At 29.8% G+C, this 52,513-nt stretch carries 33 protein-coding genes (1 of these 33 running past the window's edge); 23 read left to right on the forward strand and 10 right to left on the reverse strand.

Annotated elements, in window-relative coordinates:
* Positions 1 to 876, forward strand: the end of a protein-coding gene (locus tag ACY2RW_RS10645; RefSeq protein ID WP_490122710.1) for a DUF8693 domain-containing protein. Its footprint begins 4,992 nt before the window's first position; 876 of the gene's 5,868 nt are visible here — the last part of the coding sequence; its start codon lies off the left edge, out of view; it ends in the stop codon at positions 874 to 876.
* A 7-nt stretch (positions 877 to 883) separates the two neighbouring features.
* Here the strand turns inward: ACY2RW_RS10645 and ACY2RW_RS10650 are convergent, their stop codons facing one another.
* The gene (locus ACY2RW_RS10650; RefSeq protein WP_490122744.1) at positions 884 to 1,906 is read right to left on the reverse strand and encodes a LacI family DNA-binding transcriptional regulator; all 1,023 of its coding nucleotides are present in this window, start codon (positions 1,904 to 1,906) and stop codon (positions 884 to 886) included.
* Positions 1,907 to 2,061: 155 nt separating this feature from the next.
* Between ACY2RW_RS10650 and ACY2RW_RS10655 the strand changes: the two genes are divergently transcribed.
* Entirely contained in the window at positions 2,062 to 3,108 is a 1,047-nt protein-coding gene (locus tag ACY2RW_RS10655) for a PfkB family carbohydrate kinase (protein WP_490122711.1), read from the forward strand.
* Positions 3,109 to 3,226: 118 nt separating this feature from the next.
* Positions 3,227 to 3,895: a bifunctional 4-hydroxy-2-oxoglutarate aldolase/2-dehydro-3-deoxy-phosphogluconate aldolase gene (locus tag ACY2RW_RS10660; protein WP_490122712.1), complete on the forward strand. Its 669-nt coding sequence runs from the start codon at positions 3,227 to 3,229 to the stop codon at positions 3,893 to 3,895.
* Positions 3,896 to 3,947: 52 nt separating this feature from the next.
* On the opposite strand, the gene ACY2RW_RS10665 is transcribed toward ACY2RW_RS10660, so the two are convergent.
* The 8 genes from ACY2RW_RS10665 to ACY2RW_RS10700 form a co-directional block, all read right to left on the reverse strand.
* Positions 3,948 to 4,307 carry a hypothetical protein gene (locus ACY2RW_RS10665; protein WP_490122713.1) on the reverse strand — a complete coding sequence of 120 codons (360 nt, stop codon included), beginning with the start codon at positions 4,305 to 4,307 and terminating at the stop codon, positions 3,948 to 3,950.
* 70 nt (positions 4,308 to 4,377) lie between these two features.
* Positions 4,378 to 4,557, reverse strand: a complete 180-nt coding sequence (locus ACY2RW_RS10670) for a hypothetical protein (protein WP_490122714.1) — start codon at positions 4,555 to 4,557, stop codon at positions 4,378 to 4,380.
* Positions 4,558 to 4,582: 25 nt separating this feature from the next.
* A complete protein-coding gene (locus tag ACY2RW_RS10675) occupies positions 4,583 to 6,718 on the reverse strand; it encodes a T9SS type A sorting domain-containing protein (RefSeq protein WP_490122715.1) in 2,136 nt (711 codons plus the stop codon).
* Between the two features lie 10 nt (positions 6,719 to 6,728).
* Positions 6,729 to 9,512: an alpha-amylase family glycosyl hydrolase gene (locus tag ACY2RW_RS10680; RefSeq protein WP_490122716.1), complete on the reverse strand. Its 2,784-nt coding sequence runs from the start codon at positions 9,510 to 9,512 to the stop codon at positions 6,729 to 6,731.
* A gap of 161 nt (positions 9,513 to 9,673) precedes the next feature.
* Positions 9,674 to 11,125 carry a SusE domain-containing protein gene (locus ACY2RW_RS10685; protein ID WP_490122717.1) on the reverse strand — a complete coding sequence of 484 codons (1,452 nt, stop codon included), beginning with the start codon at positions 11,123 to 11,125 and terminating at the stop codon, positions 9,674 to 9,676.
* Between the two features lie 19 nt (positions 11,126 to 11,144).
* Entirely contained in the window at positions 11,145 to 12,272 is a 1,128-nt protein-coding gene (locus tag ACY2RW_RS10690; protein ID WP_490122718.1) for a SusE domain-containing protein, read from the reverse strand.
* 18 nt (positions 12,273 to 12,290) lie between these two features.
* On the reverse strand, positions 12,291 to 13,892 hold the full coding sequence (locus tag ACY2RW_RS10695) for a RagB/SusD family nutrient uptake outer membrane protein (protein ID WP_490122719.1): 1,602 nt from the start codon (positions 13,890 to 13,892) through the stop codon (positions 12,291 to 12,293).
* A gap of 11 nt (positions 13,893 to 13,903) precedes the next feature.
* Positions 13,904 to 16,828, reverse strand: coding sequence for a SusC/RagA family TonB-linked outer membrane protein (locus ACY2RW_RS10700; protein WP_490122720.1), 2,925 nt, complete (start codon positions 16,826 to 16,828; stop codon positions 13,904 to 13,906).
* A gap of 201 nt (positions 16,829 to 17,029) precedes the next feature.
* Between ACY2RW_RS10700 and ACY2RW_RS10705 the strand changes: the two genes are divergently transcribed.
* The 12 genes from ACY2RW_RS10705 to ACY2RW_RS10760 all read left to right on the forward strand — a co-directional run bounded on the left by ACY2RW_RS10705 (position 17,030) and on the right by ACY2RW_RS10760 (position 37,474).
* A complete protein-coding gene (locus tag ACY2RW_RS10705) occupies positions 17,030 to 18,052 on the forward strand; it encodes a LacI family DNA-binding transcriptional regulator (protein WP_490122721.1) in 1,023 nt (340 codons plus the stop codon).
* Positions 18,053 to 18,235: 183 nt separating this feature from the next.
* The gene (locus ACY2RW_RS10710) at positions 18,236 to 19,606 is read left to right on the forward strand and encodes an MFS transporter (protein ID WP_490122722.1); all 1,371 of its coding nucleotides are present in this window, start codon (positions 18,236 to 18,238) and stop codon (positions 19,604 to 19,606) included.
* 3 nt (positions 19,607 to 19,609) lie between these two features.
* The gene (pgmB, locus tag ACY2RW_RS10715; RefSeq protein WP_490122723.1) at positions 19,610 to 20,266 is read left to right on the forward strand and encodes a beta-phosphoglucomutase; all 657 of its coding nucleotides are present in this window, start codon (positions 19,610 to 19,612) and stop codon (positions 20,264 to 20,266) included.
* A 103-nt stretch (positions 20,267 to 20,369) separates the two neighbouring features.
* Positions 20,370 to 22,676, forward strand: a complete 2,307-nt coding sequence (locus tag ACY2RW_RS10720) for a glycoside hydrolase family 65 protein (RefSeq protein WP_490122724.1) — start codon at positions 20,370 to 20,372, stop codon at positions 22,674 to 22,676.
* A gap of 78 nt (positions 22,677 to 22,754) precedes the next feature.
* Positions 22,755 to 23,336 carry a transposase gene (locus ACY2RW_RS10725; protein ID WP_490122725.1) on the forward strand — a complete coding sequence of 194 codons (582 nt, stop codon included), beginning with the start codon at positions 22,755 to 22,757 and terminating at the stop codon, positions 23,334 to 23,336.
* Positions 23,337 to 23,396: 60 nt separating this feature from the next.
* Positions 23,397 to 25,331 (forward strand): glycoside hydrolase family 13 protein, encoded by a 1,935-nt coding sequence (locus tag ACY2RW_RS10730; RefSeq protein ID WP_490122726.1) that lies wholly within the window; start codon positions 23,397 to 23,399, stop codon positions 25,329 to 25,331.
* 216 nt (positions 25,332 to 25,547) lie between these two features.
* The gene (locus ACY2RW_RS10735) at positions 25,548 to 26,537 is read left to right on the forward strand and encodes an alpha/beta hydrolase (RefSeq protein ID WP_490122727.1); all 990 of its coding nucleotides are present in this window, start codon (positions 25,548 to 25,550) and stop codon (positions 26,535 to 26,537) included.
* Between the two features lie 48 nt (positions 26,538 to 26,585).
* Complete coding sequence (locus ACY2RW_RS10740; protein ID WP_490122728.1) at positions 26,586 to 29,006, forward strand: glycoside hydrolase family 31 protein; 2,421 nt, start codon at positions 26,586 to 26,588, stop codon at positions 29,004 to 29,006.
* Positions 29,007 to 29,015: 9 nt separating this feature from the next.
* Positions 29,016 to 30,887 (forward strand): alpha-amylase family glycosyl hydrolase, encoded by a 1,872-nt coding sequence (locus ACY2RW_RS10745; RefSeq protein WP_490122729.1) that lies wholly within the window; start codon positions 29,016 to 29,018, stop codon positions 30,885 to 30,887.
* Positions 30,888 to 30,942: 55 nt separating this feature from the next.
* Entirely contained in the window at positions 30,943 to 32,592 is a 1,650-nt protein-coding gene (locus ACY2RW_RS10750; RefSeq protein ID WP_490122730.1) for an alpha-amylase family glycosyl hydrolase, read from the forward strand.
* 2 nt (positions 32,593 to 32,594) lie between these two features.
* Positions 32,595 to 34,706, forward strand: coding sequence for a glycoside hydrolase family 97 protein (locus ACY2RW_RS10755; RefSeq protein WP_490122731.1), 2,112 nt, complete (start codon positions 32,595 to 32,597; stop codon positions 34,704 to 34,706).
* A 377-nt stretch (positions 34,707 to 35,083) separates the two neighbouring features.
* Positions 35,084 to 37,474, forward strand: a complete 2,391-nt coding sequence (locus ACY2RW_RS10760) for a TonB-dependent receptor (RefSeq protein WP_490122732.1) — start codon at positions 35,084 to 35,086, stop codon at positions 37,472 to 37,474.
* 67 nt (positions 37,475 to 37,541) lie between these two features.
* Here ACY2RW_RS10760 and ACY2RW_RS10765 read toward each other — a convergent pair whose 3' ends face one another.
* Complete coding sequence (locus ACY2RW_RS10765) at positions 37,542 to 38,636, reverse strand: helix-turn-helix domain-containing protein (protein ID WP_490122733.1); 1,095 nt, start codon at positions 38,634 to 38,636, stop codon at positions 37,542 to 37,544.
* A 284-nt stretch (positions 38,637 to 38,920) separates the two neighbouring features.
* Between ACY2RW_RS10765 and ACY2RW_RS10770 the strand changes: the two genes are divergently transcribed.
* The 8 genes from ACY2RW_RS10770 to ACY2RW_RS10805 all read left to right on the forward strand — a co-directional run.
* Complete coding sequence (locus ACY2RW_RS10770; RefSeq protein WP_490122734.1) at positions 38,921 to 39,757, forward strand: M48 family metalloprotease; 837 nt, start codon at positions 38,921 to 38,923, stop codon at positions 39,755 to 39,757.
* A gap of 523 nt (positions 39,758 to 40,280) precedes the next feature.
* Positions 40,281 to 42,791: a DUF8693 domain-containing protein gene (locus ACY2RW_RS10775; RefSeq protein WP_490122735.1), complete on the forward strand. Its 2,511-nt coding sequence runs from the start codon at positions 40,281 to 40,283 to the stop codon at positions 42,789 to 42,791.
* A gap of 19 nt (positions 42,792 to 42,810) precedes the next feature.
* Positions 42,811 to 42,990: a hypothetical protein gene (locus ACY2RW_RS10780; RefSeq protein ID WP_490122736.1), complete on the forward strand. Its 180-nt coding sequence runs from the start codon at positions 42,811 to 42,813 to the stop codon at positions 42,988 to 42,990.
* 419 nt (positions 42,991 to 43,409) lie between these two features.
* Positions 43,410 to 44,105 carry a hypothetical protein gene (locus tag ACY2RW_RS10785; RefSeq protein ID WP_490122737.1) on the forward strand — a complete coding sequence of 232 codons (696 nt, stop codon included), beginning with the start codon at positions 43,410 to 43,412 and terminating at the stop codon, positions 44,103 to 44,105.
* A 129-nt stretch (positions 44,106 to 44,234) separates the two neighbouring features.
* The gene (locus ACY2RW_RS10790; RefSeq protein ID WP_490122738.1) at positions 44,235 to 45,233 is read left to right on the forward strand and encodes a helix-turn-helix domain-containing protein; all 999 of its coding nucleotides are present in this window, start codon (positions 44,235 to 44,237) and stop codon (positions 45,231 to 45,233) included.
* A gap of 303 nt (positions 45,234 to 45,536) precedes the next feature.
* Positions 45,537 to 48,104 carry a ligand-binding sensor domain-containing protein gene (locus ACY2RW_RS10795; protein WP_490122739.1) on the forward strand — a complete coding sequence of 856 codons (2,568 nt, stop codon included), beginning with the start codon at positions 45,537 to 45,539 and terminating at the stop codon, positions 48,102 to 48,104.
* Positions 48,105 to 48,393: 289 nt separating this feature from the next.
* The gene (locus ACY2RW_RS10800) at positions 48,394 to 50,667 is read left to right on the forward strand and encodes a leucine-rich repeat protein (RefSeq protein WP_490122740.1); all 2,274 of its coding nucleotides are present in this window, start codon (positions 48,394 to 48,396) and stop codon (positions 50,665 to 50,667) included.
* A 17-nt stretch (positions 50,668 to 50,684) separates the two neighbouring features.
* Positions 50,685 to 52,513 (forward strand): leucine-rich repeat protein (locus tag ACY2RW_RS10805; protein ID WP_490122741.1); only part of this gene is annotated, 1,829 nt, incomplete at its 3' end.

Here is a 52,513-nt window from a genome sequence, read left to right on the forward strand (position 1 = left end):
TGGTTTTGGGATCAATCATTAAATTTAGGAAATGGAGCATACCAAACCCTAAACCATGCAAGTACAAAAAGATACATAGCACCAGGACAAGCATTTTTTGTAAAAGCAAATGGTAACCATCAATTTAAATTTACAGAAGATATGCAGAGTCATCAAACAACAGATGTCTTTAATAAATCTAATAATGAACGATTTGAAATTAAAATGAGTGTAAATGATGGTGTAAGTTCATCATCAACAGATATTTACTTTATAGAGGGTACAACAACAGACTGGGATAATGGTTATGATAGCTCTCTTTTTGAGGGTGCTGCTAATAAGTTAGAAGTGTATACAAAGTTGGTTAAAAGTACTGAAGATAAAAAGCTTAAAATACAATCTTTACCAAATTCTAATTATCAAAATATGATTATTCCTGTAGGAGTTCATAAAGGCACAAATACAGAGGTTACTTTTAAAATAGAAGCATTAAATATTCCTTCTAAATTAAATGTGATTTTAGAGGATAGAGAGAGTAAAACGTATACCAAATTAGAAAAGTTAGAAGATGTTTATACAACTACTTTAGGTGAAAATGAAAGTAAAAATCGATTTTACATTCACGTAAATGTTTTCAAAACTTTAGGTACAGATATTTTTAATTCAAAAGATATTAGCATTTTTGCAAAACAAAATGATTTAAAAATATTTGGTGTTTATTCAAAAAATAATTCACTTAAAATTTACAACACTTTAGGTAAATTAGTTTACCAAAATACATTTACAGGTAATGGAAAAAATACCATTAAACTTTCTAATTTAAGTAGGGGAGTTTACATTGTAAAGCTTTCCAACACTAAAAATAAAAAGTATTCTAAGAAAATAATTTTAGATTAACTACGTATTACTTTTTGTTAGAAGAAGCTCTTACCATAAGTTCTACATCAAGAATTTTTTTGGTAAGAGTTTGTTTTACAACCTCTTTTTTAGAATGCTTTAAAAAAGCATGCGCTGCTTGTTTACCAATTTCTGCACTATGCTGTTCTATACTAGAAATAGTAGGAGTAACCATTGCACTAAAAGGTTCGTTACCAAAACCAACCAAAGCAATTTCGTTTGGAACATCAATTTTTTGTTCATTTAAAACCTGCAAGGCACCTAAAGCAGCATAATCTCCAGCAACATAAACAGCATCAGGTCTATTTTTTAGAGAAAGTAATTGTAGCATTTTTTTTCTACCATCTTCAGTAGTCAAACCACTTTCAAGTAAAAGTTCTTCGTTTAAAGGTAAATGATGTTTTTTTAAAGCATCTATATAACCTCTAATTCTGTTGTTAAAAATTCGAGTTCGTCTAAAACCTCCTATATGTGCAATTCTTTTACATCCTTGATTTAAAAGATGCTCAACAATTATATGGCTACTATTATAATCATCAATTCCAATATAATCTACATTCAAATCATTTTCACCACGATCAAATAAAATCAACGGAATTCCTTTAGATTTTACTTTTTCATAATAAGATAAATCTACAGTTTCATTAGCCATAGAAGCAATAATGCCATCAACCTGCGTAAATAACAATGCATCAATATTATTGCATTCTTTTTCAAAGGATTCATTAGATTGTGTAATTATAATGTTATAGCCTTCTTTATTTAAAACTTCTTCTATATTTTGGATAACTGATGAAAAGAAGTTACTGTTTGTTCTTGGTACAATTACACCAACCAATTTACTTTTACCACTTCTTAGCGCACTTGCTAGATGATTTGGTTGATAATTTAAATTTTTTGCAACCTGTCTAACTGCTTTTTTTGTTTTTTCACTAATTCTAGAGTCATTATGTAACGCTTTAGAAACCGCTGCTGCAGAGATGTTTAGAACATTTGCAATATCTTTTATGGTAGTTTTCTTTTTGATAATATTTTTTTTATATCTTTGCTTAATCGTTAAAGCAAATATAGTTGTATATTTGATACAATCAAAACAATAGTGTAAAACTGTTCTTTTGATTTTATTTTGATTACTTGCTTAAACGTTTAACCAATTAACTAAATAATATTAAATTAAAAATTAGAATGGGTAAAGTAGTAACATTTGGAGAAATCATGTTAAGATTAGCTCCACAAGGATTTTTAAGATTTTCTCAAGCAAATAATTTTGACGCTATTTATGGTGGAGGAGAATCTAACGTAGCAGTTTCATTAGCAAATTACGGAGTAGATGTAGATTTTGTAACACGTTTACCAAAAAATGATATTGGTGAGTGTGCAATGATGGAAATGCGTAAAAGAGGTGTTGGAGTAGATAAAATTGTTTATGGTGGAGATCGTTTAGGAATTTATTTTTTAGAAACTGGAGCAGTATCAAGAGGCTCTAAAGTAGTTTATGATAGAGCGCATTCTGCAATTGCAGAAATCGAATCTGGAATGATAGATTGGGATGCTGTTTTTAATGGTTGTGAATGGTTTCATTGGACAGGTATTACACCTGCAATTTCTCAAGGTGCTGCAGATGTATGTTTAGAAGCAGTTAAAGCAGCAAGTGCAAAAGGAATTACCATTTCTACAGATTTAAATTATAGAGCAAAACTTTGGAAATTTTGTAGCGATGCTCATAGAGAGTCAATAATGACAGAATTAACGTCTTACTGTGATATTGTTTTAGGTAATGAAGAAGATGCAGAAATGCACTTTGGTATCAAACCAGAAGGTATTACAGTACAAACGCAAGGACATGATGTAAAAGCAGAAGCTTTTTTATCTGTTTGTGAGCAAATGATGGAAAAATTTCCAAGAGCTAAAAAAGTAATTACAACTTTAAGAGGTTCTATTTCTGCTTCTCATAATACTTGGGCAGGAGTTTTGTATGATGGTAAAACATTATTCCAAACACGTCAATATCAAATTACAGATATCGTAGATAGAGTAGGTGGAGGAGATTCGTTCATGGGAGGTTTAATCTACGGATTATTAAAATACCCAAAAGACGATCAAAATGCATTAGATTTTGCAGTTGCAGCTTCTTGTTTAAAACACACAATTAAAGGAGATGCAAATTTAGTAACAGTTGCAGAAGTAGAAAAATTAATGGGTGGAGACGCTTCTGGAAGAGTAGCAAGATAAATCCCATCTTTAATTCTTCCCAAAGGGAAGAAAAATTTGAACGAATAAATTAGACTAAAAATATAGTATTAACTAAAAGCAAAAGTCCTTTTCTTTGGAAAGGATTTAGGATAGGATTATGGCACAATTTACAAGAATAGAAGTTGCAGCAGCAATGAAAGAAACTGGGATGATTCCTTTGTTTTTTCATAACGATATAGAGTTAAGTAAAAAAGTTTTAAAAGCTTGTTACGATGGTGGAGCTCGTTTAATGGAGTTTACAGCACGAGGCGATTTTGCTCACGAAGTTTTTGGAGAGCTAACCAAATATGCAATTGCAGAATTACCAGGTATGATAATGGGTGTTGGTTCTGTAACAGATGGAGCTGCTGCATCTTTATATATGGCATTAGGAGCTAATTTTATTGTAACTCCGGTTTTAAGAGAAGATATTGCAATAGCTTGTAACCGTAAAAAAGTTTTATGGTCTCCAGGTTGTGGTACATTAACAGAAATTGCTAGAGCAGAAGAATTAGGATGCGAAATCGTAAAATTATTTCCTGGTGATATTTATGGACCTCAATTTGTAAAAGGGATTAAAGGTCCTCAACCATGGACAAGTATTATGCCAACAGGTGGTGTAGCACCAACAGAAGAAAACCTAAAAGGATGGTTTGATGCTGGTGTAACTTGTGTTGGTATGGGATCTAAGTTAATTTCTAAAGATATTATTGCTAATAGAGATTATACAAAGTTAGAGCAAGACGTAAAAGCGGCTTTAGCTATTGTAAAATCGGTTAGAAAATAGATTTTTTATTATTTGAATTTGAGAAACCTTCAACTTAATTGTTGGAGGTTTCTTAATTTATATGGGTTTTATAGTCTTTAAAACGAAAACAGTTTTCAGTTCCTAGAAATTTAGGATTGCCAAACTCTTCAGACCAAAAACCTTCTAAAATGTCTTTGGTTAAGCATTTGTAAACAACAGTGCCTTTATAAATAGTGTTCTCATCGCCTTGATATTCAAAATTGATGACTAAAATATTATCTTTAAAAAAACCTATTCCAAATTGTGGCTGGCTTTTATTGATTAACCATTTTGCTATAATTTGATTGTTTTTGTTTAAAGATAAGTTTAATTCTCCTTTGTAAGAGTTTTCACTATCATCTTGATTGCTGCCTATTATAGAAAAATTACCAACTAAATCTTGAACTGTCATTATTGATATAAATTAATAAAAAAAGCCAATACAATGTATGTATTGGCTTTGCAAAAATATATAATATTATTTAAAATCCTGTACCTGGAGCTTCAGGACTTTGCGCCTGTGCTTTTTGTGGATTTAAAATCATATAGGTTCCTAAAGCAGTTAATGCTGCATATTTACCGTAATTACCTATCTTTTTTAGAGCGTCTTTACGAGTAATTTCTTGAGATGTTTTATCTGAATTTTTTATTTGTTTTTTCATCTTTATAGTTTTATAGTTCTCGTTATTAGTCTAAAATAATTTTCTTAGTAATTTCTCCTGTTTCTGTTTGCACCTTTGCAAAATAAACTCCGGTTGCCAACTTAGAGATAGAAATATCTTCATTTCCATTAGCGTTAAAAGAAGTTGTTTTTACTTGTTTTCCTAATACGTTATATAATGAAAAACTCGCTTTACCTTGTGGTAAACCTGCAATTCTAATTGTAGAACTATTTACTTTAAAAATACTAACTCCATTTAAAGTAACAGAATTTACATTTAGAGCACCTTGTGTTGTATGTATGTAAAATCTTCCAACTCCATTTAAAGCATCTTTTAAAGTAATTTTATAACTACTATTTGTTTCATCTAAACGTGTAAAAGTATTGGTTACTTTATCTTCTAAAAAAACTTTAAAACCAGTAGGTAAATTTAAAACTTCTGCAGAAAAAGTAATTTCTTTACCAGCTTCAGCTTTTACACCAACAGGAATAATCATCGTTCCTAAATCTGTGTTTGGCAATGCCTGTCTTGAAAAAGCAATTCCACTATTATTGTTTACCAAATGTGTGTAAACTCTTAAATTTGAAGGAACTCCATTAAACATACCAATATCAAAACCAGGATCTAAATCTTTAGTTTTACCAGCAATGTAATTAACCTTTGTTTTTTTAGTGCCTACTCCATCAGTAATTGATAATGCAATAGATGGTGTTGTATTTTTGTAAAAAGTTACTCCAGTTTGATGGCTTTGCATCAATTCTGTAATTGTTGCATTTCCATTAACCTTAGAATTTACAAAAAATGCTTGTCCTGGATGAATGTGACCTGTAGTCAAATTATCATAAGAACTTGTTCCAGCATTCCAAACATAAACAGCAAGAAAACCAGCCGATAAATTATCATTTGTTACAGAATTTGCTGTAATAAAATCTGCGATGTTTAAATAAGATGGATAAGGATTACCGATTAAATTCCAGTTATTTACATCTTGCGAAATTGCTGGAGATATAGCTGTTGTTGGAAAAGTACCCGTAAAAGTATAAGTACCAGAAGCAGTCTTTTTTACAGAATAACCAACTCCAGGGCCAAATGTTGTAGCTGCACCACCTGCTTGGAAATATCTCCAATGACCTGTTGCAGTGTCTGAACCAGCACCATCTGTATCTGTGTCTGGTGTTCCATTATTATAAGTTGCTATTCCTCTATTATTATTTGTACCAGAGGCTACTGAGTTTGCTGTAATCCAAGCATCATCATATTGTTCACCAACTACTGGAGAAGACATTAAATGCCAGTTTGTATCTGATACATTTTGTTGATATACTAATGTTCCTGTAAAAGCATCAAGTGCTCTTAAAGAAGCTCCAGACTTAACGATTGCTTTATTTACAGTTACTGCAGCTGTTGCTGTTGGTTGATTTGTAACCATTGGTATATAAACATTGTGTGTTGATGTTGGCACACCTTCTGTCCAGTTAGTAGCTGTAGCCCAATCAGAATCTGTTGTTCCAGTCCAAGTGTTTGGGTAATGTCTATCTCCAGTGAATGTAACTGCTGAAGCTCCTGGATTTCCACCAGCAATTCCATCACCAATTGCTTCATCAGATCTAAAAGCATTTGTATCATTTAAATAAGTAGCAACAAACTTAAAATTATTTGTAGCTGTTGTTCCAATTTCAGTAAAATCTACATCAAAAGTAAAAGTAGCATTACCTGGTGTTCCAGTAGGACTTAAATTAGCAGAGCTTACAAAAGTGAAGTTAGCAACATTATCTAATTTCCATAAACCAGCAAAATTTTGATCGAAAGCGATTGCATAATCTGCTGTGAAACCTGCAGGGAAATTTACTGTTGATCTATTTGTACCATCAAAACCAGAAACACCTCTTCTTAAGCCATCTGCTGTATCAGTAAAAGTAGAAGTATTTGAAAAACCTCCTGTTTTAGAGTCAATATATATGACCATTGTATTATTTAAATTTCCTGCACCTTTGTTTAAGGTGAAAGAAATTTGAGTGCCATTATCTGTTATTTGAAGGTTACCTGTGTTTCCAAAAACATCTCCAAAACCAGAGTTTCCATTACCAGAATACGAAACTTGAGCTTGTAATGCATAACAAAATAGTATGCTCAAAATTGTTAAAAAATAATTTTTTTTCATTTTTTTTTGTTTAGTTAATAATTAATTTTTTGGTAATTATTTTGTTATTATTTTCTTGAATTTTAACAAAATAAATTCCTTTATCAAGTTCTTGCACTAAATATAAGCTATTTTTTTGAACTTTATTGGCAAAATCTTTTACTGTTTTTCCTGTAATATCATAAATTGTAACATTTCTTACTTGTTTAGAAAGTATAAAGTATTTTGAAGTAGGATTTGGATATAATTGAAGTAAATTGTAATCTAAAGCTATTTCTTCATTAGCCAGTGTTGCTGGTTTGTTACCATATATTTTAAACTCTCCAGGAGCTAGAGAAATAGGTGCTTGCACATTGGTTACATTTATTGTTGTATTGTTGTTTAATAAATCATACCAAGTACCTGCTTGCTGAAAGAAAGGTGTTATATTTTGAGATGAGGTACCAAAATTACCTAAGACCAAAACATATTGTAAATCTGCAGCAGCAGCATTTGTTAAATGAATTTTCTTTAATCCGTTAGCATTGGCAACATCTAAACTAAAATCGGTAGTTTCAAAAACTTCGTATTTTAATTTTAGTTGCATAAGTTTAGACCAAGTGTTGTACAATTTTTTTCTATTTACATCGTTAAAATATTCCCATTTAATAGGTTTATTTCCAGTTCTACCATTTTGGTTGATGCTAATATCATAACCCAACTCATCAAACTGCCAAATCATTTTAGGTCCAGGTACTGTAAAATAAAAAGCCCCATTTAATTCCATTCTGTTTAAAGCTGTTGCTTTATTTTTAATATTGTAAGCTCCATTAGAGTTTCCAAAATTAATAGCATCATACATGTGTCTTTCTTCATCATGACTAACCATATAACTAACATTTGCAGGTACAGACCAACCTCTGTTTTTATAAGAAATCCAAGAAAAGTCAGATTTTCCATTGTCATTAAAACCTAATGCAGCTTCTTTGTAAGGGCCATGATGATTTCCCCAAACCATAATGCCTTTTCCTTCATTTAATCTATAATTAATCCATTGTGTTTCTTCGTTATTTGTTCCTAAATGTTCAAAAATAATATAGAAATTAGGATCTATTTCCCATTGGTAATCTGCATAAAGTTTTAACACATCTACCCTGTCTTGTTGGTAGTTATTTGTACAGCCTTCATTATTTGTACAATTTTGTGTAAATCCTTTTGTTAAATCCCATCTAAAACCATCTATTTTATACTCGTCAATCCAATACTGAGAAACTCTTTTTACGTAATCTTTTGTAGCTTGTTTACTATGATTAAAATCATTAAAAACACTGTAAGAATGGGTTGCTACTGGATTAAAAAACGGGCTATCTGCACTTGCTTGTCCTTGATAACCTCCATTATCTGTATTCCACATTCTGTAATATGAGTTTTGACCACTTGCATGGTTAAAAGCGACATCTACTATTACAGCCATTCCTCTTCTATGGCATTCATCAATTAATTGTTTAAAAGCAGTTTTGTTTCCATAATATTTATCCAATGCCATATGAAAAGAAGGGTTATATCCCCAAGATTCATTACCATCAAACTCCATTAGAGGCATAAATTCTATTGCATTAATACCTAAATCTTGCAAATAATCTAAGCGTGTTTTAACTGCATCAAAACTATGTAAGGCATCAAAATCTCTGATTAATAATTCATAAATTACTAAGTCCGTTTTTTTAGGTTTTTTAAAATTAGTTACTTGCCAATTATATGGAGCATCTCCAGTTCTTAAAAGTGTAACATGATGTGTTGTTTTTCCTGTAGGATAAGTAGGCAAATTAGGGTATGTTACTGAATTTATAAATTGATCATTTGATTGTGTTAATACAATTGTAGAGTAGGGGTCTGCTACTCTTAATTCACCATTAATTAAATATTGATATGTAATATCTGTTTGCGGAGTTAAACCAGTTAATTCTATCCAAAAACGATCTTTGGTACTATCTTTTTTTAAGAGATAAGTGTTGTTAACTTTCCAATCATTAAAACTACCAATAACATGAACAAAATCTTTTCCTGGAGCATAAAAAACTAAGGTTACTTTTGTATTGTCTGTGGTGTTTAAATTTATACCATCTTTAAGGCCAGATGGAATTGCTGCTTCTGTTACAGTAGGTCTTACAATTACATTAAATGTAGCAGTTTCTATTGTTCCTGCGTTTGTAGCCTCTAAAACAAAGGTAGTATTTTCTGTTACTACAGGAGAAAAACTATAAGAAGTTGCTCCAGTTGTTGTATTAATGGAGTTTCCATTAGCTTTTAAATTAAAATCTGCAGCTAAACTTGCAGTAGCAGTAATAGAAACAGCTTCTCCAGAATTTTTAATAATGTTTTTTTCTGTAGGTGTATTTAATGTTAACTGAAATTTACCAACATCAAATAACTGGTCTTGTGTTTTTTTATCTCCAGTTCCGTTTTTTGCTTTTACAAGCATACCTATTCTTTTTAAGCCTGTTCTCCCGTAAAAAGTAGAAGGTGTAAATGTAAAGGAATAGGTTCCATTTCCATTATTTGTAAGCTTTTGAGCTTCATTAGAATTTGTCCAAGAGCCATTTGTAGGAGAATCTACTGCTTTTGCTGGAGTTTGATCTAAATCACTTTGGTTAAAAGACCATGCCCACAAATAGATATCTGTAACACCCCAAGTTGTTGGGTTTACTCCAGATACTGTAATTGTAATTTGTTCTGTTTCTTCAAAAGTAGCAGGTGAAACTGAAAAAGTTGCATTTTGCACCTGTGCAAAACTAATTGAAGAAATGAATAAAATAAGAAAGGTAATTTTTTTCATAAAGTTGTTTTTATAAAATATGAGGCTGTCTAAAAAGTAATTAAGTATGTCAAAATGAGCCTGTTGAAGTTTTATAATTCATTGATTATCAACTATATTTCGACAGGCTCAATATGACAAGCAGTTAATTTTTTGACTTTTCAGACAGCCTCATATTTTTATTAATTAGGAATGATAACGTAGCTACCATCTAAATCATTAAACCAAACATCATATTTTCCTGATGCTTCTGTAAATGGAAAATTACTTCCACTTGATGCTAAATTAGCTTTTCCAAATAACTCTTTAGATCCTGTGTGTCTCCAAACACCATTATTCCAATCATCATTTGGTCTAATTAAAAATTCTTGACCGTTTGTAAATGTAACTCCATTAGCGTACCATAAATGAGGGTTATTAGGATCTTGAGTTAAATCAATTTCATCAGCATCTCCCCAACCACCAATAGCAGCTCCAATAAGTCCTATTTTGTTATAAGTAGGTGCACTAGAAGCGTCATAAGAAGTAATACTATAAGAAGCACCAGCTAACATACTAGAAAAAGAAACATTGTAGTAGCCAGCAGTAGTAATAGGAAATACGCCAGGTTCGTTAGCACCAGATGTATCACTTACACCTAATACACCATTTGCATCACCCCATTGAGGGTGCCAAGAACCTTTAGCATTTAATACTTTAAAAGCACCAGCACCAAAATATCCGATAAAATTATAAGAATTTGGAGTGTCTTGACTTCTAAACAAAGGTGTATTGTTGTTATTGTTGTTCCAACCTGGTGTGGTTGCATCACCTACTAAATATAAATAAGGAAAGTTTACATTGTATGGTGTTACAGAAATAATTACGGGATCAGAAAAACGTTCTATTTTATTTCCGTTTGCGCTTGTAATTACAGATTTAACTCGAAGCTCAATGTTTGATGCAGTTGCAGGAGTTAATCCTAAAGCTAAGGCACTTTTATTAAAATCCTCATGGTTTATCTCTATTTTAGAAGAAGTTGTTGCCTCTCCAACATTTACAGGAGTTGCAAAATTAGAATTTTCTGTTGCAATTTCTAAAGAATAACTTGCATTGGCAATATCATTCCATTCAACAGTTAAAGCAACATCTGTAGCATTAGCAAATGATAATACAAAAGCATCATTAGCAGACGGTTTTGTTATTGTCTGAGCATTTGAAGAAGTTGGATAAACAGTTACTAATAATAATATTGAATTGGTAATTTTATCTCCAGCTTTAACTCTCATATAAACAGGAATGTCATTACTTTGCATTATGCCAGCATTATTTATAACTGTGTTAAATGCATCTACAGTCATAGAAAAACTAGACTTTTTTGTACTACCTAAAGTTATAGGAGTTGTAAATGCATTATCTGTAGCCATTTCTATTGTGTAATCTGAGCCTGCAGAAATTTGATCTCTCCAAGTGATTGTAAATGCAGGATTTGTTGGCAAATCAAAGTTTAATAGTACATTTGAAATTCCAGGAGTGTCCAGCACAAACTGTGGGTCTGGAGATGTAATGGTTAAGCTTTCTTCTGTATCACAAGCTCCAATTAGCAGAACTAAAGACAGTAATAAATAGCTTAATCTTTTTAATATTATTTTCATTTTATGAATGTTTTAATGTTTATAAGTTTAAAGGAACTAAGATGTAACGACCTGTTAAATCGTTAAACCAAAGATCATAATCATCTTCTACAATTACAGGAATTTTGCCTCCACCATCAGTTGCCTTGCCAGAGAAAGGTGTTGTACTTCCCCATTTTGCTCCAGCTGCTGTTACAAACTCTAAATCACCTGGTTTTAAACGAACTGATGTTGCAAACCAAATATGATCATCAAAGCTCATTTGAGTCATAGCAATATTTGTAGTACTAGATCCTTCTACTGTTAAAGAAGTCGGACTATTTATGTTAGATTCATCAAAAGGTTCAAATGTAAATTTATTAGTTGCAAAATTGATGGTAAATTTATAGTATCCTTCAGGAATTCCATTACCTCCTGCATAAGGAAAACGTTCTGGATCAGAACCACCACCTAGATTTGCACCTACATCACCATTTGCAGCGCCATTTTGGCCTCTTGTAGCATTATCTGTACCATATTGTGGTTGCCACATTCCTTTAGTAGATAATACTTTAAAGTGACCGTTATTGGCAAATTTACCTGTATAGTAAAAAAGATTACTATCACTTTCATCTCTAAACAAGTTAGGATTTGTATTGTTATTATTCCAACCAGGGGCAGTAGCATCACCCACCAAATAAAAATCATTAAAAGTGTAATTAAAGTATGGATATACCTTAAATTGAATTACATTAGATGGTGTTTTTTTACTAGCTTGAGTACCTAAATTAGCCACAACTCTTGTATAAATATTTGCCCATTGAAAAGGGTTTAAGCCCACATTACCTGCTGCTGCGTTAACTTCGCTTACAGATAAAGTTATAGAATTTTTACCTGTAATTGTAGAAGCTACAACTGGATTGGTAAATGCATTATCCATAGAAAATTCTATTGCATAATTTACAGATGCTTGTTGCCCAAATTCTGCACTTTTCCAATTTAAGGTTAGTGCAGGATTGTTTGTATTCACAGCATCTAATTGTAGGTCTGTAAAATTCAAATCTTCTAACACAGGTGCAGTAGGATTTGAGATTGTGAATAATTCTGAAGTATCATCGCAAGCAGTAAATACAGATAGTATTAATGCTACTATAGCTATTCCAGAAAATTGTTTTATATTTTTTATCATTTCTTTGAAATTTAAATTTTAATAACCAGTATTTTGAGTTAGGTTAGGGTTTGAAGCTAAACTAGCATTAGGTATTGGGTATACTTTTAAATCTGCAGATATAGAAATACCATTACTTCCATTACCTTTCCATACCCAGTTATAATTTCCTCCAGTAAATTTTCCAAAACGTATTAAATCTTGACGTCTTTTTGCTTCCCAGTGTAATTCTCTTGCTCTTTCATCTAAAATAAAGTCTAAAGTTAAGTCTGCTGCAGTTAAATTATTTTGAGGGTTATTAGCTCTAGTTCTTAATGCATTTACATAAGTAAGTGCGTTTGCAATGTTGGTGTTTTTTGCACCTTTTAGGTGAGCTTCAGCATACATTAAATATACATCTGCTAATCTAAATAAAGGAAAATCGGTATCTACAAAGGTTTGATCTGATCCAAAACCTCCAGTAGATTTTGCATTAGAATATTTTTGTAAAATATATCCTTGATCTTGATCTGAAATATCTTTAATTTCAATATTTCTGCTTCCAGATATTATGGTATTTCTTGTGTCTGTATTAAATACACTAGCATCAAAAAGTTGTACAAATTCTTTTCTTAATCTTAAGGCGCCTCCCCAGCCACCTGCACCAACACCAAGTGGGGTTCCATTTTGCTCTATACTTCCAACAGAACCGTTTACCATAACTGTTGTTGGTCCAAAATTCTGAGTTTCTATACCATCTGAAATTAAAGGAAATATAATTTCATTTACTGCAGAATTGGTGTTATTGTCTGCCATAAATAAATCAGCATAATTTGTAGCCAATGTATATCCACCATTAATTATTTTGGTACAATAATCTGCAGCTTCTGTATATTTTGCTTGACCTATATAAACTTCTGCATTTAAATACATTTTAGCTAAAATCATCCAAGCAACAGCTTTGTCTGCTCTACCATGTTGGTTTGTTCTAGGGTCTTTTAAATCTGCTTCTATTGCAGTTAATTCAGACTCTATATATGTAAATAATTGTTGTCTATCTGCCTGTGGTGGATTAAAGTTTACTACAGGATCATTTTCATTTACAAGTGGAGCTTTACCAAACAAATCCATTAAATGATAGTAAGATAATGCTCTTAGCAATCTAGCTTCTGCTCTGTAATTTACAATATCTGCTCTTGTAGCTGCAGAAACGTTTCTTGCGTCTAATTTTTCTGTAGTAGTTTCTCTTAAAAAGTTATTTGCAAAAGCAACTGATACAGAAGCTCTACTAAACATACCTAGAATAAGTGGGTTTTGAGCAGTCCAAATATTTCTTTGAATTTCTCTTGTACCAGGGTCATTTTCATAAGACCAAATCATTTGATCTGCAGAAAGTGTTTGTAGATACAATAAAACCCTACCATATTGGCTTGTTCCAGCATCTAAACCTTGTATGTTAGAGCTCCCAGCACCATCTGTACCTGTTAAAGATAAGTTTGCGTATACACCTGCTAAAACTTCTAAATACGCAGATTCGTTTTCAAAAAGTTTTTCACTAAGTGTGGTTTGATCGTCTTCAGGTACAATATTTAAATCTTTTGTACAAGAAGCAAAAACTGATATTAGCAATGTTAAGGCTAATAATTTTTTTATTGTTTTCATATAATATTTTATTAAAATTTAATATTAGCTCCAAATAAGAAATTTCTTGATCTTGGATAGATTAAATTATCAATTCCATTAAATACTTCTGGGTCTAAACCAGAATAGTTGGTCCACGTAAATACGTTTTGCACTCCAGCCCAAACTCTTAAACTACTGTAAGAGAATTTTTTAATTGGGTTGTTAAAGGTATATCCTAATGTAATATTGTCCATTCTTAAGAATGAGGCATTTTCTATATATATATCAGAGTTAATTACATCAGCAGTTCTCACAAAGTTGGTATTTAATACAGAGGTAGGTATGTTACCTAAAACAGCATTGTCTCTTAAAAGTTCATATTGTGATCTTGCAGAATTTACGTTGTTGTAAACATGGTTACCAATATTTGCTCTTAAATTAAATGCTAAATCTAGATTTTTATAGTTAAAAGATGATTGGAAACCTAAAGTAATGTCTGCATTTGGGTTTTCTTTAAGATATCTGTCATCGTCATTTATTAAACCATCACCATTTAAATCTGCATAAGCACCTTCTATAGGTTTGCCAGCATTGTCATATAATTGCTTAAATACATGAAATGAATTTGGTGCAAAACCAACTCTGTAAAGTTGAATTGTATTACCAGTACCACCACCAGTACCACCAGTTCTAAATTCTTGGTTGTTTAGTGTTTTTGTAATTTCTCTATCTAGATAAGTTGCATTAAATGTAAAGTTCCAGTTGTAATCATCTGTTTTTAAAATATCTCCATTTAAAGAAAATTCGATACCATTTATAGTTAACTCACCAATGTTTTGAATAATTGCATTAGAGAAGTTAGTTCCGTCTGCTAAAGAGGCTTCATTAAAAAATAAATCTGAAGATACTTTATTAAAGTAATTTAAAGAACCCGAAAATCTATTGTCAAATAAACCATAATCAACACCAAACTCTATAGTTTTTGTGTCTTCCCATTTTAAATTAGGATTTATAGCAGAAGGTATTGTAGATCTTACTACTTGATTTCCAAATATATACTTAGATCCTTGGTTTCCAAAACGATATCTATCTAAATAAATATCATTTGCTCCAGGAATATTCTGCTGCCCAGTAACACCATAACTGGCTCTTAGCTTTAGGTTTGATATTACTTTGTTGTCTTTTAAGAAGTCTTCGTCACTAATTTTCCAAGCAAGAGCTGCACCACCAAAGTTACCCCATCTATTGTTTTCACCAAATCTAGAGGTACCATCTCTTCTATAATTTAGAGTTAATAGATATTTTTCTGAAAAAGTTAAATTAGCTCTACCAAAAAAACCAATATTTACTACATCTGGATCTGCAAACGTTGTAGCCACATTATTTGGGTTATTTTTGTTTCCAGAATCAGTACCAAAATTTTCAAATCTTTGGTAAGAATATCCTGCTGTAACATCTAATTTAGTTTTATCAAATGTTTTTATATAATTTAAATAACTATCAAATAGTTGGTTACCTCTTTCTTGCGTTTTAAATGCATCATTTCCACGAAATAAAGCATTAGTTTGTGCTGGAGCTTCTTTAGAAGTAATATCTGTGTTTTCTGATTTTATTTTATCAAAACCAACATTAACAACAGCTTTTAGTTCTGGTAAAAAGTGAAATTTGTAATCTAAGTTTAAATTTCCATATTGTCTAAAAGCAAAACCAGTATTGTTTCTCTGTAAAAGAGCCGCAAATGGGTTTGAAGTACCGTTTGAAGGTTGACCATTAACAATATGTTGATAAAAACCACCAAAAGGAGATGTTGTGTCATAAACTGGCTGTGTTGGGTCATAACGTAAAGCAGCCCCAATTTGTCCAGCATCACCAAAACGACTATCCTCAAAGTTTCTATTATAGTTTAAGTTAATTTTTAAATGATCTTTAAATAAAGATGGATTCATAGAAAGTGATATGGTTTTTCTATCAAACTCAGAAGTTAGCACAGACCCTTCTTGATTAGCGAAACCTAAAGATAATCTTGTAGGGATTGCTCCAAAAATTTGTCCTCTAGCTGTTAAGTTGTATAAAGAAGAAACTGTATTTCTTAATATTTGATCTTGCCAATTTGTATTAGCATTTCCTAATAAAACTGCATCTCCAGGTCTTCTTTGGTTTATAATATTTCTAAAATCATCAGCAGAAAATACTTGAACTCTGTCTAAAACTTCTCCAAAAGTGTACTGCATATCAAAATCTAAACTGTATTCTGTTCTACCTTTTTTAGTATTGATAATAATAACACCATTTGCAGCTCTAGAACCGTAAATAGCAGTTGCAGAAGCATCTTTTAAAACCGAAAAAGATTCAATATCATTTGGGTTTATATTTGCTAATAAACCTCTAGAACCAGAAATTGAAGCATCACTATTTTCTATAGGTAATCCATCAATAATAATTAATGGGCTATTAGAAGCACCAATAGAAGAACCACCTCTAATTGTAATTTGCGAGCCAGATCCTGGAGCACCACTAGTTGTAATATTAACCCCAGAAACACGACCACTTAATAAATTTTCAGGAGTAACAATATTACCTTTTGTAAAATCTTTTGCAGTAATGGCTTCTACAGAACCAGTAGCGTCTTTTACGGTTGTTGTACCATAACCTACCACAACAATTTCATCTAACTGTTCTGCAGATTCTTCCAATTCTATAGTAAGGTTAAAATTACTTGCGATTGTTACTTCCTTATTTGCGTATCCTAAATATTGAAAGACTAAAACATCACCAGTTTTAACTTTATCTAAAGAAAAGTTTCCATCAAAGTCTGTTTGAGTACCTCTTGTTGTACCCTTAACTACTATACTCACACCAGGTAAAGGTTCACCTGTTGTTTTTTCTTTTACAGTTCCTTTTACTGTTTGTTGCGCAAACATGGTAAAGGATGAACTTAAAAGAATTCCAATTAACAATAATTTAAATTTTTTCATGTATAATTTGTTAAATAATAACTGTAAATTTGATTTTTGACTTAACAATAAATTTACATTCCACTATGTAAATATAAGGTTTAAGTCAACGTTTTCAATATTTTAAAAGTCACGAAATCGGTTTCGTGTTGACAACTTTTTTTACGGAAATATCATTAATTTAACAAAATAGAATGCCTTAAATTTGTCTTTTAATAAATTATGAAGCAAAAAATTACCATAAAAACAATAGCTAAAGAATTAGGAGTTTCTACTTCTACAGTTTCAAAAGCTCTAAAAGATAGTCATGAAATAAGTGCAGAAACCAAAGAAAAAATTCAAGCTTACGCCAATCACTATAACTACAAACCGAATAATTTGGCTTTGCAATTACGTAATCAAAAAACTAAAGTTATTGGTGTGATTTTACCAAAAATAGTACACCATTTTTTCTCTACAGTAATTATGGGAATAGAGGAAGGAGCTAATGAAAAAGGGTATAATATCATGGTGTGTTTTTCAAATGAATCTTATAAAAAAGAAGTAGAAACTTTAAAGGTGTTATCTAATGGAAGTGTAGATGGTATTATTGTTTCGATTGCTAGCGAAACACTTGAAAATAAAGACTTTAATCATTTTAAAGATTTGGTTTCAGAAGAAATTCCTTTGGTTTTATTTGATAGAGTAGTAGATGAAATACTTTGTGATAAAGTTGTTGTAGATGATGTGGGTGCTGGTTATAAAGCTACAAAACATTTATTAGATAATGGTAGGAAGAAAATAGCATTAATAACCACTCCTAATCACGTTAATGTAGGAGCTTTAAGAAGACAAGGTTATGAAAAAGCTTTAATAGAAAATTATATTAAGGCAGATACAAGTATTATTGTAGAGATTGATGAAAAAGAAGATATTAAAAATCAGATAAAAAAAGCCTTTAATCAAGATATTGATGGTGTTTTTGCAGTGAATGAAATATACGCAGCAAAATCAATGAGAGTAGCAAAAGAAATGGGGTTAGATGTTCCAAAAGATATTTCTATTATTGGTTTTACAGATGGGTTAATCTCAGAATATTCATCACCATCAATTACAACAATTGCACAACATGGCTTAACAATGGGTAAGCAAGCAGTAGAATTACTAATTGAAAGAATAGAAAACGAAGCAGAGGTTTTTAAACCTAAAAAGATTGTGATTTCTAGCGACTTAAAAGTTAGAGAATCTACGAAACCGTCGTCGTAAATATTTTCAAATTTTAAATTTTTACGAAACCGTCGTCGTAGATTTTTATTAAATATTTGATAAACTTCATATAAAAAAATTATATTTGAACCATTAAACGATTTATCAGTAAATTACATTCCACACTTTAAGTAATTGATAAGTCTAAACACTTATCGTAATATTCATTAATAATATTCGATAATGGAAAAGCGTAAATTAAGCTTCTGGCAAATCTGGAACATGAGTTTTGGATTTCTAGGAATACAATTTGGATTCGCCCTTCAAGGTGGATTTATGTCAAGAATTTTTCAAACATTAGGAGCTGGTAAGGAAGATATTCCTTTACTTTGGATTGCTGCACCACTTACAGGTTTACTTGTGCAACCTATTATAGGGTATATGAGTGATAGGACTTGGAGCGTAAAATGGGGTAGAAGAAGACCTTATTTCTTAGTAGGTGCTATCTTAAGTTCAGTTTCCTTGTTTTTTGTACCTCATTCTCCTGCACTTTGGATAGCTGCTGGTTTTTTATGGATTTTAGATGCATCTATAAATATTTCTATGGAGCCATTTAGAGCTTTGGTAGCAGACAAATTACCTCAATCCCAACGTTCTTATGGTTTTGTTGTTCAAACATTAATTATAGGAATTGGAACTTGGGTAGCAAGTAATTTACCTTGGATGGTTTCTCAGTTTGGAGTAAGTAATGAAGCTGCTTCAGGAGTAGTACCAATGTCTGTAAAAGTTGCATTTGCAATTGGGGCATTTGTTTTTTTAGCAAGTATTCTATATACAGTTTTTACTACTGATGAATATCCTCCAGAAGATATGGAAGAGTTTGAAAAGGAAAAAGCAAAGAAAAATAATTTTATTCCTGATATTCTAAACAATATTGGAAGTATGCCAATGACAATGAAAAAATTAGGAGTTATTCAATTTTTCTCTTGGTTTGCATTTTTTACAATGTGGAGTTTAGCCAATCCTGCTTTAACAGAACATGTTTTCCAAACACCAGCACCAATTGAATCAGCCTTTAATATGGCAGATACAGTTCAAGCTGAGGCTTTTAAATTATCGAATACTAAATTTCAAGAATCCTCTAATTTGGTAGGTTCTGCAATGGGGGTTTATGGATTATCATCTATGGCTTTTGCATTGTTATTAACCTTATATACATCAAAAAGAAACATCAATAGAAAATATGTGCACATGGTTTCTTTGATTTTAGGAGGTATAGGATTTCTTTATATGAATTATGCAACGCCTGAAACATTAATGTACAGTTTCATATTAATTGGTTTTGCTTGGGGTAGTATTTTATCAATGCCTTACGCAATGTTGTCTAGTTCTGTAGACCCAAAGAAAATGGGTGTGATTATGGGGATTTTCAATATGTTTATTGTTATTCCTCAAATTATTGCTGCATTAGGAGGTATAAATTATGTTTCTAATTTGTTAGGAGAAGAGGCTATCAATGCAATGACAATTGCAGGAATTAGTTTAGTGCTTGCAGGTTTGTGTAACTTTCTAATTACTAACAAAAATGCAATCAGCTATCAAGAAGAAAATTAAAAAATGAAAAAGGGATTTATATTCGATTTGGATGGTGTTATTGTAGACACTGCCAAATATCATTATTTAGCTTGGAAAAAGTTGGCTAATGAATTAGGGTTCGAATTTACCAAAGAACAAAACGAATTATTTAAAGGAGTTAGTAGAAAACGTTGTTTAGATATTTTATTAAACGACATTGGTAAAATTGATTATACACAAGAACAATTTGATACTTGGATGATTGAGAAAAATCTTGATTATTTAGAGTACATAAAAAATATGGATGCATCAGAAATTTTACCAGATGTGCCTAAAGTTTTACAATTTTTAAAACAAAAAAATATTCCTATTGCTTTAGGATCAGCAAGTAAAAATGCGCAACCTATTTTAGAAAAAGTAGGATTATTGCCTTATTTCGATACCATTGTAGATGGAAATAATGTTACAAAAGCAAAACCAGACCCAGAAGTATTTTTGTTAGCAGCAAAACAATTGGGTGTAAATGCTGAAGATTGTATTGTGTTTGAAGACGCTGTTGCTGGTGTAGAAGCTGCAAATGCTGCAGAAATGGTAAGTATAGGTATTGGTGATGATAAAGTGTTATCTCATGCAAAATTTAACTTTAAAGATTTCACAGAAATCAGTACCGATTTTATTACAAAATTAATAGTTAGTTAATAGAACATAGAGTTTAGAAACAAGAAAAGAGAATCTTTCTAAAGAACTTTTAGGTTTATCTTTATCCTTTCTTCTCTGCTCTTTTCTCTCAAAAAGAAAAAAAATGAATCAAGATTATATCATACCTAATGCTTGGTCAATCCTCGAAGAAGGATTTGATGCAACCATGGTAAAATCTTCAGAAAGCTTGTTTAGCATTGGTAATGGAGCCATGGGACAACGTGCAAATTTCGAAGAAACATATACAGGAGATACTTTTCAAGGAAGTTATATTGCAGGAGTGTATTATCCTGATAAAACACGTGTTGGATGGTGGAAAAACGGATATCCAGAGTATTTTGCAAAAGTGCTAAATGCACCTAATTGGATAGGAATAAACGTTACAATTAATGATGAAGAATTAGACTTACATACGTGTAAAAAAGTGTCTAATTTTAAGCGAGAACTCAACATGAAAGAAGGTTGGTTATCTCGTAGTTTTGTAGCAGAATTACAAAACGGAGTAGAAATAAAAGTAGAAACCAAACGTTTTTTAAGTTTAGAATTAGATGAAGTGGGTGCAATTAGTTATTCAGTTACTCCATTAAATACTTATGCGAAAATTACGTTTTCACCATATTTAGATGCAGGTATTACTAATGAAGATACCAATTGGGATGACCAATTTTGGGATGTTTTAGAAGTACATCAAAACGATCAGCAATCTTTTATTCAAGCACGTACAATGAAAACGCACTTTTATACGTGTACATTTATGCAATCTCGTTTATTTGTTGATAATGAAGAGGTTTTAACAGATTGTAACAATCAAAAAACTGATAAAACTGCAACTTGTTCTTATCAACAAGAAATCAATCAAAATCAAACTTATACCATCCACAAATTTGGTGGATATGTAGTGGATAGAAACCACAATAAAAACGAATTGGTTGCAGTTGCAAAAGATGTTTTAGACAAAGCTGTAAGTTTTGGTTTTGATGCGTTATTAGAGATGCAAAAACAATCTTGGGCGCAAATCTGGAACATGTCAGACATCACTATAGAAGGTGATGTAAAAGCGCAACAAGGAATTCGTTTTAATATTTTTCAATTGAATCAGACGTATTTAGGTACAGATGCTACTTTAAATATTGGTCCAAAAGGATTTACAGGAGAAAAATATGGAGGAAGTACTTATTGGGATACAGAAGCGTATTGTATTCCCTTTTATATGGCAACTAAAGACCAATCTGTTGCAAGAACTTTGTTAGAATACAGATATAAACATTTAGATAAAGCCATTGAAAATGCTGAGAAATTAGGTTTTAAAAACGGAGCAGCATTGTATCCAATGGTTACTATGAATGGTGAAGAATGCCATAATGAATGGGAAATTACTTTTGAAGAAATTCATAGAAATGGAGCTATAGCATTTGCCATTTACAATTATTACAGATTTACAGAAGATTATTCTTACATCCCAGAAAAAGGATTGGAAGTACTAATAGGAATTGCACGTTTTTGGCATCAAAGAGTAAATTTTTCTACAGATAAAAATAAATATGTGATGTTAGGTGTAACAGGACCTAATGAATACGAAAATAATGTAAACAATAACTGGTACACCAATTACATCGCAAAATGGTGTATAGAGTATGCTTTAGAGAATATCAATATTGTAAAAACAGATCATATTTCAGACTATATAAGAATTAAAGAGAAAGTTAATTTTACTGATGATGAATTATCTTCTTGGAAAAAAGTGGCTGATAATATGTATTTTCCGTATTCAGAAAAACATAATGTTTTCTTACAACAAGATGGATTTTTAGATAAGGAATTAATTACAGTTGCAGATTTAGATAAAAGTCAAAGACCTATCAATCAAAAATGGAGTTGGGATAGAATTTTGCGTTCACCTTACATCAAACAAGCTGATACTTTGCAAGGTTTTTATATGTTTGAAGATCATTTTTCTACAGAAGAATTAGAGCGTCATTTCGATTTTTACGAGCCATTTACCGTTCACGAAAGTTCTCTTTCTCCTTGTGTACATAGTATTCAGGCTGCAAAGTTAGACAGAATGGAACAGGCTTATACGTTTTATTTAAGAACTTCTCGTTTAGATTTAGATGATTACAATCACGAAGTAGAAGAAGGTTTACATATTACTTCTATGGCTGGAACTTGGATGAGTATTGTAGAAGGTTTTGGAGGTATGAGAGTGCTAAATAATACACTTTCTTTTTCGCCAAAAATTCCTAAAGGATGGAACTCGTATTCGTTTAAAGTAAACTTCAGAAATCAAGTAATTACCGTAAATGTTACCCAAAAAGGAACTCATTTTGAGATTGATGGAAAAAAGGAAATTAAAATTTTGGTGAATGGAGAGCATATAACACTTACGCCAAATAGTTTGCAGAAGGTATAAAAAATAGATATAAGTAGCTAAACCTCAAAGGTTTTTAAAACCTTTGAGGTTTCAAATAACTTAAATAATAAAACAAATATGGAAAAATACGATGTTTTAGAACCCGACCATTTTTACCATATTTTCAATAGAGGAAACAATAAAGAAAATTTATTTTTTGAAGAAAGCAACTATTTACATTTTTTAAATTTAGTAAAAAAACATATTGTACCCATAGCAGATGTTTATGCATATTGTTTATTAAAAAACCATTTTCATCTTCTAATTAAAATGAAGTCTATAGAAGAATTGTCTTCTATAAAAATAAATTTAGAAAAATTATCGCAACCTTTTTCTAACTTGTTTAATGCGTATACAAAAGCTATCAACAAAAAATATGATAGAGAAGGAAGTTTATTTAAAGTAAGGTTCAAAAGAAATCGAATTACGGATGTAAATTATTTAAGAAATGTAATTTGTTATATTCATTTAAACCCATACAAACACAGATTTACTAACAATTATCAAGAATATTTATATTCTTCTTTTAGGTCAATTTTATCCTCAAAATCTACAATTTTGAAGCGAGAAGAAATTATTGAGTTATTTGATGATAAAGAGAATTTTAAATATGTGCATTTAGAGTTTGAAAAGAGTAATCATTTTGAAGAATTAGATTAGATATTAACTAACAAAACCTTAAAAGGTTTAAAAGCCTTTTGGGTTTCAAAAAAGCAAATAATGAAACTACTAAAGATTATTTTACTAATTTGTTTGGCATCCACAATTTCCTGTAAAAAGACAGAAACTGAAAAAAGTATTGCAGAAATTCCTGTTTCCAATACTTTTTTAGAAAGGGTAGAACCTCCACATTGGTGGGTAGACATGGAGAATAATGAATTACAACTTTTAGTTCATCATCCAAATATTTCTGACTATACTCCAGAAATAAATTACCAAGGAATTTCAATTGCAAAAGTTACACCTTCAGAAAAAAGTAATAACTATTTATTTATTGATGTAATCATAGCTGAAAATACATCAGCAGGTAAATTTGATATCACTTTTAAAAAAGATAATTCAGAGAATTTAATTCACACTTATCAATTAAAAGAAAGAGTAAAACCTGCAGAAGATTACAAAGGTTTTGATAGTGCTGATGCGATTTATTTAATTACTCCAGACAGATTTACAAATGCTGATAAATCTAATGATAGAGTACCAAATTTAAAAGACCAATCTTTAGATAGAACAGATGGCTATAAAAGACATGGAGGAGATTTACAAGGAATTATTAATGGAATAGATTACATTTCAGATTTAGGTTTTACAGCTGTTTGGCCAACTCCTGTATTAACTAATGATATGTCTCAAGGTTCGTATCATGGGTATGCAATTACAGATTATTATCAAGTTGATCCACGTTTTGGAATCATGAAAGATTATAAAGAATTAGCTGATAAATTACGCAAAAAAGGAATGAAATTAATCATGGATCAAGTAGCTAATCATTGTGGGTTAGAACACTGGTGGATGAAAGATTTGCCTTTTAAGGATTGGGTAAATCATCAAAAAAATTACGAAGACAATATTAATAATTGGAACTGGAAAACCAATATGGGTTCCAATCATAGAAGAACAACAAATCAAGATTTGTATGCTTCAGAAGCTGATAGAAAAGGAAATAACGAAGGTTGGTTTGTGGCTGGAATGCCAGATTTGAATCAACGAAATCCTTTTATGGCAAATTACATCATTCAAAATTCAATTTGGTGGATAGAAACCTTGGGTTTGGGTGGAATTCGTCAAGATACTTATCCTTATCCAGATAAAGATTTTATGGCAAATTGGGCAGGAGCTATTATGAACGAATATCCTAATTTTTCTATAGTTGGAGAAGAGTGGAGTTACAATCCGTTGTTAGTGGGTTATTGGCAAACAGGCGCAAATAATAAAGATGGTTATGAGTCTAATTTAAAATCTACAATGGATTTTCCGATGCAAAAAGCAATCATAGACGGACTTAACGAAAAAGAATCTTGGGACAAAGGTTTGGTAAAATTATACGAAGGTTTAGCCAACGATTTTTATTATGCAACACCAAAAGATATCATGGCTTTTTTAGACAATCATGATAAAAGTAGATTGTACACAGAAGTTGGAGAAGATTTTACAAAAGCAAAAATGGCATTGAGTTATTTATTGATGTTACCAAGAATTCCACAAGTTTATTACGGAACAGAAATTTTGATGGATGATACTGCAAAACCTGGAGATCATGGGTTAATTAGAACCGATTTTCCTGGAGGATGGAAAGGAGATAAAGTAAATGCATTTACTGGAGAAGGTCTGTCAGAAAATCAAAAAGAAATGCAATTTTTTGTGAGTAAAATTTTAAATTATCGAAAAAATAGTGCTGCAATTCATGAAGGAAAAACCATTCACTTTTCACCATTTATGGGTACTTATTTTTTGTTTAGAGTTTTAGATGATGAAACTGTTGTACACATCATCAATAAAAATGATGATCCAATTACAATCGATTTAAAACGTTATGCAGAAGTTGGTTTAAAAGGTAAAACATTAAGAAATATTGTTTCTGGCGAAGAAATGATTTGGGGTAATGCCATTGATTTAAAACAAAAAGGAAGCATTATTTTAACAACAAAATTATAAAACACGCAGAAACCTCAAAGAAACCCCAAAGAAGCCTCAAAGGTTTTTAGATACTGAAACAAGTTCAGCACAAGCACTTTGAGGTTAAAAAAAATAAAACAAACTGTCAGTTTGAGTGGATTTTTGAAGAATGAAAAAATTTGTATCGAGAACTTAATTATGAAAAATATAATTCTTTATCTATTGTCATTTCGAGTGATTTTGAGGAACGAAAAATTGTATCGAGAAATCTTAAACATTAAAAATTTTTTATTCTTACTTGTTGTTTTATTTTTTTCCTGTAAAACATCAACTAAACAAGAACAAAAAAAAGAGAATGTAAATACTTCTAAAATAAAATTATACGAATTAACGTCAGCAACATTATCATCAGGAAAATTAATTCGAGTAGATTCTTTTCCATCAAAATATATGAAACCAAGACCTGTAGATGTTTGGTTGCCAGAAAATTATTCGTCAGAAAAAAAATATGCAGTATTATATATGCACGATGGTCAAATGTTATTTGATGCAAATACCACTTGGAACAAACAAGAATGGATGGTAGATGAAGTAGCATCAAAATTGATGAATGAAGGTGTTGTAAAAGATTTTATAGTAGTAGGTATTCATAACATTCCTCAAATTCGTTGGCAGGATTTATTTCCAGAAAAAGCAATGAATTTTCTTAAAAAAGAGGACAAAGATGCTTTGTATGCAGAAGCTGCTAAAAACAATTTTAGTACCAATTTAAAAGGAGATGAGTACTTAAAATTTATGGTAAAAGAACTAAAACCTTATATAGATACAACCTATGCAGTCTATACAAACAAAGAAAACACTTTTGTAGCTGGTTCTTCTATGGGAGGTTTAATGTCTATGTATGCAGCTGCAGAATATCCAAATCTTTTTGCAGGAGCAGCTTGTATTTCTACACATTGGGTTGGAGGAACTCCTAAAGAAAATAACCCTTTACCAGATGCTATTTTTAGTTATTTAGAAAAGAATTTGCCAGATGCAAAAACACATAAAATGTATTTTGATTATGGTAATAAAACATTAGATCAGTATTATCCAAAATATGCTCCAAAAGTAGATTCAATTTTTAAAAATGGAGGATATTCTGATGCTAATTTTAAAAATATATTTTTTGAAGGAACCAATCATTCTGAATTGTCTTGGCAAAAAAGGTTAGATATTCCGTTAACATTTTTATTGAAAAAATAACACATATTGTCAGTTAAAGCGCAGCTGAGAACTAATTAATTATACAAAATGAAAAAAATAATATTCTATTTTTTAATTCTCTCTTCAATAATATCATTTGCACAAAACTCAAATAGAGTTTTTAAAAGTGTTTCTGTTCATAAAGAGAACTATGTAGAAGTACTTGTTAATAATGGAACTTACAGAATTCAATTTTACAACACTAAAATTGTAGAAACCGTTTTTATACCTAAAGGAGAAGTTTACAAAGAAAAATCGCATGCAGTTATTTTAAAACCATCGTTTACAGATATCAAGTTAAACGAGTCAGAAAACGCTGTAAATTTTTCTTCAAAAGGTATCAAAATCGAGATTCAAAAGTATCCATTTCAAATTTCTTATTTCTATAAAAATAAATTAATTACTTCCGAGAAACAAGGCTACTATAAATCTAAACATATTCCTTTAGAAAATGTAAAAGGAAACATTATTGCAAATGATACTGAGAAAATAGAATTCAATTTAACAAATAACGAAGTTTTATATGGAGCAGGAGCAAGAGCTTTAGGTATGAACAGACGTGGAAATCGTTTGGCATTATTCAACAGAGCTCATTATGGCTATGAAACCTACTCAGAATTGATGAATTTTACACTGCCAATTGTAATTTCATCAAAAAAATACATGCTTCATTTTGACAATGCTCCAGTTGGTTATTTAGATTTAGATAGTAAAAAAGACAATTCTTTAACTTACGAAACTATTTCTGGCAGAAAAACATATCAAGTAATTGTTGGCGATTCTTGGGAAGAACTAATAGAAAATTATACCAATTTAACAGGAAAACAACCTTTGCCTCCAAGATGGGCTTTAGGAAATTTTTCAAGCAGATTTGGCTATCATTCTCAACAAGAAACAGAAAACACGATTGCTAAATTTAAAGAAGAAGAAATTCCTGTAGATGCTGTTATTTTAGATTTGTATTGGTTTGGAAAAGACATTAAAGGAACTATGGGGAATTTAGAAGTTTACAAAGATTCTTTCCCAGACATGAAGGGTATGATTTCTAATTTCAAACAAAAAGGAGTAAAAACAGTTTTAATAACAGAACCATTTATTTTAACCAATTCTAAAAAATGGAACGAAGCTGTAGCTAAAGGTGTTTTGGCAAAAGATTCAATTGGAAATCCTGCAAAATATGATTTCTATTTTGGAAATACAGGAATTGTAGATATCTATAAAAAAGAAGGAAAAGAGTGGTTTTGGAACATTTACAAAGACATTTTAGATTTAGGAACAAAAGGTATGTGGGGAGATTTAGGAGAACCAGAAGTGCATCCAACTTGGGTACAACATGCAACAGGTTCTGCAAATGAAGTCCACAATACTTATGGTCATGACTGGGCAAAACTAATCTTTGATGGTTATCAATTAGATTATCCAAACGAAAGACCTTTTATTTTAATGCGAGCAGGTTACTCTGGTTCGCAACGTTTTGGCATGATTCCTTGGTCTGGAGATGTAAATAGAACTTGGGGAGGTTTGCAATCGCAACCAGAAATTGCCTTACAAATGGGTATGCAAGGTTTGGGGTATATGCATTCAGATTTAGGCGGATTTGCAGGTGCAAACTTAGATGACAATTTATATGTAAGATGGTTGCAATATGGCGTTTTTCAGCCTATTTTTAGGCCTCATGCTCAAGAAGATGTTGCAAGTGAACCTGTTTTTAGAAGTAAAAAAGCAAAGAAATTAGCAAAAAAAGCAATTGAATTGCGTTACAAATTGTTGCCTTATAATTACAATTTAGCTTTTGAAAATAATCAAAAAGGAACACCCTTAATGCGTCCCATTTTCTTTGAAGAAGATGATGATAAATTAATGAGCAATTCAGAAACCTATTTATGGGGAAAAGACTTTTTAATCACACCCATTTTAAAAGATTCTGTTAAAACAAAAGAAATTTATTTCCCTAAAACTGCTAATTGGTACAATTTTTATGTTGATGAAAAAATAGAAGGAGGTCAATCAAAAACCGTAAAAATCAAAGAAAAATCGATTCCTACTTACGTAAGAAGTGGTGCTTTTATTTTGATGACAGACTTGGTCCAGACTACAGATGCTTATAAAGCAGATAATTTAGAATTACATTATTATTTTGATGCTTCTGTAAAAGAAAGTGAAAGAACTTTTTATAATGATGATGGTGTTACTGCAAATGCTTTCGAAAAAGGTAAGTATGAAATTTTAGAATTTGAAGCAGAATTGTCTAAGCGAATTTTAGAAATAGATTTTGAAGCCAAATTTGGAAAAAATTGGACTCCATCAGAAAAAGTAGTGACTTTAACTATTCATAATATCAATTGGAAACCAAGAAAAATTAGAGTAGGTAAAAAAAGGGTAAGAATATCACCACAAAATAATGTTTTAAAAATTCCAGTAAAATGGAATCCAAAGAAAGAATTAAAAATAAAAATATCAACTAAATAATTAGCAATTATGAAAAAAATACAAAGCATTTTAATAGTATTTATTTTAGTTCTAATTAGTTGTACATCAACAAAAAAGGAAGAAAAGATAACAATGCAAGAGAATAGGAAAGGTAAACTTGTTGTATATCAGGTTTTTACACGTTTGTTTGGTAATACAAATACTACTAACAAACCTTGGGGAACTATAGAAGAAAATGGTGTTGGAAAATTTAATGATTTTACAGACAAAGCATTAAAAGAAATTAAAAATTTAGGAGTTACACACATTTGGTATACAGGTGTTCCACATCATGATGTAATTCGCGATTATACAAAATATGGCATTTCTAATGACGACCCAGATGTGGTAAAAGGTAGAGCAGGATCTCCTTACGCAGTAAAAGATTATTACAATGTAAATCCAGATTTGGCTGAAAATGTAGCAAACAGACTGCAAGAATTTGAGGCTTTAATTAAACGTTCTCATAAGAATGATTTAAAAGTTATTATTGATATTGTTCCAAATCACGTTGCAAGAAATTACCAAAGTTTATCAAACCCAAAAGGAGCCAAAGATTTTGGTGCAGATGATGATACTTCTGTAGAATACCATGTTAATAATAATTTTTATTATGTACCAAATAAAGCGTTTGAAGTTCCAGACTTTTTAAATGGATACAAACCTTTAGGTGGAGAAAATCACCCACTTTCTGATGGTAAATTTGATGAAAACCCAGCAAAATGGACAGGTAATGGAGCTCGTTCTCCAAAACCAAGTTTTTACGATTGGTACGAAACTGTAAAGGTAAATTATGGAGTTTCTCCAGATGGAAAAAAAGATTTTGAGGAATTACCTGATGGATTTGAAAACGAAGATTATAAAAAACATTTCAATTTTTGGAAAGACAAAACTGTACCTAATTCTTGGATAAAATTCAGAGATATTGCTTTGTATTGGATAGCAAAAGGAGTAGATGGATTTAGATATGATATGGCAGAAATGGTTCCAGTAGAATTTTGGAGTTACTTAAATTCTTCCATCAAAATGAAAAACCCAAATGCTTTCTTATTGGCAGAAGTGTATAACCCAAGTTTGTATAGAGCGTATATTAAAAAAGGAAAAATGGATTATTTATATGATAAAGTACAATTGTATGATACCATAAAACACGTAATGCAAGGTCATGGTTTAACAGATAATATTCCTCGAATTCAAGAAGATTTAAAAGATATAGAGCATAATATGTTACATTTCTTAGAAAATCATGATGAGCAAAGAATTGCAAGTCCAGAATTTGCAGGAAATGCTTTAAAAGGAAAACCAGCAATGGTGGTTTCTGCAACTATTTCTACTGCTCCAACTATGGTTTATTTTGGGCAAGAATTGGGTGAAGATGGTTCTGAAAACGCAGGTTTTGGGAGTCCATCAAGAACATCTATTTTTGATTATGTAGGTGTACCTTCTTTACAAAGATGGGTAAATGATAAAAAGTTTGATGGAGGAAAATCTACCAAAGAAGAACTCGACTTAAGAGATTTTTACAAACGTTTGTTAAATTTTACCATTAAAAGCGATGCTTTAATGGGGGAGTATGCAGATTTGCATCAGTTTAATAGAGAAAACACACCAAATTATACACATAAAATCTTATCTTTTGCACGTTTTTCAGAAAATGAAAAATTGTTAATTATTTCTAATTTTGATGATAATGAAGCCTTTAGTTTTCAATTAAAAGTTCCATCAGAAATTATTAAAAAATGGAATTTAAAAGAGGGTAATTATGAGTTGGAAGATCAATTATATCAACAAGAAAAATTTACACTAAATGTAAATCAATCTAAAGGATATATAACTCTTAAACTAAATCCATTAGAATCTTTTATTTTAAAACTTCAATAAAATTATCCTGCAAGGTTTTAAAAACCTTGTAGGTATTAAAAAAACCAATACTAATATGAAAAAACTACTCTTTTTATTTGTCATTGCAACAATTTTTAGCTGTAAAGAAAACACATCAACTGAAAAAAATGCTACAAAAGAAACTAAAGAATTTGTTTGGGAAGGAGCAAACATTTATTTTTTGCTAACAGATCGCTTTCATAATGGAGATAAAACAAACGATGTCAATTTTAATAGAAAAAATGATGCTGCTGTTTTAAGAGGTTTTAAAGGTGGAGATATCAAAGGAATTACGCAAAAAATTAAAGAAGGTTATTTTACAGATTTAGGAATTAATGCTATATGGATGACACCTATTGTTGAGCAAATTCATGCTGGCACAGATGAAGGAACTGGAAAAAGCTATGGATTTCATGGCTATTGGACAAAAGATTGGACTGCAATAGACCCTAATTTTGGTACAAAAGCAGATGTAAAAGAATTGGTAGAGGTTGCACATAAAAACGGAATTAGAATTTTGTTAGATGCAGTAATAAATCATACAGGACCAGTTACAGAAGAAGATCCAGTTTGGCCAAAAGATTGGGTTAGAACAGAACCACAATGTAAATATGATAATTATGAGCATACAGTTTCTTGTACTTTGGTTAAAAATTTACCAGATATTAAGACAGAAAGTAATGAAGATGTAGCACTGCCTCCACAATTGGTTGCAAAATGGAAAAAAGAAGGAAGGTATGAACAAGAAGTTAAAGAATTAGATGCCTTTTTTAAAAGAACTGGTTATCCAAGAGCTCCTCGTTTTTATATTATAAAATGGTTAACAGATTATATTACAGAATTTGGTATAGATGGTTATAGAGTAGATACAGTAAAGCATACAGAAGAATTTGTTTGGCAAGAATTTAGAACAGAATGTGATTTTGCCTTTGCAGAATATAAGAAAAACAATGCAGATAAAGTGTTAGATAGTAATGGTTTTTATTTGGTAGGAGAAGTGTATAACTATGGTATTTCATCTGGAAAAGCATTCGATTTTGGCGATAAAAAAGTAAATTATTTTGATAAAGCTTTTAATAGTCTCATTAATTTTGAAATAAAATGGAATGCAAAACAAATGGAACAAAATGATGTTTTTGTGAGGTACGATTCTATTTTGAATACCAATTTAAAAAATTATGGAATTTTAAATTACTTATCTTCACATGATGATGGACAACCTTTTGATAAAGAAAGAAAAATGCCTTACAAAACTGCAGAAATGTTACTTTTAACACCAGGAACTTCTCAAGTATATTATGGAGATGAAACTGCTAGAGAATTAATTGTAGAAGGAGCAACAGGAGATGCTAATTTACGCTCTTTAATGAATTGGGAAAAGCTTAAATCTGATCCAAAAACCAAAGAAATTTTAAATCATTGGCAAAAATTAGGACAGTTTAGAGCAAATCATCCTGCAGTTGGTGCAGGAAAACACCAAGTAATTTCTAAAGAAAATGGTTTGGTTTTTTCTAGAGTTAGAAACGATGATAAAATTATTGCAGGAGTTAATCTACCAAAAGGAAATAAAGAACTAAATGTTTCTTCCATTTTTAAAAATGAAGAAATGGTAAGAGATTTTTATTCAAATAAAGAAATTGAAGTCAAAAACGGAAAAGTTATCGTAAATTCTGAATTTAATATTGTACTATTAGAAAAATTATAGTTATGAAAAAAGTTTTTTTACTTTTAATAATCAGTTGTTTAAGTTTTATTGCTTGTGATGTAGAATCATCTGGAGTTTCATCACCAAATGAAAATATTAAAGTCAACTTTCATTTAAATGAAGTTGGTAAATTCTTTTATACCATTCATTATAAAAACAAAGCAATAATTGATACCTCTTTTGTAGGTTTTGAATTTACAAATGCTCCTGCACTCAACAAAGGTTTTATTGCAAAGGTTAGAAAACCAGAAGAAGTAAATGAAACTTGGCAAATGCCTTGGGGAGAGCAATTAAATGTGACAAATCATTACAAAGAAGTAAAAATAGAATTACAAGAAAAAGAGAATTTACAACGTAAATTAAATCTTGTTTTTAGAGTGTATAATGATGGAGTTGGTTTTCGTTACGAATTTCCAGAACAGAAGAATTTAAAAGAAGTTTTAATCACACAAGAAAATACAGATTTTAATTTAACAGAAGATTATAAAACCTTTTGGATTCCTGGTGATTGGGATATTTACGAACATTTGTATAGCACTACAAAATTCTCTGAAATTGATGCAAAATCATACATACCAAAAACCAATTTAGCACAATCTTATATTCCAGAAAATGCAGTAAATACTCCTGTAACTTTAGTAGGTAAAAATGGAGTTCATTTAAGTTTTCATGAAGCAGCTTTGGTAGATTATGCAGGAATGACTTTAAAAGTAGATACTAAAAATTTATCTTTAAAAAGTAGTTTGGTAGGTTCTAGAAATACAGATTATAAAGTAAAAAGAACTTTACCATTTAAAACTCCATGGAGAACTATTCAGATTACAGACAATGCTCCAGATTTGATTGCTTCTAATTTAATTGTAAACTTAAACGAACCTAATAAATTGGGCGATGTTTCTTGGTTTACACCAATGAAATATACTGGAGTTTGGTGGGAGATGCATTTAGGAAAATCTTCTTGGGATTATGGTATGGAAATGATTGATGGAAAATGGACAGATACAGGAAAAGCCCATGGAAAACATGGGGCAACCACTAAAAATGTAAAACAATTTATCGATTTTTCTGCAAAAAATAATATTGGAGGTGTTTTAGTAGAAGGTTGGAATACAGGTTGGGAACGTTGGATTGGTTTTGAAGACAGAGAAGGCGTTTTCGATTTTGTAACTCCATATCCAGATTACGATCTAGATGAAGTAACTGCCTATGCAAAAGAAAAAGGAGTACAAATTATTATGCATCATGAAACATCTGCAGCTACAAAAACATACGAAAAACAACAAGATACAGCCTATGCTTTGATGCAGAAATATGGAATGCATGCTGTAAAATCTGGTTATGTTGGTAAAATTTTGCCAAAAGGAGAATATCATCATGGACAATACATGGTAAATCAATATAACAATGCAGCTATAAAAGCAGCTAAATATCAAGTTGCTGTAAATGCTCATGAGCCTATAAAAGCTACAGGTTTAAGAAGAACGTATCCAAATATTATTTCTAGAGAAGGTTTGCGTGGACAAGAATTTAATGCTTGGTCTGGAGATGGTGGAAATCCTCCAGAACATTTATCAATAGTAGCTTTTACAAGAATGTTAGCTGGTCCAATAGATTTTACTCCAGGTATTTTTAACATCAAATTTGATGAATATAAAAAAGAAAATCAAGTAAATACAACATTAGCACATCAATTGGCTTTGTATGTAGTTATTTATAGTCCTGTACAAATGGCTGCAGATTTGGTAGAACATTATGAAGCAAATCCAAAACCTTTAGAGTTTATTAAAGATGTGGGTGTAGATTGGTCCAAAACCAAAGTTTTAAATGGTGAAATTGGTGATTTTGTAACTATTGCAAGAAAAGAACGTAAAACAGAAAATTGGTTTTTAGGAAGTATTACTGATGAAAATGCTAGAGAAATAGAAGTTGATTTTAGTTTTTTAGATAAAGATCAAAATTACCAAGCAAAAATTTATAAAGATGGGAAAAATGCACATTGGAATGATAACCCTTTAGATATAGATTTTGATACTATAGATGTTGATAAAAACACTAAATTAAAATTTAATTTAGCAGCTGGAGGTGGTTTAGCTATAAGTCTTATAAAAAAATAATTATTCCTATTTTCGTTTGAAACAATTTATGTGTTTTCTATTTATTTGAGATAGAAATTTTACATGTTATTCCATAATTTTATTAAAACAAAGTATTTTTTTGTAGATATTACAAAAGTATTCTTCTTGTTAAATAATATTTATTTTGGTTATACCATTAAATAAAAACAAATCTTAGTTAGTTTTATAAATCACAATTTTAAAATAACAAATAGCACATTTTTTTTAAATGAGCGTTGTTGAGTTTTGGTATAAATACAGTATATGAACCCATAGAAAATTCACTTATGAGTACTAAAACAGTTCTTGAACTTGCCTTAACAAAACTATAAGATAATTAAAGGTGTAGAACCATAATATTGCCAAAAATAAAATTTATGATTGGTAATATTCAAAAAAAAATAGCAATTCTATTGCTAATGCACATTCTTTTTACAACTGTTAATCTTGCACAGAATACTAAGAATGCAACAACTACTATTAGTGGTAAAGTTTTAGATAAAGTTTTAAAAGAACCTGTAAGTTATGTTACAATAATTGTTAAAACTAAAAAAGATGCTACAATTATAACAGGTGCATCAACTAATGATAATGGAAATTTTAAAATTAAAAATGTTGCATTCGGAAAAGTATTAGTAGAGTTCCAGTTTATTGGCTACAAACCATTAGTCAAAGAAGTGGTATTAAATAGTAAGACAACAAATCTTGGTGTTATAGAGCTAGAAGAAACAGCAGAAGCTTTAGAAAGTGTAGTTGTTGTTGCAGAACGTTCTACCATAGAACAAAGAATAGACAGAAAAATAATAAACGTAGGTAAAGATTTAACAACTGCTGGTGCTTCTGCTGCAGATATTATGAATAATATACCAGCTGTTTCTATAGATCAGGATGGAAATTTATCTTTACGAGGAAATGATAACGTTCGTGTTCTTTTAGATGGAAAACCCACAAATATAATCGCAAGTCAATTGTTACAGCAAATTCCATCTACATCCATAAAAAAAATTGAATTAATTACAAATCCTTCTGCAAAATACAATCCAGAAGGTATGAGTGGTATTATTAATATTGTTTTGCATAAAAATTCTAATTTAGGTTTAAACGGTTCTATAAACACAGGTTTAGTTGTTTGGGATAATGTTCAATATAATGGTAGTACAACACTTAATTACAGAACAGGAAAATTTAATGTCTATGGCAACTATGGCTTAAACAGCAGAAAAAGAAGGGTTTTAGGTACTATTTTTAGACAGCAAGATAATTCTAATGAGAAATGGAATTCTGCAAGCAACAGCGATTCACATCTTTTTAAAGCGGGTTTAGATTTTTTTATTGATGATAAGAATACGTTATCTTTTTACACGAATCAAAATATTTTTAATAGCGATGTTTTAGGGATTAATGATGTATTGTTCAACAATCAAACTGCATTTATCAATCAAGTTTACGATAGTAAAAGAGACAATACAAATGCAAGTTATAATTTAGATTACAAACACTTGTTTGCTAAAGATAATCATAGCATAGAATTAGAGGTAGATTACAATACGTTTAGAGGAGGTGAATTATCTGATTTTAACATTAAAGATGAAATGATGACAACTAATTATACAGATGATATTGATAATGTTAGAAATAACACTATTATTAATTTAGATTATATAAATCCACTTTCAGAACAAACTACTTTAGAGTTGGGGGCAGAAGCACGTATACAAAATATAGACAATACATTTATTACTTCTAATACAAACAGTGCTAACTCAAACTACAAGTATGATAGAAGTATATATTCTTTTTACACAACCTACAATAAAACTATTGGCAAATGGGCTTATCAAATAGGTGCTCGTTTAGAAAACTATCAAGTAAAGGGTATTTTTGATAAAAACAACAGCAATCAAGAGTTGTTCCAAGATGAAATATTTAGCATTTATCCATCAGCATTCTTAAAATTTACACCAGATTTAGAAACTCAAAAAAATGCTTATCAAATTAGTTTTAGTAGAAGAGTAGATAGACCAGGATTAGATCAGATAAACCCAATAAGAATTTGGTCTTCTGCAAGAGTTACTAATGTTGGTAATCCCACTTTAAGACCCCAATTTACAAATTCTATTGAAGCAAATTATACAAGAAAATTAAAAAGAGGAAGTATTACAACTGGTGTTTTTTACAGAGCTATTTCAAATGAAATTACACGTTTTGCTTTTCGAGATCCACAATTACCTTCAAGAATTTTGTTTTCTTATGATAATTACCAAGACAATACAGCTTATGGTTTTGAAGTATCAGGAAACTACAGACCTACCAATTGGTGGAATTTTAATACCAGTGTAGATTTATATGCGCAAACTCAAAAAGGTATTGCAGAAAACGAAGCTATAGCAGTAGATAATCTACTTTACAATATAAGAATGACCAATAATTTTAAAATCAATAAAAAAATAACACTGCAACTATTTGGTTTATATAGAGGTGCAAATGATAATTTACAATACCAAACCAAAGCATTTTATTTTGTAAATGCTGGTGCACGTTACAGTTTTGCAAAAAGAAAAGGAACTTTTAGTTTAAATATGAATGATATTTTTAAATCGCAACAATTTTCATTTGAAGGAAATAGACCTATTGTTCAGGTTGGAGAATTTAGTTGGAACAGTAGAACACTGTATTTTGGTTTGTCATATCGTTTTGGAGGTAAAAACAAATCAGTAAGTAGAAAAAAACGTATTTCTAACGAGAAAAAAGGTAATGATTTTTTATAAAAAATAGGTTAAAATAAAAACAGAGTACAGATAAAAAATAAGTTGCACTTGTAAATTTTATAAGCAATTAATTTAAAAATTCAGAAGGTGTTTTACCCATTGATTTTTTAAAAGATTTTATAAAAGTTGTTTTAGAGTTAAAGCCAGCTTCTTGGGCAATACCAAATAATGTTAGCTCATTTTTTTTAACTTTTGCTAGTTTAATAAATTCTTGTACTCTGTAATTATTAATGTATTCAAAAAAATTCATGCCAATTTTTTCGTTAAGTAATCTAGCCATTTCAGGGTTAGAAATCCCCATCATTTCAGACAATTCTGCTTTTAATAATTTTTTATTTAAATAGGGTTTTTTTGTTAGCATCAAATCATCAAGCTTAGCTTTTAAAACATTTAAATCGTTAGTATTAAACTTAGATTGATTGTATTTTTTAACAGCAGTTAATGGCTTTAATTTATAAATTTCTGGAGAAATAATACTGTAGTAAGAAATAAATAAAATAATAAATGAAATGATAAGCCAAATTATATTTCTAAAATCTCTTTCTATCATAATATTATCAAATAAGCTAAAAAAGTAAACTACAAGCCATACAAATAGGCATATACCTAATGCTATATGTAAATTATAGAAAAAAGTATCTTTAATAGAATATGACAATTCATGTTTTAACTTTTTCCTAAAATTTAAAAGATTTTTAAAGCTAACACCCCAATAAGTAATATTAACAATAAGACCCATTGCATGGAATAGATAAATAACTCTATCAATCTCACCAGTTAAAGAACGTTCTTTCATAGTAAGATTAGAAGGTAACACAAAATAAAAAAGAACAAATAGAAAATAGGCTAAAGCTGGTGTATAATGTATAAGGTCTTGGGCTTTATATTTTTTTCCTAAAAGAGATGTTTTGGTATATAAATAAATGCTAATCCCAAATAACATACCTGCCAATTCAGAAAAGGCAATTAATCTAAAATCTTTTTCAAAAAAATTAAAGATGTATAGTATTTTACCAACCAAACCTAATAATATTGTAAATATTAAAAATAAGAGATATTTATTTACAAATTTTCTTCTTTTAGATGACAGCACATATACTAACAATAATAATATACATTGTAAGAAAGCAAAATAAATAAATTGGTTATAGAGTTGTTGCATTTTAAAAAAAGTTGTTTTTCTTTTATTTTAAATCAAATTTATCAATTTAAAATATAATTTGAAGTCTTTAGTATGGGATTATTTATCTTATATATAAATTTAATTTTTTTCAGAAAAAATGTTCGTTCAAATACCGTTTTTGAACTTTAAAGTTTATTAATTTTTAATTATTAATAAAAGAATAATCTATATTTGGCATCTTTTGAAATGTAATGTTTTATAGCCTAAAATAATGATGTTGCTACAATTATACTTAGGTTTCTTAATAAATTGTAATTTTTTTTATGACTGAATTATTTTATTATCAAGGATTTTTTTTTGTTATTTTATTTGTACAACAGTTTTTAACTTACAAACTTTCTAAAATTAGTAATAATTTATTTGCCAAAGAAGAGTTATTGTCTATGCTGTTAGCTTCTCTTTTTTTAGGGGGTATTATTTATGTATTTTCAAATTACATAGCTAATTTTACCAACAATATTTTATTTTTTGTTTTACTTTCTTCTGCAGTATATGCATATTGGTTTATTATTAGTCCTCTGCAAAAAGTGTTGTTATCAAAAAACCATAAAAGAGATTTAAGTTTAGAAAATCAACTTAAAAAAGAAGGCTTGCATTTTAAAGTTTTTTTTACAGATAAAATTAGCACCAATGCTTTTGCTACTGGTATTGTTCCTTTTTATAAAATTATCATATTAGCCAAAGATTTAAAGGATAAACTAAAAGATTCAGAATTAAAAGCGATTGTATATCATGAAATTGGACATCATAGAAAATATCATATTCTTATCATGTACATATTAAATGTTTGTATTTTAACCAGCTATCTTTTTGGAAGGTCATTAATGGATGGTTATGATTTTGCAAATAAATTTGTAGAGGGTACTTTTGTGGCTTTGTCTGGAGGTTTATTTGGGTTTGTTGTATACTATGTTCCTAATAAGATTTTGTATTTTTTAGAATATCAGGCAGATTCTTATTCTGCAATTAAAAATGATAAAGAAAGCATGGTTAATGCATTGTTAAGCTTAGACATTTTATCTGATGGAAAACTAACAAAAGGTAATATCAATCATCCAACTTTAGAAAAAAGAATAGATCATATAAGAAAGATAAATTAACTTATTAGATTTTTATTGATACCCTCTTATATAAAATTGAATTTTACGATTATAATCACTAGTATTTCAATCGAAAATAAGAGTTAAACTTCTAAAATAACTTTTAATATAAGCTACTTTTTATTTTGATAATATTTCTGTAAATTCTAAAAAACTTTTAGATTGAAGCGATAAAATTTTGTATCGATAATAAGAATTTAACCTAGATACTTAGTTCACGATTTTATTTTTTTGCTTCGTTAATTATCTTTAATTAGAATATAGATTGTTTTCTTTAACCGTCTTTACTTAGTTTTTACTGCACATTGCATAGTAAACTATTTATAGCTCAAGAGCTCTGTTTTAGAGTAAGGTAGTTGTTTTAATATATATATGAAATAAGAAAATTAAAGTCCAAATACCGTAAACGAACACTTAAAACGCTTACAGCTTTGCTTAGATAAGTTAAAAGTTATTGATTTGTTATAATCTATTTTTTCTTCTTTTAAAAGTAGATTATATCTAAATTTAAATAACTAATTTTATGAAAAAACTTTACGTAATATCAATTCTTTTAGTGATATTTTTTGTTCAATCCAACAATAGTTTATTAGCACAAACTACTTTATACTCACAAAATTTTGAAGGAACAAATTTTGATACTTATGCTTTAAAAAATGCTGGTGGAACAAGCGTTAATTTTGCATCTACAGGAACAGATTATATTTCTAGAGCAAATCCAGCATCATTGCCTTTAGGAAATACAGTAACAGGATTTTCTGGCAATGTAATTGCTTTAGAAGATCATGATGGAGCTGGTTTTTTTGGTAGCCATTATATAGAAACAAACTCCATTAATATTACTAATGCCAGTAATATGTTATTTAAATTTCGTTTGGCTGCTCCAAGAGGAGGTGATGGAGGAAGATATGAAACTAATGATGTTTTAACTGTCCAATATGCTATTAACGGAGGTGCTTTTCAAACTATAATTTCTACAGGAGGTTCATCAAGTGGAAACTACTATTATGACGCTTCTAATAATGGGATATCAGGTTCTGGTGATGATGTTTTGGTGAATCAAACTTCGCAAGAAATCACAAAATCTATTTCAGGTAGTGGTAGCACTATGGTTATTCGTATTGTTTTTGATTTTCAAGGATCACAAGAAGAAATTTTGTTTGATGATTTACTGGTAACAGGAACAATTACATCAAGCACTCCAGCTGTTTCTACAACTTCTGCAAGTTTGGTATCTAACACAACCACTACTTTAGGGGGAAATGTAACAGCAGATGGTGGAGCAACAGTAACAGAAAGAGGAGTTGTATATTCTAAAACTTCAGTAAATTCAAATCCACTCATTTCAGGAACTGGAGTTGCTAAAAACACAAACGGTTCTGGTACAGGCGCTTTTTCTAAATCTATTACAGGTTTATCAGCAGGTACTCAATATTCATTTAAAGCCTATGCAATAAACTCTGTAGGTACAAGTTATGGGACAGTAAAAACATTTACAACTACAGGAAAAGGTTGGACAGGAGCAACCAATACAAATTGGGCTACTCCTAGTAATTGGAGTCCAGCTACTGTACCCACAAATGCAGACAATGTTTTTGTACCAAATGTGACAAATAAACCAGTAATAAGTTCTAATACAGGAGCAATTGCAAATAACATTACAATAGATGCTGGTTCTTCTGTAACTGTAAATAGTGGAGGTTCTTTAATAATTGATGGTAATGCTACTGTAAATGGAAATTTTATTTACAAAGTAAATGTAAGTGATACAAAATGGCATCTAATTTCTTCTCCAGTTGCAGGAGAACAATTTGATGATACATGGAACAATACAAATGGTATAAATACAAGCGGAACTGGAAATAATGAAGCTATTGCCAGTTATATTAATACAACAGATGCTGATGGAGATTGGGTGTATTTTCAAAATGGAGGCACAGCAACAACATTTGGTTCTGGGGTTGGTTATTCTTTATTAAGAACTAGTTCAGGAGATTATACTTTTACAGGAACTTTTCCTTCTCCACCAGTAAACACAGCAATTACAGCAAGTAATTTGGGTAATACTAATGAAAACAGATGGACTTTAATAGGAAACCCTTTTCCATCACATATCAATATTGCAAGCTTTTTAGCAGCCAATACAACTCCATTAACAGATACTCATGAGAGTGTGTATGTGTGGAATGCAAGTGCAGACAGTGGTAATGGAGAATACCAACCCTTAACCACAGGTTTTATCCATCCAGGACAAGGGTTTTTTGTGAGTTCTAATATAGCTTCTACTTCAGTTACATTTACAAAAGCGATGCAAAGTGATCAAAATGGAGTTACTTTTTACAGAAATTCTAACCCTAAAATACAATTAATAGCCAAAAGTGGAGGTAAACAAAAAACAGCTGAAGTAAACTATTCTCCTAACAAAACTAAAGGGTTAGACCCAAGATTTGACATAGGTACTTTTACAGGGCAATCCTCCACTTTTGCTATTTATACTCAATTGGTAGAAAATAACAAAGGGGTTAATTTTAAAATACAAGCATTGCCAAACAATGATTTTGAGAATACAGTAATTCCTGTAGGAGTTAATGCTAAAGCCAATACCGAAATTGTTTTTAGTGTAAATGCAGATAATTTTACTAACGATATGAAAATCTTTTTAGAAGATAGAGAGGCAAACATCTTTATTAGATTAGATGAAGCAAATAGTAGTTATAAAATCATTACTTCATCAAATTTAAATGGTACAGGTAGATTTTATTTGCATACCAAACCTAATACTTTAAGTACAAATAATTTGAGTTTAGAAGAAATACAAATTTATAATAAAGATAATACTCTAAAAATTTTAGGCTTAAAGAATACAGAAACTTCTATTAAATTATATAATACTTTAGGTAAAGTTGTATTTAGTAAAACTTTTATAGCTAGTTCAGAAGAGAATGTTGTATTACCAAATATAGCAAATGGTGTTTATTTGGTGCAGCTTATCACTAAAGAAGGTAAGTTGAGCAAAAAAATTATTTTAAATTAAGCATTTTATAAAAAACATCATGAATAAAACTAAAGAAAATAATATCAATAAAATTACAGAAATTTCTCGTAAAGAAGCTATAAAAAAAATAGGCAACTATGGTAAATATGCTGCTTTAACAGCTTTAGGAACTTATTTAATTTTAAATCCACAAAAAGCACAAGCACAAAGTCCAGAAGTACCTGGAACAGGATTTTAAAAATAATTATTAAACTTTAATAAAATAGAGGTCATTTAAAAAGTGACCTTTATTTTTTACATTATACTACAATTATATTTCATAGAATGAAAAAAAAATCTACAATATTTATTTTTGGAATACTAGTATTGGTACTTGCTCTTACAGTTTTTAACAATAAAAATTATATGCAATATATTTTCATATTGCTTAGTTTGCTGTTGTTTTTTTATTCTTTAAAAAAAGAGTAGAAGAAAAGTTGAAACCAATTAGAGTAGAAATTGAAATTGACAAGTCTAAAAAAGAAAGCAACTAATTTTCTTAAAAAATGTTAAACCAAAGTGTTTATACTGTATTTGAACATCACAAGATGTTTTTTGTTTGTATAAACAACCTCAATATTATTGTTTTGCCTTCATAAACCTTAAAATTATATAAATATGAAATTAAAAACATTTGCAATCGTAATTCTTTCTCTAACTATTTCTAATTGTATTGGGCAGAATAATAAGGTGATGTCTTACAGTTTTAAAAAAGGAGAAGTATTAGATGTTATGCTATTAACAACTGCTCCAGACTCTAAAGACAAATATATGCAGTATAGAAAAACGGCTTTTCCAGTGGCGTTCGAATATTCTTATCAACCTCAAAAAGGGTTTAAAATATCTGAGCTTACATTAGGTACACACAAACCTTCTAGTTTGATATTTGGTAAATGGGGGAGTAAAGAAAAGAGAGAAAACTTTTTAGCAGATATTACTAAAAGAGTTCCAGATTTTCATCAGCAGCGTAGAGCATTATTTCCATACTTTGATCTTACCTATTACGAAATGAAACAAGATTTTACCTTTTCTATTAATAGAGAAAAATATAATGTTGCTACTTCTTTTTGGGTAAAAGACACAAAAAAATCTAATCGTTTCATAAAAAAATGGGAAAAGGATATAAAAAAGATGGGAGGCAATATTGTACTGCATTTAAATGATGGAACATCACCCACAGGTTATGTGTATAATCCAGACCAATTTTATATTGTAGAATGGAATGACAAATCTGCTTTTAATGCTTTTGCAAAAAAATATGATATGAATAGTTACAATGCTTTAAAAAATGTACATCAACTTAAAATTGATTAACTCTTAAAAATAGAATTAGGTATGCAAGGTCTGCTCAATCAACTTATTTATTTTGGATTTTTTCAGAGTATTATTCTAATGTCAGTTTATGTTTTTTCGCCAAGAAAAAGAAAACATATAAATGGTTATATGACATTTTTAATAGCAACACTTTTAATAGGTTTATTGGGTAGAACACTGCATAGTGCAGGTGTTTGGAATAGCAATTTTAGACTGATTTCTTTTTCAGAATTTTCAGTATTGTTATTTGGACCTACAGTATATTTATTCACTCGTTCTATTTTATTAAAAAATAAATATTCTCATAAAGATTTAATCCATTACATACCTGCATTGGTATATTCTATATTTATAGTAATCTATTTTATGATTCCTTCTAATGCTGTTATTGGGCAAAGAATAAAAACAGGAGAGTTGTCTCGAGTTATACATATTTGCCTTGGTTTTGGTTTAATGATTAATAGTATATATGTGGTATTAAGCTGGGGTGTTTTTAAGAATTTTTCTAAAGAAGTAAAAAAAGAAATTTCTTATGAATTGCATTTAAAATTTCTTGTAAATTTTCTGTGGATAATTACGATTTGTTTATCATTTTGGATAAGTATTTACTTTATTAGCCTTTCAGGTTATCAAGAATTAGAACGAAGTATTAGACCATTTATATGGCTTTTTCTAGCATTTATCATACTTTTTATTACCTATTATGGTATGATATCTCCTAAAGTGATGCAAATATTACCAGAAATTGAACTAAAAAAATACGCACAATCTAAATTAAGTATCGAAGATATGGATCGTTTAAAAGTAGAACTCGATCAAATTATGCTTGATAAAAAGCCGTATTTAAACAACAAGCTACTTAAAGCTGAGCTTGCACAATTATTAGGAGTAAATAACCCAGAACTTGCACGTTTACTTAATGAAAATATTGGGATGAATTTTTTTGAATACGTAAACTATTATCGTATTAAAGAGTTTATATTTTTAGCCAAGTCTGATAAAGCAAAGCATTTTACATTTTTTGGACTTGCACAAGAAGCTGGTTTTAACTCAAAAACAACTTTTAATAAATCTTTTAAAAAACTGATGGGAACTTCGCCATCTGCTTATTTTAACGAAAGGCTATAAGCGTTTTATTAGCACAATTACTTTTTAACAGAGAAAATAAAGCACTTAGCAGAAAGTAATTTGCTGTTATCATTTTCTAAGTAAAATTCGAATTTATAATAAAACCTAAATAATGATTCGATTTTTTAGTCTTTTACTTTTTTGTTTTACTTCTACTTTTTTTGTTACTTAAAAATCAATAATAATAGCAGTTAGAAAAGGTTTGTGACGAAACTATTTAAAATTGTGACGAAATTTTAAAACGTTTTTCTGAAAGATTTTAATGTGATTTTTAAAATAGTATTTTTGTCCAAATAATTTATTTTGACAACAAAGAACCCTATACTTTTTTTCTTTTTATTATTTTTTTCAGCCTTTTCTAAAGGCTATTCTCAAAAATTTATCTACAAGCATTATGGTGTAGATGATGGTTTGCCTAGTGCAGAAATTTATGACATCTGTCAAGATGCAGAGGGTTACATGTGGTTTGCTACAGATAAAGGATTATCTCGTTTTAATGGTTATGAATTTGAAAATTTTACTACAAAAGATGGATTACCAGATAATACGATACTCGATTTTTATCCTCAAGAAAATGGGCAAATTTGGGCTTACGGATATCAAAGTCAAAAAATATTTTATTTTAACAATGTATTTGATGGTTTTAAACAATATAAATACAACGATATTTTAAAAAAAGAATTATATAGTGGTAGTATAATAAAAAGTATTGTAGTAGATAGTATTGGGAAATTATATGTGGGAGGATATTATTTATGTGGTTTAATAGAAATTTCAAAAGAAGGAAAACTTATTAGAAAATTTGATTACGATGGAAATCTAAACAAAAGAAAGAGAGAACGAGAGTATAAATTTGGTATTAAAACTAATAAAGGTCCTTTCTTTACTGTCTGTACAGATAAATATACACAGAGTAAGGATTTTATTTTTTTAAAGCATAAAAATAATTTAAACTCTAGGATGGATTTTATTTTTTTGAATAAAGATTACTCTGTTTTTATTGATGATAAACTTGGTGTTATATCTAAAAATGGTAATGTTACTTATTATAAAACCAAACAAAATCCAATAGGTATTAAGCGTATTAATAACAAACTTTTTTTTGTTGGGTATTATAATAACGGAGCAGAGATTAGAGATGTATCTGGGAAAGTTGTTGAAAAATTTTTACCAAAAAAATTTGTAACAAATTTTTTTATAGATAAAGAAGGGGGGTATTGGTTATCAACTTTATACGATGGCGTATTTCATATAAAAAAACCAAATATAAAAGTCTTTACTGAAGAAAGTATTTCTTCTTTAGTAAAAGATAATAATAATATTTTGTATGCTGGGTTTAACAATGGTAATATTATTCGCTTTTCTAAAAATAAAGTAGATACTTTGCACAAAGGGTTAAAAGACAATCTGGCTTTTGTAGAGTTTAACAAAGAACTTAAAGCAATATATGGTTTTAGTGATAATTTTATTAAAGATTATACAAATAATAAAAAATCTTTTTTTATTGCTTCAAATAAACTTCCAGAAGACGCAGGTACTACATTATTATCATCATCTTCATCTGGTTTTTGGAAGCTAAAAAAAGACAACTTATATTTTACAAGATTAAAATTTAAAGTACAAGATATTTGCAAATATAAAGATGAAATATTTATAGGTACTTCATCTGGCTTGTTTATTGAGAAAGACGTAACTATAAAGAAACATCAACCAATAGAGGCTCTTAAGTTAAGAATTGATGATATTGATTTTAACGACAAAACAAACATAGCGTATATGGCAACTCAAGGAGAAGGAGTTGTAGTATATAGTGATAATAGTATTTTTAGCATTACAAAAAAAGATGGTCTAACAAATGATATTGTTGGAGAAGTACATATAGAAAATGATTCAATTATTTGGGCTTGTACCAACACAGGGTTAAATAGAATAACATTTAAACCTAATAAAACATTTAAAATTAAAACCATTACAAAATCTGACGGTTTGCTAAGTAATGATATTGATGATGTTGAGATTATTAAAGACACAGTTTGGGTAGCAACAAAAAAAGGTTTGTGTTTTTATAAAAAACCTTTTTTTATAAAAAAAGATTCTTCTAAAATTTTATCATTCAAGATTCTTAATATACTGGTAAATAATAATTCTATTAATAAAAAAAATGTCAACTTAAAGTACAATCAAAACAATATTAACTTTAAAATTCAGGCAATTTCACATAGAAACTCTGGTAAGATTAATTATCTATATAGATTAAAACAAATAGATACTAGTTGGACAAAATCTAAAAGCAGAAACATTAGCTTTCCTTTTTTATCGCCAGGAAAATATACTTTTGAAGCAAAAGTACAAATAGCAGATAATATTATTGATACTCATTTAATAACATATTCTTTTTTGATATTACCACCATTTTGGAAAAGTTGGTGGTTTTACAGTATTTGTACTTTGGTGCTTTTAAGTTTAATATATCTATTTTTTAAAATCCGTGTGTTTACCTATAATAAAGATGTTATAAGAGAATTTATTCGTTTGCTAATTAAAAAATTAAATAAAAACCAAAAAAGATACATAGAAGTTAGATCTAATGGAGAAGACTTAAAAATACTTACAGAAGAAATACTTTTTGTAAAATCTTCTGGTAATTATTTAGATATAATAACTTCTGAAAAAAAGTATATTATACGTTGTAAAATTGGAGACTTTATAAAACTAACACCTGATCCACTAGAATTTTTGAGAATTCATAGATCATATATAATTAGAATAGATAAAGTTTCTGCAAAATCTAAAAAAACGGTATCTATAAAAGAACATATAATTCCTGTTGGAGAAACTTATTTAACAGAATTAAACCTTATTCATTTTTAGCTTTTTAGGATAACATCTTAAAATAATTACCTTTTTTCAAATAATCATAAGGCTTTCAATATATTTTATTTTTTGTATTGAGGTTTCTTTTTTTATAAAAAAATTCATCACTTTTTTGCAGGGTATTCGTCACAAACCCTTTTTTTACTTGGCAATTTATACAGCGTATTAAATAGCTTTGTTTGTGTTGTAAAATGATTTTAAAAACGTAAGAAAGTTTTAAAATGATGTTTTACGATGTTTCTAAAAAAAAATCAATTAAAATTTAACAAACAAACAACCAACTAACATGAAAAAAAAATTACTTTTTAGCATTGGATTATTTTTTACTTTTTTCATTAACGCACAAACTTTTACAAAAGACAATATTACATATACAGTAATTTCTACTTCACCAAATAGAGTAGCTGTTACAGATTATAATACATCTGCAGGGTTAAATGTAAGTATTCCTTCATCTGTCACTCCTAGTGCAGCAGGTAAATCTTCTTCAAAATTAAATATAAGCGCAACTACTTATAGTGTTACTAGTATTGGTAGTGATGCTTTTCAAAATAAACAACTGCAAAGCGTTTCTATACCAAATACTGTTACAGAAATAGGAGCTAGCGCATTTAAAAATAACTTTTTAAAAGAAATTACAATTCCAGTTAACGTGAGTACTATAGGTGCTTCAGCTTTTAGGCTAAATCCAAGGTTAACTTGTGTAAACTCTTTAAACACCACACCACCATCAATTAATAATAGTACTACTGTTGGTACTTTTGAAAATCGGTTTAAAATAAATTTAAAAGTACCTTCAGGAGTATTATCAGCTTACACTTCCAGCACTGGTGGTTGGACAGGTTTTAACAATAATGGAGATCCACTTGAGGTTAATGACTCTTTTTGGGATGGGTATTTTAAATATAAAATTATTTCTGCGAATACTGTTGCTCTTCAAGATTATAATACAGTAGGAGGCACAAGTGTTACAATACCTTCTGTAGCAACTGATTGTTCATCAAATTATACAGTTACAGAAATTGAACAATTTGCATTTGGTAATGATAATATTACGAATGTTACTATGCCCAATACAATAATAAGTATTAAAAAAAATGCTTTTGCAAGTTGTGATTTAACCAGTATTGTAATACCAAGTAGTGTAATTACTATTGGTGAAGGTGCATTTTCAAACAATAACATTTCAGGAACTTTAATAATTCCAAATGGAGTAACCACTATTGGAAACTATGCATTTCGCGGAAATGAATTTAGTAGTTTGTACATTTCAGAAACAGTAACTTCTATTGGAGGAACCGCATTTGCAAATATAAGTGGTTTAACAAAAGTTTTTTCATATTCTACAACACCACCTACCATAGTAACAGGAGGTAGTAATAGCGATACTTTTGGAAGTACAAGAGGTAGCATTAAGTTGTATATTCCAGTAGATAGTAAAGACGTATATGTTACCAATACTGGTGCTTTGTGGACGGGGTTTAATCCTGTAATAGAGTTTTTTGTTGATAATTTTATTACTTATGAAGTAACCTCTACACCTTTAACTACTGCAAAAACGATAGATTACGATATAAATGGAGGAGTTTCTGTTAACATACCAAATACAATAGTTAAAAATGGGGTAACATACACAGTTACCAAAATTAATGATGCTTCATTTTATAACAACAATTTAACTACTGTAACTATTGCTAGTAGTGTTACTGTTATTGGCAAAAGCGCTTTTAAAAACAATAGCATAGCAAACTTAATAATTCCAAATTCTGTAACAGATGTTCAAGACAATGCTTTTGAAAACAATCAATTAACATCTGTGACATTATCAAATACATTAACGGAGATTAAGTCTTTTGTTTTTAAAAATAATATGTTGTCTTCTATAACTATTCCAAGTAGCGTAAATGTAATTAGAAAAGATGCTTTTCATAATAATCAACTTTCATCTTTAACTATTCCATGTACTGTAAATGCAATTTATCAAAGAGCATTTAAAAATAATCAAATTGCAAATTTAACTTTAGAAAATGGTATAAACTTAATTCATCACGAAACTTTTAAAAACAATCAAATCTCATCACTTACAATACCAAGTAGTATAAATATTTTAGGCATTGCATGCTTTAAAGACAATCCTTTAACAAGTATCACTTCTTTAAAATCTACGGCACCAGATATTAATACAGATCCAACTTTGGATACTTTTGCAGCAGATAGAAGTGGTATAAGTTTAACAATACCTAGTGGATCAACGGTTAGTTACGTAACAGGTACAAATGCAGAATGGACAGGTTTTGCATCTGTAACAGAAGACGCTACTTTAAATATCTCTAATATTGAAATATTGAGCAGTTTTAAAATTTTAAATACAAAAAACAAATTAGAAATACAGTTTTCTGAAAATTTAAATCTGCAAAGCTATACTATTTATAATTTATTTGGAGCTCAAGTTTTAAAAGGGGCAGAAAATATAATACCAACACAAAGTTTATCTAATGGTGCATATATTTTAAAGTTAGATTTTGATAAAGGAACTATTACAAAAAAGTTTATTAAATAATATTAAGAAAATCTATTATGATGAAAACGAAAAAGATACTTTTTTTCCTATCTCTATTATTTGTTATAACAAGTTATGGGCAAACTACTTTTACTGTAAATAATATAAATTATACAACCATACCTTCAGTTCCTAACACTGTAGAAGTTACAGGTTATAATGTTGCTGGAGGTACAGATGTTGTGATACCCTCTACTGTTACAAATGCAACAACAGCATATACTGTTACTAGCATAGGTGTTTTGGCTTTTTTTAATAAAGGTTTAACTAATGTTTCTATACCCAATACAGTAACAAATATAAGTAGTGTTGCTTTTAGAGTTAATCAACTTACAAGCGTAAATATACCAAACAGTGTTATCACAATTGGTAATGGTGCTTTTGTAGGTAACCCTAACATTTCTAGTGCTGTTTTTGGTAATGGACTTACTACTATTGGAGCTTCTTCTTTTGGAGGTTGTTCATTAACTCATTTAGTATTTCCAAATAGCGTTACAACCATAGGTAATTCAGCTTTTGCAAACAACCAGTTGGTAAGCATAACCTTAGGTACTGGTGTTACAAGTATTGGTTCAGGTGCTTTTACTGGAAATACAACAACTTTAAACACCGTTATTTCAAAAGCAACAACCCCACCAAGTATAACAACAGATCCTCCAGGAGGTACCTCAGATACGTTTAATCCTGGAGGTGACAGAAGTGGGATAAATTTATTTATACCTAATGGAACAACAGCAGCATATTTAGCTGCAAATTGGACAGATTTTGTTTCTGTTACAGAACAAGGTGTCCAAACCATTACTTTCGATACTTCAGGATATACTAATAACCAACTTTTAGGAAACCCTTTTTCTACTTTAAATAATGGAGAAACATTTAAATTTACAATTACAAGTTCATCAGCTTCCACAGAACACAGATATATAACTCAAGAAAATAGTTGTTCAAGTACAGGTTTAAGTCATCTTAGTGCAGGAACATTCTCTGCAACAGCTTGGACAATGGAAACAGTAAGTGGAAATGAAATTGATTTAGGAACTATAAAGTTTAATAACCTCTTTTCTTGTTTTAGCAGTTTTAGTTATAATTTAACTATAGAAGGATTTAAGAATAATGTGTCAACAGGAACACAAACATATACTGTTTCAGGTTTAAACTCGATTTTTACATCTAATTCAAATTTTAATAGCGTAGATAAAATTGTTATTACTTCTACAGATTTAGCAAATTTAGGTATTGATGATATTAATTGGGAAGCATCAACATCATCTCCAACAGTTATAACTACAGCTTCTACTTCAATAGCAAACACATCTGTTGTTTTAGCAGGAAATGTATCTTCAGATGGAGGAGAAACTATTATAGAAAGAGGAATTGTATTCTCAAAAACTGCCACTAATTCCAATCCTTTAATAGGTGGTACAGGAGTAATAAAAAATACAAATGGAGCAGGAACAGGAGTGTTTTCTGAATCTATTACAGGTTTAGCAGCAGGTACTCAATATTCTTACAAAGCGTATGCAATAAATTCTATTGGTACAAGTTATGGTGCTGTAAATAATTTTACAACTACAGGAAAAGGTTGGTTGGGTATAAATTCTAATTGGTTAGATGTTAATAATTGGAGTCCAAATACAATTCCTGTTCTTACAGATAATTTAGTTATTTCAAGTAGTACAAATCAGCCTATTATAAATGCAAGCACTAATGCAGTTGCCAATAATATAACTATAAATACAGGAGCTTCATTAACAATAAACACAGGAGGTTCTTTAACTATGGAAGGAAATTTATCTCAAAATGGAACCTTTACTATTAATTCTGATGCAACCTCTAATGGTTCTTT

It is taken from the genome of Polaribacter sp. 2305UL8-11 (genome assembly GCF_058147165.1).

Excerpts from the sequence above, each read along its gene's own strand:
- ACY2RW_RS10655 (WP_490122711.1), top strand. The coding sequence starts at position 2,062 with ATGGGTAAAGTAGTAACATTTGGAGAAATCATGTTAAGATTAGCTCCA.
- ACY2RW_RS10660 (WP_490122712.1), top strand. The coding sequence starts at position 3,227 with ATGGCACAATTTACAAGAATAGAAGTTGCAGCAGCAATGAAAGAAACT.
- ACY2RW_RS10665 (WP_490122713.1), bottom strand. The coding sequence starts at position 4,307 with ATGACAGTTCAAGATTTAGTTGGTAATTTTTCTATAATAGGCAGCAAT.
- ACY2RW_RS10670 (WP_490122714.1), bottom strand. The coding sequence starts at position 4,557 with ATGAAAAAACAAATAAAAAATTCAGATAAAACATCTCAAGAAATTACT.
- ACY2RW_RS10675 (WP_490122715.1), bottom strand. The coding sequence starts at position 6,718 with ATGAAAAAAAATTATTTTTTAACAATTTTGAGCATACTATTTTGTTAT.
- ACY2RW_RS10680 (WP_490122716.1), bottom strand. The coding sequence starts at position 9,512 with ATGAAAAAAATTACCTTTCTTATTTTATTCATTTCTTCAATTAGTTTT.
- ACY2RW_RS10685 (WP_490122717.1), bottom strand. The coding sequence starts at position 11,125 with ATGAAAATAATATTAAAAAGATTAAGCTATTTATTACTGTCTTTAGTT.
- ACY2RW_RS10690 (WP_490122718.1), bottom strand. The coding sequence starts at position 12,272 with ATGATAAAAAATATAAAACAATTTTCTGGAATAGCTATAGTAGCATTA.
- ACY2RW_RS10695 (WP_490122719.1), bottom strand. The coding sequence starts at position 13,892 with ATGAAAACAATAAAAAAATTATTAGCCTTAACATTGCTAATATCAGTT.
- ACY2RW_RS10700 (WP_490122720.1), bottom strand. The coding sequence starts at position 16,828 with ATGAAAAAATTTAAATTATTGTTAATTGGAATTCTTTTAAGTTCATCC.
- ACY2RW_RS10705 (WP_490122721.1), top strand. The coding sequence starts at position 17,030 with ATGAAGCAAAAAATTACCATAAAAACAATAGCTAAAGAATTAGGAGTT.
- ACY2RW_RS10710 (WP_490122722.1), top strand. The coding sequence starts at position 18,236 with ATGGAAAAGCGTAAATTAAGCTTCTGGCAAATCTGGAACATGAGTTTT.
- pgmB (WP_490122723.1), top strand. The coding sequence starts at position 19,610 with ATGAAAAAGGGATTTATATTCGATTTGGATGGTGTTATTGTAGACACT.
- ACY2RW_RS10720 (WP_490122724.1), top strand. The coding sequence starts at position 20,370 with ATGAATCAAGATTATATCATACCTAATGCTTGGTCAATCCTCGAAGAA.
- ACY2RW_RS10725 (WP_490122725.1), top strand. The coding sequence starts at position 22,755 with ATGGAAAAATACGATGTTTTAGAACCCGACCATTTTTACCATATTTTC.
- ACY2RW_RS10730 (WP_490122726.1), top strand. The coding sequence starts at position 23,397 with ATGAAACTACTAAAGATTATTTTACTAATTTGTTTGGCATCCACAATT.
- ACY2RW_RS10740 (WP_490122728.1), top strand. The coding sequence starts at position 26,586 with ATGAAAAAAATAATATTCTATTTTTTAATTCTCTCTTCAATAATATCA.
- ACY2RW_RS10745 (WP_490122729.1), top strand. The coding sequence starts at position 29,016 with ATGAAAAAAATACAAAGCATTTTAATAGTATTTATTTTAGTTCTAATT.
- ACY2RW_RS10750 (WP_490122730.1), top strand. The coding sequence starts at position 30,943 with ATGAAAAAACTACTCTTTTTATTTGTCATTGCAACAATTTTTAGCTGT.
- ACY2RW_RS10755 (WP_490122731.1), top strand. The coding sequence starts at position 32,595 with ATGAAAAAAGTTTTTTTACTTTTAATAATCAGTTGTTTAAGTTTTATT.
- ACY2RW_RS10760 (WP_490122732.1), top strand. The coding sequence starts at position 35,084 with ATGATTGGTAATATTCAAAAAAAAATAGCAATTCTATTGCTAATGCAC.
- ACY2RW_RS10765 (WP_490122733.1), bottom strand. The coding sequence starts at position 38,636 with ATGCAACAACTCTATAACCAATTTATTTATTTTGCTTTCTTACAATGT.
- ACY2RW_RS10770 (WP_490122734.1), top strand. The coding sequence starts at position 38,921 with ATGACTGAATTATTTTATTATCAAGGATTTTTTTTTGTTATTTTATTT.
- ACY2RW_RS10775 (WP_490122735.1), top strand. The coding sequence starts at position 40,281 with ATGAAAAAACTTTACGTAATATCAATTCTTTTAGTGATATTTTTTGTT.
- ACY2RW_RS10780 (WP_490122736.1), top strand. The coding sequence starts at position 42,811 with ATGAATAAAACTAAAGAAAATAATATCAATAAAATTACAGAAATTTCT.
- ACY2RW_RS10785 (WP_490122737.1), top strand. The coding sequence starts at position 43,410 with ATGAAATTAAAAACATTTGCAATCGTAATTCTTTCTCTAACTATTTCT.
- ACY2RW_RS10790 (WP_490122738.1), top strand. The coding sequence starts at position 44,235 with ATGACATTTTTAATAGCAACACTTTTAATAGGTTTATTGGGTAGAACA.
- ACY2RW_RS10800 (WP_490122740.1), top strand. The coding sequence starts at position 48,394 with ATGAAAAAAAAATTACTTTTTAGCATTGGATTATTTTTTACTTTTTTC.